The 57,671-nt window shown below is 73.7% G+C and carries 43 protein-coding genes and 1 pseudogene (2 of these 44 running past the window's edge); 34 read left to right on the forward strand and 10 right to left on the reverse strand.

Going from position 1 to position 57,671, the window contains the following annotated elements; translation table 11 throughout:
- Positions 1-1,099, forward strand: the 3' portion of a protein-coding gene (gene groL / locus ACGF12_RS04725; protein ID WP_393025445.1) for a chaperonin GroEL. 533 nt of this gene lie to the left of the window's left edge; 1,099 of the gene's 1,632 nt are visible here — the last part of the coding sequence; the start codon falls outside the window, past its left edge; its stop codon occupies positions 1,097-1,099.
- Between the two features lie 168 nt (positions 1,100-1,267).
- Positions 1,268-2,266: a LysR family transcriptional regulator gene (locus ACGF12_RS04730; RefSeq protein WP_393025448.1), complete on the forward strand. Its 999-nt coding sequence runs from the start codon at positions 1,268-1,270 to the stop codon at positions 2,264-2,266.
- A gap of 141 nt (positions 2,267-2,407) precedes the next feature.
- On the opposite strand, the gene ACGF12_RS04735 is transcribed toward ACGF12_RS04730, so the two are convergent.
- Positions 2,408-2,734, reverse strand: a complete 327-nt coding sequence (locus tag ACGF12_RS04735; RefSeq protein ID WP_189916090.1) for a WhiB family transcriptional regulator — start codon at positions 2,732-2,734, stop codon at positions 2,408-2,410.
- 564 nt (positions 2,735-3,298) lie between these two features.
- On the opposite strand from ACGF12_RS04735, the gene ACGF12_RS04740 reads away from it, so the two are divergent.
- The 4 genes from ACGF12_RS04740 to ACGF12_RS04755 all read left to right on the forward strand — a co-directional run bounded on the left by ACGF12_RS04740 (position 3,299) and on the right by ACGF12_RS04755 (position 8,117).
- On the forward strand, positions 3,299-3,910 hold the full coding sequence (locus tag ACGF12_RS04740) for a response regulator transcription factor (RefSeq protein ID WP_014136228.1): 612 nt from the start codon (positions 3,299-3,301) through the stop codon (positions 3,908-3,910).
- A gap of 335 nt (positions 3,911-4,245) precedes the next feature.
- On the forward strand, positions 4,246-4,968 hold the full coding sequence (gene shbA / locus ACGF12_RS04745; RefSeq protein WP_393025451.1) for an RNA polymerase sigma factor ShbA: 723 nt from the start codon (positions 4,246-4,248) through the stop codon (positions 4,966-4,968).
- Between the two features lie 326 nt (positions 4,969-5,294).
- Positions 5,295-6,797 carry an IMP dehydrogenase gene (gene guaB / locus ACGF12_RS04750; RefSeq protein ID WP_393025454.1) on the forward strand — a complete coding sequence of 501 codons (1,503 nt, stop codon included), beginning with the start codon at positions 5,295-5,297 and terminating at the stop codon, positions 6,795-6,797.
- Positions 6,798-6,989: 192 nt separating this feature from the next.
- Positions 6,990-8,117, forward strand: a complete 1,128-nt coding sequence (locus ACGF12_RS04755; protein ID WP_393025457.1) for a GuaB3 family IMP dehydrogenase-related protein — start codon at positions 6,990-6,992, stop codon at positions 8,115-8,117.
- A 114-nt stretch (positions 8,118-8,231) separates the two neighbouring features.
- On the opposite strand, the gene ACGF12_RS04760 is transcribed toward ACGF12_RS04755, so the two are convergent.
- Entirely contained in the window at positions 8,232-8,801 is a 570-nt protein-coding gene (locus ACGF12_RS04760; protein WP_393025460.1) for a hypothetical protein, read from the reverse strand.
- A 254-nt stretch (positions 8,802-9,055) separates the two neighbouring features.
- Here ACGF12_RS04760 and ACGF12_RS04765 point away from each other — a divergent pair, with 254 nt between their 5' ends.
- The 9 genes and pseudogenes from ACGF12_RS04765 (at position 9,056) to ACGF12_RS04805 (ending at position 23,692) form a co-directional block, all read left to right on the forward strand.
- Positions 9,056-11,047 carry a protein kinase gene (locus ACGF12_RS04765; protein WP_393025463.1) on the forward strand — a complete coding sequence of 664 codons (1,992 nt, stop codon included), beginning with the start codon at positions 9,056-9,058 and terminating at the stop codon, positions 11,045-11,047.
- 76 nt (positions 11,048-11,123) lie between these two features.
- Positions 11,124-12,224, forward strand: coding sequence for a protein kinase (locus tag ACGF12_RS04770; protein ID WP_393025466.1), 1,101 nt, complete (start codon positions 11,124-11,126; stop codon positions 12,222-12,224).
- Positions 12,225-12,388: 164 nt separating this feature from the next.
- Complete coding sequence (locus tag ACGF12_RS04775; protein ID WP_393025470.1) at positions 12,389-14,161, forward strand: protein kinase; 1,773 nt, start codon at positions 12,389-12,391, stop codon at positions 14,159-14,161.
- 103 nt (positions 14,162-14,264) lie between these two features.
- Positions 14,265-15,908, forward strand: a complete 1,644-nt coding sequence (locus ACGF12_RS04780; protein WP_393025473.1) for a succinic semialdehyde dehydrogenase — start codon at positions 14,265-14,267, stop codon at positions 15,906-15,908.
- 137 nt (positions 15,909-16,045) lie between these two features.
- The gene (locus ACGF12_RS04785) at positions 16,046-17,836 is read left to right on the forward strand and encodes a GMC oxidoreductase (protein WP_393025476.1); all 1,791 of its coding nucleotides are present in this window, start codon (positions 16,046-16,048) and stop codon (positions 17,834-17,836) included.
- Positions 17,837-18,084: 248 nt separating this feature from the next.
- Positions 18,085-19,845, forward strand: a complete 1,761-nt coding sequence (locus tag ACGF12_RS04790) for a hypothetical protein (RefSeq protein ID WP_393025479.1) — start codon at positions 18,085-18,087, stop codon at positions 19,843-19,845.
- Between the two features lie 1,002 nt (positions 19,846-20,847).
- Positions 20,848-22,443, forward strand: a complete 1,596-nt coding sequence (gene guaA, locus ACGF12_RS04795; RefSeq protein WP_393025482.1) for a glutamine-hydrolyzing GMP synthase — start codon at positions 20,848-20,850, stop codon at positions 22,441-22,443.
- Positions 22,444-22,642: 199 nt separating this feature from the next.
- Positions 22,643-23,170, forward strand: a pseudogene (locus ACGF12_RS04800) (DoxX family membrane protein); the annotation flags it as partial.
- 237 nt (positions 23,171-23,407) lie between these two features.
- Positions 23,408-23,692, forward strand: a complete 285-nt coding sequence (locus ACGF12_RS04805; RefSeq protein ID WP_387616891.1) for a ubiquinol-cytochrome c reductase iron-sulfur subunit — start codon at positions 23,408-23,410, stop codon at positions 23,690-23,692.
- Between the two features lie 33 nt (positions 23,693-23,725).
- Here ACGF12_RS04805 and ACGF12_RS04810 read toward each other — a convergent pair whose 3' ends face one another.
- Complete coding sequence (locus ACGF12_RS04810) at positions 23,726-23,950, reverse strand: hypothetical protein (protein WP_393025486.1); 225 nt, start codon at positions 23,948-23,950, stop codon at positions 23,726-23,728.
- A complete protein-coding gene (locus ACGF12_RS04815) occupies positions 23,947-25,413 on the reverse strand; it encodes a PspC domain-containing protein (RefSeq protein ID WP_393025489.1) in 1,467 nt (488 codons plus the stop codon). Before ACGF12_RS04815 ends, ACGF12_RS04810 begins: the two co-directional genes overlap by 4 nt.
- A gap of 263 nt (positions 25,414-25,676) precedes the next feature.
- On the opposite strand from ACGF12_RS04815, the gene ACGF12_RS04820 reads away from it, so the two are divergent.
- The 3 genes from ACGF12_RS04820 (at position 25,677) to pcrA (ending at position 30,434) form a co-directional block, all read left to right on the forward strand.
- Positions 25,677-27,041, forward strand: a complete 1,365-nt coding sequence (locus tag ACGF12_RS04820; protein ID WP_393025751.1) for a PspC domain-containing protein — start codon at positions 25,677-25,679, stop codon at positions 27,039-27,041.
- Positions 27,034-27,711, forward strand: coding sequence for a LuxR C-terminal-related transcriptional regulator (locus ACGF12_RS04825; RefSeq protein WP_393025492.1), 678 nt, complete (start codon positions 27,034-27,036; stop codon positions 27,709-27,711). The genes ACGF12_RS04820 and ACGF12_RS04825 overlap by 8 nt, the downstream gene beginning before the upstream one ends.
- 101 nt (positions 27,712-27,812) lie before the next feature.
- Positions 27,813-30,434 carry a DNA helicase PcrA gene (pcrA, locus tag ACGF12_RS04830; RefSeq protein WP_393025494.1) on the forward strand — a complete coding sequence of 874 codons (2,622 nt, stop codon included), beginning with the start codon at positions 27,813-27,815 and terminating at the stop codon, positions 30,432-30,434.
- Positions 30,435-30,458: 24 nt separating this feature from the next.
- Here pcrA and ACGF12_RS04835 read toward each other — a convergent pair whose 3' ends face one another.
- Positions 30,459-31,247, reverse strand: coding sequence for a M23 family metallopeptidase (locus ACGF12_RS04835; protein ID WP_393025497.1), 789 nt, complete (start codon positions 31,245-31,247; stop codon positions 30,459-30,461).
- A gap of 338 nt (positions 31,248-31,585) precedes the next feature.
- Here ACGF12_RS04835 and ACGF12_RS04840 point away from each other — a divergent pair, with 338 nt between their 5' ends.
- On the forward strand, positions 31,586-31,993 hold the full coding sequence (locus ACGF12_RS04840; RefSeq protein WP_355669695.1) for a cobalamin B12-binding domain-containing protein: 408 nt from the start codon (positions 31,586-31,588) through the stop codon (positions 31,991-31,993).
- A gap of 80 nt (positions 31,994-32,073) precedes the next feature.
- On the opposite strand, the gene ACGF12_RS04845 is transcribed toward ACGF12_RS04840, so the two are convergent.
- Both ACGF12_RS04845 and ACGF12_RS04850 read right to left on the reverse strand, forming a co-directional pair.
- Complete coding sequence (locus tag ACGF12_RS04845; RefSeq protein WP_393025501.1) at positions 32,074-33,699, reverse strand: DUF5691 domain-containing protein; 1,626 nt, start codon at positions 33,697-33,699, stop codon at positions 32,074-32,076.
- An 11-nt stretch (positions 33,700-33,710) separates the two neighbouring features.
- Complete coding sequence (locus ACGF12_RS04850) at positions 33,711-35,009, reverse strand: SWIM zinc finger family protein (RefSeq protein ID WP_393025504.1); 1,299 nt, start codon at positions 35,007-35,009, stop codon at positions 33,711-33,713.
- A gap of 178 nt (positions 35,010-35,187) precedes the next feature.
- Between ACGF12_RS04850 and ACGF12_RS04855 the strand changes: the two genes are divergently transcribed.
- From ACGF12_RS04855 to sucD, 5 genes are all read left to right on the forward strand, one after another.
- A complete protein-coding gene (locus ACGF12_RS04855) occupies positions 35,188-36,270 on the forward strand; it encodes an AAA family ATPase (protein WP_387616741.1) in 1,083 nt (360 codons plus the stop codon).
- Positions 36,267-38,642, forward strand: a complete 2,376-nt coding sequence (locus ACGF12_RS04860) for a DUF5682 family protein (RefSeq protein WP_393025508.1) — start codon at positions 36,267-36,269, stop codon at positions 38,640-38,642. The genes ACGF12_RS04855 and ACGF12_RS04860 overlap by 4 nt, the downstream gene beginning before the upstream one ends.
- 34 nt (positions 38,643-38,676) lie before the next feature.
- The gene (locus ACGF12_RS04865) at positions 38,677-39,855 is read left to right on the forward strand and encodes a VWA domain-containing protein (protein WP_393025511.1); all 1,179 of its coding nucleotides are present in this window, start codon (positions 38,677-38,679) and stop codon (positions 39,853-39,855) included.
- Between the two features lie 291 nt (positions 39,856-40,146).
- Positions 40,147-41,319, forward strand: a complete 1,173-nt coding sequence (gene sucC, locus ACGF12_RS04870; protein ID WP_393025514.1) for an ADP-forming succinate--CoA ligase subunit beta — start codon at positions 40,147-40,149, stop codon at positions 41,317-41,319.
- A gap of 18 nt (positions 41,320-41,337) precedes the next feature.
- Positions 41,338-42,222 (forward strand): succinate--CoA ligase subunit alpha, encoded by an 885-nt coding sequence (sucD, locus tag ACGF12_RS04875; protein ID WP_393025517.1) that lies wholly within the window; start codon positions 41,338-41,340, stop codon positions 42,220-42,222.
- Positions 42,223-42,288: 66 nt separating this feature from the next.
- Here the strand turns inward: sucD and ACGF12_RS04880 are convergent, their stop codons facing one another.
- Entirely contained in the window at positions 42,289-44,022 is a 1,734-nt protein-coding gene (locus tag ACGF12_RS04880) for a hypothetical protein (RefSeq protein WP_393025520.1), read from the reverse strand.
- A gap of 132 nt (positions 44,023-44,154) precedes the next feature.
- Between ACGF12_RS04880 and ACGF12_RS04885 the strand changes: the two genes are divergently transcribed.
- The gene (locus ACGF12_RS04885) at positions 44,155-45,564 is read left to right on the forward strand and encodes a DUF6350 family protein (protein ID WP_393025523.1); all 1,410 of its coding nucleotides are present in this window, start codon (positions 44,155-44,157) and stop codon (positions 45,562-45,564) included.
- Positions 45,565-45,573: 9 nt separating this feature from the next.
- Here the strand turns inward: ACGF12_RS04885 and ACGF12_RS04890 are convergent, their stop codons facing one another.
- Positions 45,574-46,212: a hypothetical protein gene (locus tag ACGF12_RS04890; protein WP_393025525.1), complete on the reverse strand. Its 639-nt coding sequence runs from the start codon at positions 46,210-46,212 to the stop codon at positions 45,574-45,576.
- Between the two features lie 381 nt (positions 46,213-46,593).
- Here ACGF12_RS04890 and purN point away from each other — a divergent pair, with 381 nt between their 5' ends.
- Together purN and purH are read left to right on the forward strand one after the other, a co-directional pair.
- A complete protein-coding gene (gene purN, locus ACGF12_RS04895) occupies positions 46,594-47,253 on the forward strand; it encodes a phosphoribosylglycinamide formyltransferase (RefSeq protein WP_393025527.1) in 660 nt (219 codons plus the stop codon).
- Positions 47,250-48,827, forward strand: a complete 1,578-nt coding sequence (purH, locus tag ACGF12_RS04900; RefSeq protein ID WP_393025530.1) for a bifunctional phosphoribosylaminoimidazolecarboxamide formyltransferase/IMP cyclohydrolase — start codon at positions 47,250-47,252, stop codon at positions 48,825-48,827. Before purN ends, purH begins: the two co-directional genes overlap by 4 nt.
- A gap of 95 nt (positions 48,828-48,922) precedes the next feature.
- Here the strand turns inward: purH and ACGF12_RS04905 are convergent, their stop codons facing one another.
- Positions 48,923-49,528 carry a hypothetical protein gene (locus ACGF12_RS04905; protein WP_393025533.1) on the reverse strand — a complete coding sequence of 202 codons (606 nt, stop codon included), beginning with the start codon at positions 49,526-49,528 and terminating at the stop codon, positions 48,923-48,925.
- 479 nt (positions 49,529-50,007) lie between these two features.
- Between ACGF12_RS04905 and ACGF12_RS04910 the strand changes: the two genes are divergently transcribed.
- The 7 genes from ACGF12_RS04910 to ACGF12_RS04940 all read left to right on the forward strand — a co-directional run.
- Positions 50,008-50,862 (forward strand): bifunctional methylenetetrahydrofolate dehydrogenase/methenyltetrahydrofolate cyclohydrolase, encoded by an 855-nt coding sequence (locus ACGF12_RS04910; protein ID WP_393025536.1) that lies wholly within the window; start codon positions 50,008-50,010, stop codon positions 50,860-50,862.
- Positions 50,863-50,881: 19 nt separating this feature from the next.
- Positions 50,882-51,307 carry a DUF3017 domain-containing protein gene (locus ACGF12_RS04915; RefSeq protein ID WP_393025539.1) on the forward strand — a complete coding sequence of 142 codons (426 nt, stop codon included), beginning with the start codon at positions 50,882-50,884 and terminating at the stop codon, positions 51,305-51,307.
- A 221-nt stretch (positions 51,308-51,528) separates the two neighbouring features.
- Positions 51,529-52,521 (forward strand): malate dehydrogenase, encoded by a 993-nt coding sequence (locus ACGF12_RS04920; RefSeq protein WP_393025542.1) that lies wholly within the window; start codon positions 51,529-51,531, stop codon positions 52,519-52,521.
- 175 nt (positions 52,522-52,696) lie between these two features.
- Positions 52,697-54,022, forward strand: coding sequence for a hemolysin family protein (locus ACGF12_RS04925; protein WP_393025545.1), 1,326 nt, complete (start codon positions 52,697-52,699; stop codon positions 54,020-54,022).
- Between the two features lie 30 nt (positions 54,023-54,052).
- Positions 54,053-55,093 (forward strand): tryptophan--tRNA ligase, encoded by a 1,041-nt coding sequence (gene trpS / locus ACGF12_RS04930; protein WP_393025548.1) that lies wholly within the window; start codon positions 54,053-54,055, stop codon positions 55,091-55,093.
- A 185-nt stretch (positions 55,094-55,278) separates the two neighbouring features.
- Positions 55,279-55,767 (forward strand): 2'-5' RNA ligase family protein, encoded by a 489-nt coding sequence (locus ACGF12_RS04935; protein ID WP_387616780.1) that lies wholly within the window; start codon positions 55,279-55,281, stop codon positions 55,765-55,767.
- Between the two features lie 959 nt (positions 55,768-56,726).
- Positions 56,727-57,671, forward strand: the 5' portion of a protein-coding gene (locus tag ACGF12_RS04940; protein ID WP_393025552.1) for a stealth conserved region 3 domain-containing protein. Its footprint extends 774 nt past the window's final position; only the first 945 of its 1,719 coding nucleotides appear in the window; the start codon lies at positions 56,727-56,729; the stop codon falls past the right edge of the window.

The following is a 57,671-nucleotide window of genomic DNA, read 5'->3' on the forward strand; positions in this document are numbered from 1 at the left end:
GAACACCTTCGGCGTGGAGCTGGACTTCACCGAGGGCATGCAGTTCGACAAGGGCTACCTGTCGCCGTACTTCGTCACCGACGCGGAGCGGCAGGAGGCGGTCCTGGAGGACCCGTACATCCTGATCAACCAGGGCAAGATCTCCTCCATCCAGGAGCTGCTGCCGCTGCTGGAGAAGATCCTGCAGGGCGGTGCCTCCAGGCCGCTGCTGATCATCGCCGAGGACGTCGACGGCGAGGCGCTGTCGACCCTGGTCGTGAACAAGATCCGTGGCACCTTCAACGCCGTCGCCGTGAAGGCCCCGGGCTTCGGCGACCGCCGCAAGGCGATCCTCGGCGACCTGGCCGTCCTGACCGGCGGCCAGGTCATCTCCGAGGAGGTCGGCCTCAAGCTCGACCAGGTCGGCCTGGACGTGCTGGGCACCGCCCGTCGCGTGACCATCACCAAGGACGAGACCACGGTCGTCGACGGTGCCGGTGACGCCGAGGCCGTGGCCGGCCGCGTCGCCCAGATCAAGGGCGAGATCGCCGCGACCGACTCCGACTGGGACCGCGAGAAGCTGCAGGAGCGCCTGGCCAAGCTGGCCGGCGGCGTCTGCGTCATCAAGGTCGGCGCCGCCACCGAGGTGGAGCTGAAGGAGCGCAAGCACCGCCTGGAGGACGCCATCTCGGCGACCCGCGCCGCGGTCGAGGAGGGCATCGTCGCCGGTGGTGGCGCCTCCCTGGTTCACGCCGCCAAGGTGCTGAACGACGGCCTGGGCCTGTCGGGCGACGAGGCCACCGGTGTCGCCGTGGTCCGCAAGGCGCTGCACGAGCCGCTGCGCTGGATCGCCCAGAACGCCGGCCTGGAGGGCTACGTCATCACCCACAAGGTCGCCGAGCTGGAGACCGGTCACGGCTACAACGCGGCCACCGGCGAGTACGGCGACCTGCTGAAGGCCGGCGTCATCGACCCGGTCAAGGTCACCCGTTCCGCCCTGGAGAACGCCGCCTCGATCGCCTCCCTGCTCCTCACCACCGAGACCCTCGTGGTGGAGAAGAAGGAGGAGGAGGCCGACAACGGTCACGGCCACTCGCACGGCCACGGCCACTCGCACTGAGGCTCCGACGCCTGACCGGAGGCCCGGTCCGCTCCCTCGGGGAGGCGGGCCGGGCCTCCGGCTGTTACTCGCCCGCTCGGCTGTGAGTCGCTGGCTCGGGATGGGTGCTCCAGGCTTCAACTATCAGTAGAATTTTGCAGAATGCAAAGATTGCCTTATAACTGAGGCATGATCGAGGCCCGCCATCTGCGCGTTCTGCGTGCCGTCGCCCGCACCGGCTCCTTCTCCGCCGCCGCCCGTGAGCTGGGGTGTACGCAGCCTGCCATCAGCCAGCAGATGAAGGCCCTGGAGAAGTCGGTCGACACCCCTCTGGTGGTCCGCTCGGGCCGCGGGATGCAGCTCAGCGAGGCCGGGCGGGTCCTGCTCAAGCATGCCACCGGAATCCTGGCCGGGCTCTCCGCCGCCGAGGAGGAGGTGGCGGCGATCGCCGGGCTGCGGGCCGGGCGGGTGCGGCTGGTCTCCTTCCCGACCGCGAGTTCCACCCTGGTGCCGCCCGCGGTCGCCCGGCTGCGGGACAGCCATCCGGGGGTGCGCGTGTCGCTGGTCGAGGCGGAACCGCCGGAGTCGCTGGCGATGCTGCGCGGCGGCGAGTGCGAGATCGCCTTGGCCTTCCGCTACCCGCAGTCCGACGGCGCCGCCGCACTGCCGTCCGCCGCGCACGGCACCCCGCGCGAGGCGCGGGCCGAGGCCAACCTGGAGGCGCAGCAGCTGTCGGCCGGTACCGACTGGTCCGACCTGGTGGTCACCCCGCTGCTGGACGACCCGCTGGTGGGCCTGCTGCCTGCCGCCCACCCGCTGGCCGGGCGGGGCGGGCCGGTGGGGCTGGCCGAGCTGGCGGGGGAGCAGTGGATCGCCGGCTGCCCGCAGTGTCGGGGGCACCTGGTGGAGCTGTGCACCGGCGCGGGCTTCGAGCCCCGGATCGACTTCGCGACCGACGACTACCCGGCGGTGGTCGGCCTGGTGGCGGCCGGTCTGGGAGTGGCGGTGCTGCCCCGGCTGGCGTTGCAGTCGGTGCGTCCTGACGGCGTGTCGACGGTGCCGGTGCGGACGGCCACCGGGGCGCCGGCGGTGCGCCAGGTGGTGGCGCTGACCCTGCCGGACCTGGCCGAGGTGCCGGCCGTCGCGCTGATGCTGGAGCGGCTGGCGGGTGCGGCCGCCGATCGCTGACGGTCCGATCGCTGACGGTCGGTGACCGGGGTACTGCTGAGCGGGTGCCGACGGCCGGGGTGCCGCTGAGCGGGTACCGACTGTGAGCAGCCCAAGTCGCCGCGAAGAAACGTTTCTTCACGGCGCACCATGGAGGCGGGTCTAGTGCCGCGCGATCGCCGGCGGGGTCAGCGGGACCTCCACCAGGCGGTGCCGCGAGCGGCCCAGCATCTCCTCGCGTTCGTCCTCCGTCATCCCGCCCCAGACGCCGTACGGTTCACGGACCGCCAGGGCGTGCGCGGCGCACTCGGCGATCACCGGACAGCGCATGCAGACCTCCTTGGCGCTGGCCTCGCGCGAACTGCGCGCCGCCCCGCGCTCGCCCTCGGGGTGGAAGAAGAGCGAGCTGTCCACGCCGCGGCAGGCTGCCGAGAGCTGCCAGTCCCAGAGGTCCGCGTTGGGCCCGGGGAGGCGGGAGAAATCTGCCATGGCTCATTCCCTTCGGATGCGATCGGCCGTCGGTCGGGCGTGCTCGGCGGGCTGCGGCCGAGCGGTGCCCGGCGGGGCGACCCGCGTTGGTATGGACACCTGGAAATATGACTTAAGGCAACTCCATGGACAAGTCACCCACACACGGGCACAACAGTCAATGACCATGAGAAAGCTATAAAAGCGGGCAAAGTGGGCAATAGGTTTCGACGGGCGTAGGTGCGGCAATCGGGTGGCCGACGGGCGCATGACACGCCGCACCGGTGTGCGGGTCGTACGCCGACCGCGCGCGAGCTGCGCAAAAGTGCGGCGTGTGCACCGCGATGCGGCTGATCGGTAACGGGTTGGCCACGTACAGTGGTGGAGGTGGCCCGAAGGCCGTAACTCATTCGAGTGACGGTCGTTGGAAGTGCGGAGGCGGTTAGCGGGCGCCGGACGTCGGGAACGATCGCGGGCAAGTCGGGGCGATCAGGACGAAGTCCGTCGCCGATCGGCCGTGTCGGAGAGGTTCGTACCAGCCAGGAGGCTCAACGTGACGCGGATCAGCTGCGGAGGACGACGATCATGACTTCCGTTCTCGTTTGCGACGATTCCCCGCTCGCCCGCGAGGCGCTTCGCCGCGCCGTCGCGACCGTACCCGGCGTGGACCGGGTCACCACCGCGACGAACGGGGAGGAGGTCCTCCGCCGCTGGGTGGCCGACCGCTCCGATCTCGTCCTGATGGACGTCCGGATGCCCGGCCTGGGCGGGGTCGAGACGGTCCGGCGGCTGCTGTCCGCCGACCCGGGCGCCCGGATCATCATGCTCACCGTCGCGGAGGACCTCGACGGTGTCGCCCTCGCGGTGGCCGCGGGTGCCCGCGGGTACCTGCACAAGGACGCTTCTCGCGCCGAACTGCGGGCCACCGTCACCCAGGCCCTCGCCGACCCGACCTGGCGGCTCGCCCCGCGTCGGCTGCGCAGCCCCGACATGGGGGCGGCGCCGACCTTGACGGCGCGTGAGATCCAGGTGCTGGAGGGCATGAGCCACGGCCGCAGCAACGCCGAGATCGGCCGTGAGCTGTTCCTGTCCGAGGACACCGTGAAGACCCACGCCCGACGGCTGTTCAAGAAGCTCGGGGCCTCCGACCGCGCGCACGCGGTGGCGCTGGGTTTCCGCTGGGGCCTGGTCCGCTGACCACCGTCGGCGCCGCCGGCCCAGGCGCGCCGCCGTCGATTCCCGGAGCGGGTGTCGCACGGGCGTGTGACGTTACGGTCCCGAGGTTGCACCATGGAGGAGTGGAGCACCTCGGGGACCAGCGGACAGGCACTGCGGCGAACCACGCAGCCGCAGGACACTCGGCGGACGGCGCGACGGACGGGACCACCCACGGTGGCGGGGCGGGAGGCGGCACGGTGCAGGAGGGGCCGGTGATGCGCGGCACGCCGCGCGGTGCCGCAGCGCATAACGTTCCGGTGCACAACTCCGGACGCGGTGCCGCGTTTTCCCGATCGACCAGGCACCATGGACCGATGCGCGACGACGTCGCCGGTGCGGCCGGCCAGGCGGACCCGGGTGAGGCCCAGCCCTCCGGCCCGGGGCACGATCCGTCGTACGCCGACTCCGGCGGCCCCGGCCCCGGTACCGGGGCCGGACCGGGCCGCCCGCCGGTGCTCGGTACGGGCGGCTCGCCCCTGGTGGGCGAACTGGTCGCGGCAGCCGTCCGCGGCGAGGGCCCGGCCATCGACGCCCTGCTCGCCTACGTCCACCCGCTCGCGCTGCGTTACTGCCGCGCCAAGCTGGTCCGGCTGCCCGGCGGGGCCCGGCACCACGTGGACGACGTGGCCCAGGAGGTCTGCGTCGCGGTGCTGTGCGCGCTGCCCAGGTACAAGGACCAGGGGCGGCCGTTCGAGGCCTTCGTCTACGGGATCGCCGCGCACAAGATCGCCGATCTGCAGCGGGCCGCGATGCGCGGGCCCGGTTCGACGGTCGTGCCGCAGGACGACCTGCCGGAGGTGCCGGACGAGGCGCTCGGCCCGGAGGAGCAGGCGCTGCTCAGCAGCGACGCGGCCTGGGCCAAGGAACTGCTCTCCAACCTGCCGGCCCGTCAGCGCGAGCTGGTGCTGCTGCGGGTGGCCGCCGGGCTGTCGGCGGAGGAGACCGGCGAGGTGCTCGGGATGTCGCCGGGTGCCGTCCGGGTGGCCCAGCACCGGGCGCTCAGCCGGCTGCGGGCGCTCGCCGAGGAATCGTCCTAGGGCGCGTCCGGCGATTCGCGTCGGACACCCGGCGGGAGTCGCCGGGCGCGCCCCAGGTCAGTCGTCGGGCACGCCCCACGTCGACCGGGCGGAATGACTCACGGTGCGGGGTTGTTGTCAAGGGCACACGAGGCACATTCGCGGTGCCAGTACCATGGGGTATCGGCGCCTGGGCAGGTTGCCAAAGTTTCGCGGGTGCGCACGGGGTTCCCTTGGAGGTTCCTCCGAACCCACCCGGCTTTCGGCGGTCTGCGCGAGTGAGCGATGAACGCGCCCCTCCCTCAGGGCGTGAGCGGATAAGGCCGGCCACGGAAGGTACCCCCCAAATGTCTTACAACGCCGCAGGCGTACCCGAGAAGTTCGCCATGCTCGGGCTCACGTTCGATGACGTCCTGCTGCTGCCCGGGGCCTCCGAGGTGCTGCCGAACCAGGTGGACACCTCCTCGCGGGTCTCCCGGAACGTCCGCGTCAACATCCCGCTGCTGTCCGCGGCGATGGACAAGGTCACCGAGTCGCGGATGGCCATCGCGATGGCCCGCCAGGGCGGCGTCGGCGTGCTGCACCGCAACCTGTCGGTCGAGGACCAGGCCAACCAGGTCGACCTGGTGAAGCGCTCCGAGTCCGGCATGGTCACCGACCCGATCACGGTCGGCCCGGACACCACGCTGGCCGAGGCCGACGCGCTGTGCGCCAAGTTCCGCATCTCCGGCGTGCCGATCGCCGACGAGTCCGGCAGGCTGCTGGGCATCGTCACCAACCGTGACATGGCCTTCGAGTCGGACCGCAGCCGCCAGGTCCGCGAGATCATGACCCCGATGCCGCTGATCACCGGCAAGGTCGGCATCTCCGGCGTGGACGCGATGGCGCTGCTGCGCCGCCACAAGATCGAGAAGCTTCCGCTGGTCGACGACGAGGGCCGGATCAAGGGCCTGATCACCGTCAAGGACTTCGTCAAGGCCGAGCAGTACCCGAACGCCGCCAAGGACGCCGAGGGCCGTCTGCTGGTCGGTGCCGCGGTCGGTGCCAGCGCCGAGGCCTTCGACCGGGCCCAGGCCCTGGTCGAGGCGGGCGTGGACTTCCTGGTCGTCGACACCTCGCACGGCCACAGCCACAACGCGCTGGCCTGGATCGCGAAGATCAAGTCGGCCGTCAAGGTCGACGTGGTCGGCGGCAACGTCGCCACCCGGGACGGCGCCCAGGCGCTGATCGACGCCGGCGTGGACGGCGTCAAGGTCGGCGTCGGCCCCGGCTCCATCTGCACCACCCGTGTGGTCGCCGGCATCGGCGTCCCGCAGATCACCGCCATCTACGAGGCCGCCCAGGCCTGCCAGGCGGCCGGCGTGCCGGTCATCGGCGACGGCGGCCTGCAGTACTCCGGCGACATCGGCAAGGCGCTGGCCGCCGGTGCCGACACCGTGATGCTGGGCTCGCTGCTGGCCGGCTGCGAGGAGTCCCCGGGCGAGCTGCTGTTCATCAACGGCAAGCAGTTCAAGTCCTACCGCGGCATGGGCTCGCTGGGCGCCATGCAGTCCCGCGGTCAGGGCCGCTCCTACTCCAAGGACCGCTACTTCCAGGCCGAGGTGGCCTCGGACGACAAGCTCGTCCCCGAGGGCATCGAGGGCCAGGTGCAGTACCGCGGCCCGCTGTCGGCCGTGCTGCACCAGCTGGTCGGCGGCCTGCGCCAGACCATGGGCTACGTCGGTGCCGCCACCATCGCCGAGATGGAGAGCAAGGGCCGCTTCGTCCGGATCACCTCGGCGGGCCTCAAGGAGAGCCACCCGCACGACATCCAGATGACCGTCGAGGCGCCGAACTACTCGTCCCGCTGAACGGCCTGGACGGCCTGAACGGCTGAGGGACCAGGGCCGGACCACCGAGGGGCCCGCCGTCGCACCCGCGACGGCGGGCCCCTCGCCGTGTCCGGCGGCCGGGCCGTCGGGGCGGGACCAGCTCCGGTACGGGATACTGGGGGCGGCCGGGGTGACCCGGCGGGCATGAGCAACAAAGCAGAAGGGCTCGAAGTGACTGAGATCGAGATCGGGCGAGGCAAGCGCGGCCGCCGGGCGTACGCCTTCGACGACATCGCCGTCGTCCCCAGCCGCCGTACGCGTGACCCGAAGGAGGTCTCGATCGCCTGGCAGATCGACGCCTACCGCTTCGAGCTGCCGTTCCTGGCCGCCCCGATGGACAGCGTGGTCTCGCCCGAGCAGGCCATCAAGATCGGCCGCCTGGGCGGTCTGGGCGTGCTGAACCTGGAAGGCCTCTGGACCCGCTACGAGGACCCGCAGCCGCTGCTGGACGAGATCGCCTCGATCACCGACGCGGCCGCCGCGACCCGCCGCATGCAGGAGATCTACGCCGCGCCGATCCGCGCCGAGCTGATCAAGCAGCGGATCCAGGAGGTCCGTGACTCCGGCGTGGTCACCGCCGCCGCGCTCTCGCCGCAGCGCACCGCCGAGTTCTCCAAGGCCGTCGTGGACGCCGGCGTCGACGTCTTCGTCATCCGCGGCACCACCGTCTCGGCCGAGCACGTCTCCAGCGCCGCCGAGCCGCTCAACCTCAAGCAGTTCATCTACGAGCTGGACGTCCCGGTGATCGTCGGCGGCTGCGCCACCTACACCGCCGCGCTGCACCTGATGCGGACCGGCGCGGCCGGCGTGCTGGTCGGCTTCGGCGGCGGCGCCGCCCACACCACCCGCAACGTGCTCGGCATCCAGGTGCCGATGGCCACCGCCGTCGCAGACGTGGCGGCCGCCCGCCGCGACTACATGGACGAGTCCGGCGGCCGCTACGTGCACGTGATCGCGGACGGTGGCGTCGGCTACAGCGGCGACATCCCGAAGGCGGTCGCCTGCGGCGCCGACGCGGTGATGATCGGTGCCGCGCTGGCCCGTGCCACCGACGCCCCGGGCAAGGGCTTCCACTGGGGCATGGAGGCCGTCCACGAGGAGCTGCCGCGCGGCAAGCGGGTGGACCTCGGTACGGTCGGCACCACCGAGGAGATCCTGACCGGTCCTTCGCACACGCCGGACGGGACCATGAACCTGTTCGGTGCGCTGCGGCGGGCGATGGCCACCACGGGGTACACGGAGCTGAAGGAGTTCCAGCGGGTCGAGGTGACGGTCAACCCGGCGCCGGATCACTGCTGAGTGGTGTGCTGACGGAGTGACGGAGGCCCCTGCCCGGGTTGTCGGGTGGGGGTTTCTGTGTTGGTGGGGGGCTGCGCGGGGGTGGGTTGGTGCGGGTGTGGGGGTGGTGGGGGGTCAGGTGCGGTTGGCGGTGCGGCGGGTGAGGAGGAAGCCGCCGATCAGGGCGATCGTGTAGAAGGCGAGGTCGAGGGGGCGCAGGTCGCCGCGCCAGGAGGTGAGGGTGTCGGGGAGGAGGCCGCGGGGGCCGGGGCCGGTGGCGTGGACCAGGCGGAGCTGCTGGGTGAGCTGGCCGAGTAGCAGGGCGGCGGCCGCGAGGAGGGCGCCGAGGGGTGGGAGTAACCGGTTCCGGCCGCCGAGGAGGCCGAGGGGGAGTGCGACCAGGCCGGCCTGGGCGATGGCCAGCCAGCCGAGGCTGTCGGCGGCCCGCAGTGGGGCGCAGCCGTAGGCCAGGCCGCCGAGCAGGGTGGCGAGCAGGGCGAGGGTGAGGGCGAGGGCGGTGCGGCGGCGGCGTGGGGCCCTTCGGTGGGCGGCGGGGGTGAGGGGGGCGTAGCCGGTGACCGGGACGCCGGGCATGCCGGGGGCGACGTACCCGTCGGGGGTGTCGAGGGCAGGTGCGACCGAGTAGTGCTGGGCGGTGTGCGGCCGGGTGGATGGGCCGTCAGCGCCCGGTGCGGGTGCGGTCATGGGCGTCGAGTTCCCCCCGGAAAGACGATGAGCTGCCGAACGGTAGCAGCGCTTCGGACGGATCTTGGCGAGTTTTCGATCACAGATCGGGCACGGAGCGCCGCACCCGTTCCGGTTCGTCCCGGCTTGGGATGGGGGGTGGGTGGTCGTGGCCCCCGGGGACAGGGGATGATGGAGGCTTGGGCGTTCGGGCCTGGGGCCGGGCCGACGCGCCGTCACCACGACCGCCGGCAGCACATGGGGGAACGTTCCGAATGACCCAGGCGCAGGGTTCCACCGGCCGCCTCCTGGCCGGCCGCTACCGGCTGAACGGCGTGCTCGGGCGCGGTGGCATGGGCACCGTCTGGCGCGCCGAGGACGAGATGCTGGGCCGGACCGTCGCGGTCAAGGAACTGCGGATGAACGCCAGCGTCGAGGAGGAGGAGAAGCACCGGCTGATCGTCCGGACGCTGCGCGAGGCGAAGGCGACCGCGCGGATCCGGCACAACTCGGCGGTGACCGTCTTCGACGTGGTCGACGAGGACGACCGGCCGTGGATCGTCATGGAGCTGGTCGAGTCCCGCTCGCTGGCCGACGTGGTCCGGGAGGACGGGCCGCTGTCGCCCGCCCGGGCGGCGGAGATCGCGCTGGACGTGCTGGGCGTGCTGATCGCGGCGCACGCGCTGGGCATCCTGCACCGGGACGTCAAGCCGTCCAACGTGCTGATCGGCGAGGACGGCCGGGTCGTGCTCACCGACTTCGGCATCGCCAGCGTGGAGGGCGACGCCTCGGTCACCTCCACCGGCATGCTGGTCGGCGCGCCCTCGTACATATCCCCGGAGCGGGCGCGCGGGCAGAAGCCCGGGCCGCCGGCCGACCTGTGGTCGCTGGGTGGGACGCTGTACGCGATGGTCGAGGGGCGGCCGCCGTACGACCGGGGTTCGGCGCTGGCCACCCTGACCGCGGTGATGACCGAGGAGCTGGCCCCGCCGGCGAACGCCGGGTCGCTGCTGCCGGTGATCGAGGGACTGCTGGAGAAGGACCCGGCCAAGCGCCTGGACGCCTCGCAGACCCGGTCGATGCTCAAGCGGGTGGTCGCCGAGGCGACCGTGAAGGCCGAGTCGACCACCGAGCACGCGATGCCGGTCGAGAAGCCGGCCGGGAAGGCCGGGAAGCCGGCCGAGGAGCAGGCGGAGAAGCCGGCCGAGAAGCCGGCGGAGGAGCAGGCGGAGAAGTCGGCGGAGAAGCCGGCTGCAGAGCCCGCCTCGAAGCGGACCGTGGGCGGGCTGCTGGGGACGGTCCGGGTGGGCAGCCGGGCCCGGGACGAGGAGCCGTCGGCGGAGCCCGCCGTGAAGGCCGCCGCCGGCGAGCCGGAGCCCGCTCCGGACGGTGAGTCGATCCGGCCGGTGACCAGCGAGTGGACCAGGGGCGCGACCCAGGCGGCCGGGGCGAACCCGCGCACGGGCCGGCGTCGGCTGGCCATCGCGACCGTGGTGGTCGTGCTGCTGCTGATCGCCGGGGTGGTCGCGGTGGTCCAGGCCGTGGGCGGCGGGGACAGCGGTTCGAAGGGTGCGAGCACCCACAGCGCGGGCGCCACCTCGCCGGCGGCGACCTCCGAGGCCGTGCCGAGCCAGGCTCCGGCGGTCCCGTCCGGCGAGCCCGCGCCCGCCGGGACGCCCGCCGAGCCGGCCACCACGGCCGCCTCCTCGGCCGCCGCGCCGCCACCGGCCGCCGGCACTCCGGCTCCGACCCCGGCGGCCACGCCCACCCCGACCCCGACCCCGACGCCGACGCCGACTCCGACCCAGCCCGCGCCGGGCGGGGCGGCGCCGGCCGGGTACCACGAGTACAAGGACCCGAGCGGCTTCTCGGTCTTCCTGCCGGACGGGCTGCAGCCGGCCGGGTCGGACCCCAACCGGCGGATCTTCAAGAACGCGGACGGCAGCCAGCTGCGGATCGAGTGGAGCACCTCGCCGCACGCGAGCGCCGTCGCCGACTGGCAGGACGCCGAGCCCGACCTGCGGGCGCAGGTGACCAACTACCAGCGGCTGAACCTGTCGGCGATCAACTACCGGCAGTGGACCAACGCGGCGGACTGGGAGTGGACCAGCGGCACGCCCAAGACGCACTCGCTCAACCGCGGCTTCGTGACCGGTACTCCGGCCAAGTACGGGTACTCGATCTACTGGATCGTCCCGGACGACAAGTGGGCCGCGCAGGCACCGGTCCGGGACGTGGTGTTCAACAGCTTCCAGCCGGCGCCGTAGGCCCCGTCCTCGGGTGGGTTCAGCCGGGCAGGCGGGAGCCGCTCAGTAGGCTGCTCGGTGAGCGAGAGGAACTGGCATGCGAGGCGGCCCTGGGCAGTTGCTGGCGGGGCGGTACCGGCTGACGGACCGCCCGGAACCGCTGCGCGCCTTCGCGGTGGACGAGGGGACCGGCGAGTCGGTGCTGCTGCGCGCCGTGGAGCTGCCCGCGCTGCTGACCGCCGGTCAGGACCCGGACGAGCCGAACCCCGCGCACGGGGAGCGGCTGGTGCGGCGGGTGGCGGCGGTCGGCTCGGCCGCGCCGTCCTGGCACCCGCGGCTGCTGCGCGGGGTCGGGGCCTTCGTCGAGGGCGAGCTGCTGTGGACGGTGGAGGAGCGGCCGGCCGGGCAGACGCTGGCCGAGCTGCTCGCCGGCGGGCCGGTGTCGCCGTACCGGGCGGCCGAGTTGGCGGCGGACCTGGCCGGCGCGCTGCGGGCGCTGCACGAGGCCGGGCTCGCCCACGGCAATCTGACCGCCGATTCGGTGCTGGTCTGCGAGGACGGTGCGGCGATGCTCGGCGGGCTGCTCTCCGGGACGGCGCAGGAGGCGCTGGCCGAGGACCTCGGCGGGCCGGGGGGCCGCCGTCGTTACGAGGTGCGGGCCACCCTGGTCGGCTCGGTGGCCGAGCGCTGGCCGCTGGACGGCGGTCCGGCGGGCGACTGCTGGGCGCTCGGGGTGCTGATGCAACGGATGCTCACCGGCCGTGCGCCGTACCCGGAGGGCGGTGTGGCGGAGCTGGTGACGGCGGTTCGGGACGGGCGGCGCGAGCCCTCGGTGGTCTGCGGGCCGCTGGCGCCGCTGGCCGAGCGGCTGCTGCAGCCGGATCCGACCCTGCGGCCGACCGCGGAGGCGGCGCGGCAGGAGCTGGCCGCGCTGCTGGTGGGCGCGCCGGAGCCGGCCGACGGGGAGCGGGCGGCGCGGGCGGTGGAGCTGAAGCCGGACGCGCCGCTGGTGCGGCAGCGGCCGCGTCGGCGGGGCGGGGGCGGTCGGCCGGAGGTCGGTACGGAGTTCAACGAGGCGGGTGCGGGCGGCGGTAGAGCCCCCCGGATACCCCCCTCCCTATTGGGGCCGCTGCTGGTCGGGGGCGTGTTCCTGCTGCTGGTGGTGGGAACGGTCGCCGTGGTGCTGTTCGCAGGCTGACGGCCTCGGTGCGCACCGGTTCCCCGGTCCGGTGGGCGGGCGTGATTACCGGGGTGCGCGAGGTGCGCCTAATGTGTGCGTGGGATCAGTTCGAACAGCGGTCCGCACCAGGCGATCCGCCGAGGTGACGGTAGGTGGAAACCCGAGAGGGGGAGCGGTCGCCGATGGGCGTGCAGGACCGGCCGGAGGCGGCTGAGGCGGAGCGGTTGTTGGCCGGGCGGTACGAGCTCGGTGAGCGGCTCGGCCGGGGCGGGATGGGCACGGTCTGGCGGGCCTGGGACCGGATGCTGGACCGCGAGGTCGCGGTCAAGGAGCTGACCGTCAACCACCTCCCCGAGGAGGACCTGCAGATCCTGCACGCGCGGATGAAGCGCGAGGCCAGCGCGGCCGCCCGGATCAAGCACCCCGGTGTGATCACCGTGCACGACGTGCTGGAGCAGGACAGTCGGCCCTGGATCGTGATGGAGCTGGTCGACGGCCGCTCGCTGGCCGACGTGATCAGCCAGGACGGCACCCTCCAGCCGCGCGCCGCCGCCGAGGTCGGCAGCCAGGTGCTGGCCGCGCTGCACCGCGGCCACCAGCTCGGCGTGCTGCACCGGGACGTCAAGCCGGCCAACGTCCTGCTGGAGCGCGGCACCGGGCGGGTGGTGCTGCTGGACTTCGGCATCGCGACCTACGAAGGCTCGACCGAGCTGACCCGGCCGGGTGACCTGGTCGGCTCGCCGGACTACCTGGCGCCCGAGCGTGCCCAGGGCGAGCGGCCCGGTCCGGCCTCCGACCTGTGGGGCCTGGGGGCCACGCTGTACGCGGCGGTCGAGGGGCAGTCGCCGTTCCGCCGGGACTCGCCGATCACCACGCTGGCCGCGGTGGTCGACGAGCCGTTGCCGGAGTCGCGCCGGGCCGGGCCGCTGGGGCCGGTGCTGGCCGCGCTGATGGCCAAGGACCCGGCCGACCGGCCGAGCGCGGACGAGGCGGCCCGGATGCTGGCCGAGGTGCAGGCCGGGCACACCATCGGCCTGAAGTCCGTCGCGTCCGTCCGTACGCCGACCCAGTCGGTGCCGGTGGTGGACCGCAGCGAGGCGCCGGAGGGGACCGCGACGCCGCCGCAGGAGGGCTCGGAGGAGCCCACCGAGCCGCGTCCGGCCGACGCCGGGACGGCCGCCACCTCCGTCGGTTCGTCCGCCGTCCCGGCCGTCGCCGAGGACACCGCCGGGGGCGCGCCCGTCGCGCCGCAGGCGCACACCGCCGTCAGTGCGCCGATCGCGCACACCGTCGCGCCTGCGCGCGGACCGGCCAAGCGCCGCAGCCGACTGAAGCTGGTCGCCATCGCGGTGGCCGTCGGGGTGCTGGCGGCCGGGGCGACCTTCCTCGCCACCCGGCACGTGGTCCGCAGCCCGGCCGGCGACCCCGCCCCGACCGGCCCGGCCGAGACCACCGAGCCGGAGCCGAGCGGCAGCGCCGGCCCCGAGACGTCCGCGCCCAACGGCTACCACTGGGTCGACGATCCGGCCGGCTTCCGTTTCCTGCTGCCGACCGCCAGCCCGACCTGGCAGCGGATCACCGGGACGGACAACACCCAGATCTTCTACAGCCCGGACGGCAAGGTGCACTACCTGCAGTTCGCGGTCACCGTCGGCCAGTCGATCAAGCCGCTGGACCACATGAAGCAGATGGAGGCCAGCGTCTCCAAGGCGCAGAAGGACTACAAGCAGCACCGGATGGCGAGCTCCGCCGTGAACGGCCACGAGGCGGCGGTCTGGGAGTTCAGCTACGCGGCCAAGGAGGGCGGCCGCCGGCGCGCGATCGAGACCGAGTTCATCGACGACGACGGCACCGCCTACGCGATCTACTCGTCCAGTCCGGACAAGGGCAACGACTGGAACGAGACCTTGCAGCGCTTCACCACGGTGCTCAACGCCTTCACCCCCACGCGCTGAGAGGCGGCGCCGACGGGCGGAGCGCCCCGCTTTCGCCCGACTGCGGCAGATTCTTGTTACCCACGGGTACCGAACCGGTCCCCGAAGGCCTAGGCTGCGCCGTATGTCGGACCTCACAGCAGATGCAGCGGCCACCGAACACCCCGGCGCCGGTCCCGCGAGCGGCAACCCGGCAGCTCCCGGGGGTGGCCGGACCGTCGCGGCCGCCGTCCCGCCGTCCCTGGTGGCCCGGCTGGCCGCCGGGGTCACCGCGACCGGTGAGCCCAGTGTGGTGGAGACCGTCGCCCCGCTGACCGGCGAGCGGCTGGCCGGCCTGCCGCGGTCCACCCCGGCCGACGTCGAGGTCGCCTTCCAGCTGGCCCGCCGCGCCCAGTCCGCCTGGGCCGCGCTGCCGGTGCGCCGCCGCGCCGCCGTCCTGCTGCGCTTCCACGACCTGCTGCTCGAGCGGCAGGACGAGGTGCTGGACCTGATCCAGGCCGAGACCGGCAAGGCCCGGCTGCACGCCTTCGAGGAGGTGCTCGCCGTCGCCATGGCCGCCCGGCACTACGGGCGCGGCGCGCAGGGTTACCTCCGGGACCGCCGCCGCGGCGGGGCGCTGCCGGTGCTCACCCACACCGTCGAGGCCCGCCGCCCCAAGGGCGTGGTCGGCCACATCTCGCCGTGGAACTACCCGCTGGAGCTGTGCATCGGCGACCTGCTGCCCGCCTTCGCGGCCGGCAACGCGGTGGTCAACAAGCCCGACACCCAGACCGCGCTGACCGGGCTGTGGGCCCGCGAGCTGCTGATCGAGGCCGGGCTGCCGGCCGACCTGTGGCAGGTGGTGATCGGCGACGGCCCGGTGATCGGGCCTGCCGTGGTGGAGCACGCCGACTACGTCTCCTTCACCGGCTCGACCCGCACCGGCCGCGAGGTCGCCCAGCGCGCCGCCGCCCGGCTGGTCGGCGCCTCGCTCGAACTCGGCGGCAAGAACGCCATGCTGGTGCTCTCCGACGCCGACCTCGACGCGGCCGCCGCGGGCGCCGTCCGGGCCTGCTTCTCCTCGGCCGGGCAGCTGTGCATCTCGATCGAGCGGCTGCTGGTGCACCGCTCGGTGGCCGACGAGTTCCTGGAGCGCTTCGTCGCCCGCACCCGGGCGCTGCGCCTGGGCGGCGGCCTCGCGTACGGCGCCGACATGGGCTCGCTGGTCTCCGTGCGCCAGCTGGACACCACCACCCGGCACGTGGAGGAGGCGGTCAAGGCGGGCGCCACCGTGCTGGCCGGCGGACGGGCCCGGCCGGACCTCGGCCCGTACTTCTACGAGCCGACCGTCCTCGACGGGGTGACCCCGGAGATGTCGGTCTGCGGCGAGGAGACCTTCGGTCCGGTCGTCGCGGTCTACCGCTTCGACACCGAGGAGGAGGCGGTCGCGGCCGCCAACTCCACGCCGTACGGCCTGAACTCCAGCGTCTGGACCAGGGACCTGCGGCGCGGCCGGGCGGTCGCGGCCCGGCTGCGCACCGGGACGGTCAACGTCAACGAGGCGTACGCGGCCGCGTACGGCTCGGTCGCCTCGCCGATGGGCGGGATGGGCGACTCCGGGCTCGGCCGGCGCCACGGCGCCGAGGGCATCCTGCGCTTCACCGAGGCGCAGACCATCGCGACCCAGCGGGTGATGCCGCTGGCGCCCTCCTTCGGCCTGGACGACAAGCAGTTCGCGGCCGTGATGACCGGTGGACTGCGGGTGCTCAAGGCGCTGCGGTTCAAGTGACCCCCGGGCCGGGGGCGGCCGGGCGCACGCGGCTCCCGGACCCAGGTGACTTCGGGGCCCACCTGGCGCCCGGGGCCGAGTGGCGTCCGACCGGCTTTTCCCACAGGTAGGTTCAACCCTCGAAGGAGCAGTGGCAGATGGTGGAGTCCGGCGGTGCGGCGGAGTTCGACTACGACGTGGTCGTGGTCGGTTCCGGCTTCGGCGGTTCGGTCGCGGCGCTGCGGCTGACCGAGAAGGGCTACCGGGTCGCCGTCCTGGAGGCCGGTCGGCGCTTCGAGCGGGACGAACTGCCCCGGAACTCCTGGGACCTGCCGAACTACCTGTGGGCGCCGCAGCTCGGGCTGTACGGCATCCAGCGGATCCATCTGCTGGCCAATGTGCTGATCCTGGCCGGCGCCGGGGTCGGCGGCGGTTCGCTGAACTACGCCAACACCCTGTACGTGCCGCCGAAGGCCTTCTTCGAAGACCGTCAGTGGCGCCACATCACGGACTGGCAGCAGGAGTTGGCGCCGTTCTACGACCAGGCGCAGCGGATGCTCGGGGTCCGGCTGAACCCGACCGTCACCCCCTCGGACGTCCACCTCAAGGCGGCCGCCGAGCGGATGGGCGTCGGCGACACCTTCCACATGGCGCCGGTCGGGGTCTTCTTCGGCGACGGCAAGGACACCGACGGCACCACCAAGGCGGCGCCCGGGGACGAGGTCGCCGACCCGTACTTCGGCGGGGCCGGCCCGGCCCGCAAGGCCTGCGTGGAGTGCGGCGAGTGCATGACCGGCTGCCGGCACGGCGCCAAGAACATGCTCACCGAGAACTACCTGTACCTGGCGGAGCGGGGCGGCGCCGAGATCCTCCCGCTCACCACGGTGGCCCGGATCCGGGAGCACGGCGAAGGCTTCGCCGTGGACGTGCGCCGCACCGACTCCCGCTCCAGGACCGACCGGGTGAAGGCGGGCGCGCGGACCGTCACCGCCGCCCGGGTGGTCGTCGCGGCCGGCACCTACGGCACCCAGTCGCTGCTGCACCGGATGCGCGACGCCGGCCACCTGCCCCGGATCTCCGCCCGGCTCGGCGAGCTGACCCGCACCAACTCCGAGGCGCTGGTGGGCGCGCAGACCACCGACCGGCGCTACGGCCGCAAGGCGGACTTCACCAAGGGCGTCGCGATCACCTCCTCGATCCACCCGGACGCCAACACCCACATCGAGCCGGTCCGCTACGGCAAGGGCTCCAACGCGATGGGCGCGCTGTCCATCGCCCAGGTCAAGGGTGGCGGGAGGGGCCCGCGCTGGCTGCGCTACCTGGGCAACTCGGTGCTCCACCCGGCGACCTTCGCCCGCTCGATGGACCAGCGCGGCTGGTCCGAGAAGACGATCATCGGTCTGGTGATGCAGTCGCTGGACAACTCGATCACCGTCTCGCTCAAGAAGGGCCCGCTCGGCAAGCCCCGGCTCACCTCCAGCCAGGGCCACGGCACCCCCAACCCGACCTGGATCCCGGCCGCGGAGCAGGGCGCCCAGGCGCTGGCCGAGGAGATCAACGGCTTCGCGGGCAGCACCGTCGGCGAGATCTTCGACATCCCGATGACCGCGCACTTCCTCGGCGGCTGCCCGATCGGCGACGCCCCCGAGACCGGCGTAGTCGACCCGTACCACCGGCTGTACGGGCACCCCGGGATCAGCGTGGTGGACGGCGCGGCCGTCTCCGCCAACCTCGGTGTGAACCCCTCGCTCACCATCACCGCCCAGGCCGAGCGCGCCCTGTCGATGTGGCCCAACAAGGGCGAGGAGGACCCGCGCCCGGCCCCGGGCGAGGCCTACCGCCCGGTCGCCGCCGTCGCGCCGGTCCGACCGGCCGTGCCGGAGGGCGCGTTCGGTGCGCTGCGGCTGCCGCTGCTGCCCGTCCCGGAGGTTCCGAAGAAGCGCGACTAGAGCCCGTGGACCGGCCCCGGACCCGCCCGGTCGGGGCCAAACCCACTGGTTTCTTTCGCGGTTGACAGCCGTTCGGATCCGATGGGATAAACGGGCTCCCTGGGGGACCAGGAACTCGTCGAGCGGGGGGAATGCGGTCCATGGCCAACTGCGCATCGTGCGGCGCGACTTCGGTGGAGGGAGCGCCCGCCTGCGGGTCGTGCGGCCGACCGCCGGCACCCCCGCCCCCGACCGTCGCCCCGCCCGCCGTGCCGCCGCCCGCTCCCGGGTACGGGCCGCCGCCGCCCGCCGCGCCGCCCGGCTCCTACCCGCCGCCCGGCCCGGGCGCCGGCCAGGCGTACGTGAAGCAGCCGCCGGTCGGCGGCCCGCCCGGGACGGGCAGTTGGGGCGCCGGCGTTCCGTACGAGAAGCCGCAGCGCCTGCTCACCGGGCTGGACTGGCGCCCCGCCTTCCTGGCGGCCGTCGCCCCGACGCTGGTCCTGCTGCTGGTGGCGCTGGCCGTGGCCATCCCCAGTGACTACACCTACGACGGCTCCTTCCCCGCGCCCGATTTCGGCCACCGCTTCGGCGTGATGCTGTCGATGGCGCTGAACGCGCTCGGCGCGCCGTTCCGGCTCGGCTACCAGAGCCCGCTGTTCCGGGGCAGCGCGGGGCGCATGGACATCACCTTCTGGGTGGTGCCGATGACCGTCACCGTCCTGTGGTGCCTGGCGCTCTGGCTCGGTCTGCGGGCCGGGCTGCGCCGGCGCAAGGCCGACGGCTCCCAGCTGACGAGGGCGCAGGCGGCCGGCGAGGCGCTGCGCACCGCCCTGGTCCTCGGCCTGGCGACCCTGCTGCTCGGGGCGGTCGGGAGCACCACCTGGCAGCCGGACCGCCGTGAACTCGACGCCGACTACTACGGCTCCGGCACCGCCGACCTCGCGAAGGCGAGCTTCACCGCCGACTCCACCTGGCTGTGGGCGGTCGGCTGGGCCGTGGTGCTGGGCGGGCTGCTGACCTTCGCCGTGTACGGCACCGACGCGCTGCGCTGGGCCGCCTGGCGCAGCCGGGCGGTGCGCGGCTGGGCGGTGGCCGCGCTGACCGCGGGCCGGGCGCTGACGCTGACCCTGGGCCTGGCCTCGGTGACGGCCTTCGTGCTGGTCGCGGTCAACAACGACAACGGCTGGCTGACGGCGAGCTCGCTGGCCTTCCTGCCGAACCTCGGCCTGGTGCTGCTGGGCATCGGCTCGGGCGCCACCTTCCGGGCCCACAGCGACCTGGGCGGGGACGTGCCGGACTGGCGCGGGCAGGGCGGCGACGGCGCGGAGTTCTCCTTCTTCGACCTGCACGACCAGACCGCCGACTGGCGCTGGACGGGGCTGCTGGCGCTCGCCGCGGCCGGCTTCCTCGGCTGGACGGCGTACCGGCGGCAGCTGGACGCCGCCGACCGGTTGCGGCTGGCGGCCGTGCACGCCGGGCTGCTCACCCTGCTCTCGGCGGCGTCCGGCGGGCTGATGACCACCTCGATGTCGTACGTGGTGCCGTCGGTCGGGAGCTGGGGCGGGTCCGGCAGCCGAAGCACCTCGCAGGACACCACGGTGGGCCTGGCGTTCCCGAGCGTCCTGGTGGCCAGTGCGGTCTGGGCGGTGGTCGGAGCGCTGGTGGTGCCCGCGGTGCTCTCCGCCCTCGGCAGCCGGGGCCGGGTCGTCCGGTACGCGTCCGGCGCCGCGCCGTACGGTGCGCCGCACGGGTCTTACGGGGCGGTGCCGCCGCAGGTGCCGTACCCGGGCGGTCCGGCGTACGGCGTTGCGCCACAGGGCGTGCTGCCGCAGGCCCCCACACCGTACGGGGCGCCGCCGCCGGACGCCGCACCGCAGGACGCGCCGCCGGAGCCGCCCGGGACCGGGGTGAGCGAGGTGATCGGCTCGCACGAGACGCCGCCGCCCCCCGCCGGCACACCGCTGCCCGGCCACCCGCCGCGGCCGCCCGAGGAGCCGGTGGACCCGAGCGTCTGGCGCGACCACCCCTGACGCGAGACCCCCTGACCGCCTGGCCGCGGCCGGGGAACGGGCAAAGGGCCCCGCGGGGGAACGGGGCCCTTTGTCGTTCAGCACTCGGCGTCAGGGCTGCGCCGGTGCTGGAGGTGACGGCGCCGGGGGAGGAGCGCCGTCGTGTCGGTTGGCTTCGGGTCGCGTCCTCGCGGCTCCGGCGTGGGTGGCCGGCGGAGTGGGTCGCGCACGTCTGTGCGACGGCGGTCGGCGCGCAGGTTTGCGCCGGGCCCCCGCTCACGGAGCGTGAAGTGAAAACCGGTGTCGCCTTCCTGCACGGCGGCGGCGGAGACATCGGTCCGGACCTCCGCGATGAGCCTGCCGGCCGCCGGGAGAACCGTTCACACCGAGCATCGTGCTGGACGGAGGGCTTGCTCTGCAACCGATTCGGCACAGTTCGGCACAGTCCATTTACGGCGGGCACCGCGCCGAATGATCACGGTGAGTAGTGGTCGAAGTGGTTGCGGCGCACGGGGACGCGCGTAGCAGTGCGGGACGGTGAGGGTTGTGCGCCCGGGGCGTGCCCCGGGGTGAACCTTCGGTGCGACGGCCGGTCCCGGGCGTCCCCGGGGCCGGCCGCCCCACCTCTCGGCCCAGTCGCGGCCGGGGTCGCTGTCCCCTGCTGGCCGGCCGCGGCACCCGCGCACGGTCCCACGGAGCCGCGCTCCCCGGCGGGCCGGGGCGGCGGCGCCACGTGCGCCGGTGGACTGGGGTGAAGCTCCACGCGTGGTCCTGCAGCCCGTACGGCGTGCCCCCGGTCGGGGGCGCTGGCGGCGCGTCTGGCGGACGCGGCGTGGCCGTGCGGTTGTCAGAAGCAACGAAGCGCAGGCCCGCCCGGTCACGGTTCTTTGGACGGGCAGACGAGTGAAACCGGACAGCCCGGTAGAATCGGAGTCCAGACACCCCACACCCGTCCGCCGCCGCCGCCCCCGCCGGGGAGGCGGTTCAGCGCGACACCTCGATACCGCTGCCGGAAGGCCGTCTGTGTCCTCTGCAATTCCCGTCCAGTCCGCACCGGACAACGACACCGTCCTGGTGGTCGACTTCGGTGCCCAGTACGCCCAGCTCATCGCCCGTCGGGTGCGTGAGGCGCGGGTCTACAGCGAGATCGTGCCGAGCAGCATGCCGGTCGCCGAGATGCTCGCCAAGAACCCGAAGGCGATCATCCTCTCCGGTGGCCCGTCGTCGGTCTACGAAGAGGGCGCGCCGCAGATCGACCGTGCGATCTTCGAGGCCGGTGTCCCGGTCTTCGGCATGTGCTACGGCTTCCAGCTGATGGCCGTGACCCTCGGCGGCACCGTCGACAACACCGGCTCCCGCGAGTACGGCCGCACCCCGCTGGTGGTCTCCCGCACCGGCTCCACCCTGTTCGAGGGCGTCCCGGCGCAGCACTCGGTGTGGATGTCGCACGGCGACGCCTGCTCCGCCGCCCCGGAGGGCTTCACCGTCACCGCCTCCACCGACGTGGTGCCGGTCGCGGCCTTCGAGAACGACGAGGCCCGCCTGTACGGCGTCCAGTACCACCCCGAGGTGCTGCACTCCGACCACGGTCAGCAGATCCTGGAGCACTTCCTCTACCGCGGCGCCGGCATCGCTCCGACCTGGACCACCGGCAGCGTGGTCGACGAGCAGATCGCCCTGATCCGGGAGCAGGTCGGCAACAAGCGCGCGATCTGCGGCCTGTCCGGCGGGGTGGACTCCGCGGTCGCCGCCGCCCTGGTCAACAAGGCCATCGGCGACCGGCTGACCTGCGTCTACGTCGACCACGGCCTGATGCGCAAGGGCGAGACCGAGCAGGTCGAGAAGGACTTCGTGGCCGCCACCGGCGTCCAGCTGAAGGTCGTCGACGCCTCCGAGCGCTTCCTGAACGCGCTGAAGGGGGTCACCGACCCCGAGGAGAAGCGCAAGATCATCGGCCGCGAGTTCATCCGGGTCTTCGAGCAGGCCCAGGCCGAGATCGTCGCCGAGGCCGGCGCGCACGGCGAGTCGGTCGACTTCCTGGTCCAGGGCACCCTGTACCCGGACGTGGTGGAGTCCGGCGGCGGCACCGGCACCGCCAACATCAAGTCCCACCACAACGTCGGCGGCCTGCCCGAGGACCTGCAGTTCCAGCTGGTCGAGCCGCTGCGCAAGCTGTTCAAGGACGAGGTCCGGATGGTCGGCCAGGAGCTCGGCCTGCCGGAGGAGATCGTCCAGCGCCAGCCGTTCCCGGGCCCGGGCCTGGGCATCCGGATCGTCGGCGAGGTCACCGAGGAGCGGCTGGACCTGCTCCGCGACGCCGACGCGATCGCCCGCGAGGAGCTGACCGCGGCCGGTCTGGACCGCGAGATCTGGCAGTGCCCGGTCGTGCTGCTCGCCGACGTCCGCAGCGTGGGCGTCCAGGGCGACGGCCGCACCTACGGTCACCCGATCGTGCTGCGCCCGGTCTCCTCCGAGGACGCCATGACCGCCGACTGGTCGCGCCTGCCGTACGACGTGCTGGCCCGGATCTCCACCCGGATCACCAACGAGGTCCGCGACGTGAACCGCGTCGTCGTCGACGTCACCAGCAAGCCGCCGGGCACCATCGAGTGGGAGTAGCACTCCCGCGCCGCTGAGCCGGTGCTGAACGGCCGCGCCGTCGTTCCCGTATGGGGGAGCGGCGGCGCGGCCGTTCGCTCCCCCGGGTGGGACCTCTTGCTCTGCCCGGGCGGGACGTCCCACCGAAAGCGTGCAGGAGCGGGCAGAATGCGGACCGGACCTGTCAGGGAGTGGCAGGCCGCGAAGGAAGGTGTGAGGGATGTCGGAGGCCAGTGACTCCGTGGCGGTCGACGGGGACGCGACCGGCCAGGCCGACCGGGCGGCCCAGCTGCGGGCGTTCGCATCCACGTACGCGCTGCTGCCCTTGCGGCTGTTCCTCGGCGTCACCTTCGTCTACGCCGCCCTGGACAAGCTCTCCGACTCCCACTTCCTGGCCGGCGCGGGCGATCCGGCCTCCTTCGTCTCGCAGACCCAGGCGGCCAGGACCGTCGGCAGCCCGATCTCCTTCCTGCTCGGCCCGGCCCTCGACACGCCCACCCTGTTCGCCCTCGCGGTCGCCTTCGGCGAGCTGGCCGTCGGCCTCGGCACCCTGCTCGGCCTCTGGGGCCGGGTCGCGGCGCTCGGCGGCGCGCTGATCAACCTGAGCCTCTGGCTCACCGTCAGCTGGAGCGTCTCGCCCTACTACCTCGGCAACGACCTCGGCTACCTGATGGCCTGGACCCCGCTGCTGCTGGCCGGCACGCCGTACCTGTCGGTGGACGGCTACCTGGCCCGCCGGGCCGGGCGGGACCGGGAGCGCGGGCTGGCCGAGGGCCACGTCAAGCGCCGGGCGCTGGTGGACGGCGGGATCGCGGCGGTCGCGATCGGTGGCGCCGGGCTGCTGACCGGCTCGCTGACCCGGACCCTCGGCCGGAGGAAGCAGGCCGCCCCCAAGCAGTCCGCGGCCCCCGCCTCCGCCGTGACGGCGCCCGCCCCCTCGGCCCCCGCCCCCTCGGCGCACGGCCCCTCGGTGTCCGCGGCGAACGTGCCGGTCGGCGGCTCGGCGCAGGTCAAGGACCCGGCCACCGGGGACGCCGTCTACATCGTGCAGCCCAAGGCGGGCCAGTACTGCGCCCTCTCCTCGGTGTGCACCCACTCCGGCTGCGCGGTGGACGCGCCGAAGAACGGCCAGCTGTACTGCCCGTGCCACGGTTCCCGGTTCGACGCCGCGACCGGCGCGGTGGTCAACGGGCCGGCGGTCAAGCCGCTGCCCAGGTACACCGTCAGCAAGGACGGGGACAAGCTGACCCTGGGTCCGCTGCAGAGCTGAGGGCCGGGCCCGGAGCCGGGCGTCGGACAGGCCTCAGTCCTGCGGGCCTCGGTCCTCGCGGTCGGGCCGGCTGCGCCGGGCCACCGCCACCACCGCGCCGGCCAGGCCGCCCACGCCCAGCACGATGAAGGTGACCGGGACGACGATCCGTCCGTTCACCGACCGGTCGTTGAGCGCCGCCACCAGGTAGAGCACGGCGATCGCCGTGAACAGTCCGCCCGCGATCAGCGAGAACAGGTCGAGCCGGTGCTTCCTCACTGCTGGACCACCTTGATGTCGCCGATGCCGATGCCGAGTTCGAGGTCGAGCGTGCCCTTGGACCGATGACCGGCCGGCGGGTCGAGCACGTAGGTGTGCCGCCCGGTGCTGTCGTTGCGGTCGCCGGGGACGTTGATGCTGCCGAGGCCGACCCGGGCCACCAGGTTCACCGTGACGTCCGGCGGCAGGGTGACGGTCAGCTGACCGGCGCCGAGGTCGACCTTGGTGGTGAGGGTGCTCCCGGCGGGGTCGATCCCGGCCAGGTCCAGCCGGATGTCGCCGGCGCCGAGGTTGTAGCGGTCCTTCAGGTCGGCGGCCGAGGCGACCGTCCACGAGCGGTCGCCGATGGCGTCCTGCACGGTGTGCGGCGCGTGGCCGACGAAGGCCAGCGCCAGGGTGGCCAGCAGGCCCAGCACCGCGAGCCTGCGGGCCTTGCCGAACTTCGCGGCCAGCAGCAGGGTCAGGCCGATCACCAGCAGACCGGTGGCCAGCACGACCGTGCTCAGCCTGGTGACGTCGGTGCGGCCGACCGAGGCGGACCAGACCGCGGTGGCCGCGCCGATCGCCAGCAGGAAGCCGAAGAAGCCGAGCGCCGAGCGCTCCCTGGGGTGCCGGACCACGGCCGGATCGCGGCGGCGCTCCGGGCGCTCCTTGCGCAGCGGGTCGCCTTCCGGCAGGTCGGCGCGCTGCCACCAGGGCTGGGCCGGGCCGCCGGGCGGCGGCACCTTCGCGCCTCCCCCGGCCTCCGGCCGGGGGGACCCCCATGGGGGAGTCGTGTCCGAGGAGGTGGGGGCGGCCTCGCCGTACGGGTTGCGCTCGGGGTGGCGCGGGTCCCACAGGTAACCGCTCGGGCCGGGGGCGGGGGAGTCGGCGGGGACCCTCCCGGCGGCCTGGCCGGCGGCGTGCTGGGCGCGGGCCGCCTCGTCCTGCGGCGGGCGCGGCCAGCCGTGGCCCTCGCCCTCGGGGAAGTGGCGGTCGTACGGGCCGCCGCGGCGGCGGCCGCGGATCCGGCCGCGGCGGCGTTCCGGGTCGTAGCGCACCGCCAGGAAGACCAGGCCGCCGAGCAGCAGCAGCGGGAACAGCTGGTCGCCGTCGCCCATCGAGGAGAAGAACACCCCGGTGCCGATCACGGTCAGCAGCACCGCGCCGACCGACTGGCCGTCGACCCGGCCGGTGAGCACCCGCTGGAGTTCGGTGCGCGCGCCCCGGCCCGTGCCGTCGGCGGCGCCCTCGGTCGGGACGATCAGCCAGGCCAGGCCGTACAGGAACAGTCCGAGGCCGCCGGAGAGGCAGAGCACCACGGTGACCACCCGGAAGACCACCGGGTCGATGTCCAGATGCCGCCCGAGACCGCCGCAGACGCCGGCCACCACGCGGTGGTGCTCGGCCCGGGTCAGCGGCGGGCGGTCCGGTTCCGGCGGGGCGGCGGGCCCGGCCTCCTGGATGCGGTGGTCCTCGGTCATGGGCACCATCCTTCCCGCAGGCGGTGGTCCGGCCCAACCGGGTCCGGCCCTGCCCGTACCCTGACTTGTCCCTGATAAGCGTGGGGGACACACCCTGATGCGCCCGCGGGCCCCCGCGTGGAACCATCGGTGCCGTGGCAGCACCCGGTACCGATCCCCGACCCCTCGCCCCCGACGCCTCGTCGTCGGCCGGCGGTGACCCGAACGTGCCCGACGGCGGGCGGCCGCCGTACCGCCGGCTCTACCGCAGCCCGCAGGGGCGGATGCTGGGCGGCGTGGCGCACGGTCTGGCGGTGCACCTCGGGCTGCCGGTCCGCTGGGTGCGGCTCGCCTTCGTCCTGCTGTTCTTCGCGCAGGGGATCGGCGCGCTGCTGTACGCCGCGTTCTGGTTCGTGGTGCCGATCGGCATCGGCGAGCCCTCGCAGCGCGGCGGCACGTACTGGGTGAACGTCAACGGCGTCTACATCCCGACCTCGCCCTGGTTGCGGCCGGGCACCCCGCTGACCAAGTCCGGCGGCGGCTGGGTCGGCCGGCTGCGCGAACTGCTCCAGCACGCCCTCCAGGGCGAGCCGGTCACCCCGCCCGCCGTCCAGGGCGAGGCCGCGGGGGCCGCGGGCGCCGCCGAGACCGCCGCCTGGCCCGCCGGCAAGAACGGGCAGGGCGGCATCGGCCAGCTCGCCGCCCTGGTCATGCTCGTGATCGGCCTGATCGCCCTGCTGAACGTGCTCGGCTGGCAGACCGCCAAGCCGTACACCTGGCCGCTGCTGGCGATCGGCGTCGGCGTCGCACTGGTGTGGCGGCAGGCCGACGACTCGCGCTGGCAGCGCTGGTTCGGCATCGAGGAGGGCGAGAAGCGGCGCGGCGCCTACACCCGGGTCGGCGCCGGCGTGCTGCTCGCGGTGGCCGGCACCATCGCGCTGCTCGCCATGCAGGGCAGCGGCTCCCCGCTCGGCTCGGTGATCGAGGCCTCGCTCGCGGTGCTGGCCGGGGTGCTGGTGCTGCTCGGCCCGTACGGCCTGCGGATGTGGCAGGACCTCGGCGCCGAGCGCACCGCCCGCATCCGCGCCCAGGAGCGCGCCGAGATCGCCGCCCACATCCACGACTCGGTGCTGCACACCCTGACCCTGATCCAGCGTCGGGCCGAGGACCCCAAGGAGGTGCTCCGGCTGGCCCGCTCCCAGGAGCGCGAACTGCGGCTGTGGCTGTACCGCCCGGAGGCCGCCGCCGAGGCCGCGCCGGACACCATGGCGGAGACCCTGCGCGCCGCCGTCGCCGAGGTCGAGGACCGGCACGGCGTCCCGGTCGAGCTGGTGATCGTCGGCGACTGCCCGATGGACGAGAAGATCTCGGCACAGATGCAGGCCGCGAGGGAGGCGACCGTCAACGCGGCCAAGTACGGTGGCGGGGGACCGGTCCAGGTCTACGCCGAGGTGGAGGGGAGGACGGTGTCGGTGTTCATCCGCGACCACGGCCCCGGCTTCGACCCCGACACGGTGCCCGAGGACCGGATGGGCGTACGGGAGTCGATCATCGGCCGGATGAAGCGCCACGGCGGCACCGCTCGGGTGCGGCCGGCGGCGGGCGGCGGCACCGAGGTCGAGCTGGAGATGGAGAGAACGAATGACTGAGGCAGCGCCGGAGCGCACGGCCAGGGTCGTCCTGGTGGACGACCACCGGATGTTCCGGACGGGGGTCAGGGCCGAGATCGGCCGTACCGAGGTGACCGGCATCGACGTGGTCGGCGAGGCCGACGACGTGGACTCGGCGGTCCGCGTGGTCGCCGAGACCAGGCCGGACGTGGTGCTGCTGGACGTCCACCTGCCCGGCGGCGGCGGCGTCGAGGTGCTGCGCCGCTCGGTCGGCGTGATGGGCGAGCAGGGCGGGGTGAAGTTCCTGGCGCTGTCCGTCTCGGACGCCGCCGAGGACGTCATCGGCGTCATCCGCGGCGGCGCGCGCGGCTACGTCACCAAGACCATCACCGGCACCGACCTGGTCGACGCGATCTTCCGGATCGGCGACGGCGACGCGGTCTTCTCGCCCCGGCTGGCCGGCTTCGTCCTGGACGCCTTCGCCGCCACCGACACCCCGCCGGTGGACGAGGACCTCGACCGCCTCACCCAGCGCGAGCGCGAGGTGCTGCGGCTGATCGCCCGCGGCTACGCCTACAAGGAGATCGCCAAGCAGCTCTTCATCTCGGTGAAGACCGTCGAGAGCCACGTCTCCGCCGTCCTGCGCAAGCTCCAGCTCAGCAACCGCCACGAGCTCACCCGCTGGGCCACCGCCCGCCGTCTGGTCTGAGCCGCGGCGCCGGTCGCCTTCGAATCCCCGAGCGAGCCCGTCCGGTCCGATTCCTCGGACCGGACGGGCTTGTCGGTGGGTGGCCATAGACTCGATGTGCCATGAGTAGCCTCTTTGACGACCTCCCGCTCCCCGGTTTCGAGGCACCCGCCGCCGGGTCGAAGCAGCCCGCAGCACCCATCGACGCCGTCGACGAGGAGCCCCCGCCGTACGAGGACGACGTCCCGTACGACGCCTACGAGGAGGCCATCCCGGAGGGGCTGTTCCAGACCGACCACGCTGCCCAGGCCGAGCGGGACGCCTGGTACCGCAACGGCGCCGCCCGGACGGTGGTGGACCCGGCGCAGCTGCTGGAGGGGATGAACGACCCCCAGCGCGAGGCGGTGCTGCACGCGGACTCGCCGCTGCTGATCGTGGCCGGCGCCGGCTCCGGCAAGACCCGGGTGCTGACCCACCGGATCGCGTACCTGCTGGGCGCCCGCGGGGTGCAGCCGGGCGAGATCCTGGCGATCACCTTCACCAACAAGGCCGCCGGCGAGATGCGCGAGCGCGTCGAGGCGCTGGTCGGCCCGCGCGCCCGGGCGATGTGGGTGTCCACCTTCCACAGCGCCTGCGTGCGGATCCTGCGCCGCGAGTCCAAGGTGCTGGGCTTCACCTCCAGCTTCTCGATCTACGACTCGGCCGACTCGCAGCGGCTGATGTCGCTGGTCTGCCGCGACCTCGACCTGGACCCGAAGCAGTTCCCGCCGAAGTCCTTCACCGCGAAGATCAGCAACCTCAAGAACGAGCTGATCGACGAGGAGACCTTCGCCGACCAGGCCGCCAACCCGATGGAGAAGAAGCTCGCCGAGGCGTACGCGCTGTACCAGCGGCGGCTGCGCGAGGCCAACGCGCTGGACTTCGACGACATCATCATGACGACGGTGAACCTGCTGCAGGCCTTCCCCGACGTCGCCGAGCACTACCGCCGCCGGTTCCGGCACATCCTGGTCGACGAGTACCAGGACACCAACCACGCCCAGTACATGCTGGTGCGCGAGCTGAGCGGCGGGTCCGTCGCGGCCGCGCCGAAGCGCACCGCGGACGGCGACTTCGTCAACCCGGCCGCCGCCCACCTCGCCGAGGTGCCGCCGGCCGAGCTGTGCGTGGTCGGTGACGCGGACCAGTCGATCTACGCCTTCCGCGGCGCGACCATCCGCAACATCCTCCAGTTCGAGGAGGACTACCCGAACGCGACCACGATCCTGCTGGAGCAGAACTACCGCTCCACCCAGACCATCCTGAGCGCCGCCAACGCCGTCATCGAGCGCAACGCCAACCGCCGCGAGAAGAAGCTCTGGACGGCCGGCGACCACGGCGAGAAGGTGGTCGGCTACGTCGCGGACGACGAGCACGGCGAGGCCCAGTTCATCGCCGACGAGATCGACCGGCTCACCGACAAGGGCGAGGCCAAGCCCGGCGACGTCGCGATCTTCTACCGCACCAACGCCCAGTCCCGCGTGTTCGAGGAGGTGTTCATCCGGGTCGGCCTGCCGTACAAGGTGGTCGGCGGGGTGCGCTTCTACGAGCGCAAGGAGGTCCGGGACGTCCTGGCGTACCTGCGGGTGCTCTCCAACCCGGAGGACACCGTGCCGCTGCGCCGGATCCTCAACGTGCCCAAGCGCGGCATCGGCGAGCGGGCCGAGGCGATGGTCGACGCGCTGGCCGCGCGGGAGCGGATCTCCTTCGCCCAGGCGCTGCTGCGGGTGGACGAGGCGTACGGGATGGCCGCGCGCTCGGCCAACGCGGTCAAGAAGTTCAACACCCTGATGGCCGGGCTGCGCCAGGTCGTCGAGTCGGGCGCGGGCCCGGCGGCGGTGCTGGAGGCCGTTCTGGAGGAGACCGGCTACCTGGCCGAGCTCCAGGCCTCCACCGACCCGCAGGACGAGACCCGGGTGGAGAACCTCCAGGAGCTCGCCTCCGTCGCCCTGGAGTACGAGCAGGACCCGGGCGAGCGGCCGGACGCCGGGGAGGAGGGCGCGCCGCCGGTCGGCTCGCTGCCCGACTTCCTGGAGCGGGTCGCGCTGGTCGCCGACTCGGACCAGATCCCGGACGAGGACGAGGAGGGGCAGGGCGTCATCACGATGATGACCCTGCACACCGCCAAGGGCCTGGAGTTCCCGGTGGTCTTCCTGACCGGCATGGAGGACGGGATCTTCCCGCACATGCGGGCGCTCAACCAGGTCAAGGAGCTGGAGGAGGAGCGCCGGCTCGCGTACGTGGGGCTCACCCGCGCCCGGGAGCGGCTCTACCTGACCCGCTCGGTGCTGCGCAGCGCGTGGGGGCAGCCGGCCTACAACCCGGCCTCGCGGTTCCTGGAGGAGATCCCGGAGACGCTGGTCGAGTGGAAGCGGACGGGGGCGGCGCAGGCGCCGGTCCAGCGCGGCTTCTCCTCGGGCTCGTCCTGGGGCAAGTCCTCGTCCGGGGGCGGGAGTTCGCGCTCCTCGTCGGCGGCCGCCCCGCCCAAGGCGGGCTGGGGCCAGTCGGCGCGGCGCGCCGGAAGGGTGGTGGAGCGCGAGGCCGTCTCGCTCGCGGTCGGCGACCGGGTCACCCACGACACCTTCGGACTGGGCACCGTGGTGGGCGTCACCGGCGTCGGCGACCGGGCGCAGGCCACGGTCGACTTCGGCACCGAGGGGCGCAAGCAGCTGCTGCTGCGCTACGCGCCCGTCGAGAAGCTCTGAACCGCGTGGCGAAGGTCTGAACCGCTAGCGCGGATCGAGCCCGTTCGAGAGGAACCAGGGCAGCGGGTCGACCGGCCCGCTGCCCTGCGGCCGGATCTCGAAGTGCAGGTGCGGCCCGGTGCTGTTGCCGCTGCTGCCGACGAAGGCGATCACGTCGCCCTGCTTCACCGGGCCCTTGCGCACCTTGTAGGCGCGCAGGTGGCAGAACCAGGCCTCGGTGCCGTCGGGCATCTTCAGGATCGACATGTAGCCGTAGAACGGGTTCCACTGCGTCCGGATCGTGCCGTCGGTGACGGCGTAGACCTCGGAGCCGCCGTCCACCGGGAAGTCGATGCCGGTGTGCCGCTTGGCCCAGTGGGTGCCGGCCGCGCCGAACAGCTCGCCGAGGCCGTGCTGGGCGACCGGCATGACCACCTTGGGCTTGGCCGGATCGGCGGTGGGCTGGGCCGTCGGGGTGTCGGTGGGCCGGGCGTCGCCGGGCTGGGCGCCGGCCAGCGGCTGACGGGCGTCGCCGCGCGAGGCCTGGGTCTGGTCGCCGGCGGCGACCGCCTGTTGCGCGCTCTGCCGGGCGGCGGTGTTGTCCGGGGCGTCGGCGGCGGCCGCCTGGGGTGGCACCCGGTCGGGCTGCTCCTGGATCACCGTGACGGCCGCGGCCCCGGCGACCCCGAGCGCGGCGACCGAGGGGACCGCGACCCGGAACAGTGCGGCCCGGGTGGCCGCCTTGGCGGCGCCGCGGCGCTGGGCGCGGGACTGCTCGCGGGCGGCGAGGCGCAGCTCCGCACGGGTCGGGCGGGCGGCTGCTTCGGGAGCCATCGGGGGCTGCCTCCTCGGTGGGCCTCGGGCGCGTCGTCGAGCGAGAGGGAAAACAGCCGTGACTGTAGCCGCAAGGCCGACGCCCCGGAAAAACCCCCGGTTGTCAAGAGGTCGGCCGGGGGTCCGCGCCGTGTCTGTACGGAGGGTCCGAGGACGGGTATACCCACTGGTAGCAAGGTCTGGGGCTGTGACTTTGCCCTCCTCTTGGGAGGCGGCGCGGCCAACCGGTCCGGGTGGCGCTAATCTCCCCTCAGGTTGGTTGGTTATCGAGCGTTAACCGCACCCGTGGGCCCACAAGGTCCGGTCGGATAGTGGACGACGAGGTCCAGGAGGCAGTGATGAGTGTGTCGGGGCCGATCCGTGTGGTGGTCGCCAAGCCTGGGCTCGACGGTCACGACCGTGGCGCCAAGGTCATTGCGCGCGCCCTGCGCGACGCCGGTATGGAGGTCATCTACACCGGGCTGCACCAGACGCCCGAGCAGGTGGTCGACACCGCGATCCAGGAGGACGCGGACGGCATCGGGCTGTCGATCCTCTCCGGCGCCCACATGACGCTGTGCGCGCGGGTGCTGGAGCTGTTGAAGGAGCGCGACGCGGAGGACATCAAGGTCTTCTGCGGCGGGATCATCCCGGACGAGGACATCGCCGAGCTCAAGGCGATGGGCGTCGCGGACATCTTCACCCCGGGCACGCCCACCCGGGACGTGGTGGCCTGGGTCGAGGCCAACCTGCGCACCGCCAGCTGAACTTCGGCACGACGAGCGGGCCGGTCCCGGTGCGGACCGGCCCGCTCCGCCGTGCTCAGGGCGCGAGTCGGTCGCGCGGCTCAGGGCGCCGGTTCGGCCGGCCTCAGCTCGTTCAGCATCGCCGCCCGGAAGCGCAGCGTCCCGGCCAGCCGGGCGAAGGTCTCCGACCAGGCGGAGTCCGGGGCGGCCCCCACGGCCAGCTCCTCCACCGCGGCGGCCGTCTCCGGGGCGAGCGCGCGCTCCGTCATCCCGAGCACCCCGCTGTGGCTCCACGGGTACGCGCCGGAGGCGGCGGCCCGGGCCAGTGCCGTCACCACGGCGGTGGACAGCGGCGGTGTCCACGGGGTGGCGCAGGCGCTGAGCAGCTGGAAGGCCTCGCCCAGGCCGTGCACCTCGATGAAGGCGGCCGTCCAGGCGGCCCGTTCCTCGGGCGGGAGGACGGCCAGCAGCTTGGCCGGGGCCCCGGTGGCCCGCGCGGCGCGGGACCGTCCGGCGCCGCGGGCGGGCGGTACGGGGGCCGGGCCGAGCAGCGCCCGGGCCCATGCGGCGTCGTGCTGGCGGACGGCGGCGCGGGCCCAGGCCTCTCGCAGGTCGTCGGCCCAGCTGCTGCTGGTCGCGTCCACGCTGTCGCCGACCCGCAGTGCGAGCAGCTGCTCGGGCGTCAGGCCGGTGCTGCGCGGCCAGGTCGCGAGCGGTGCGGCGGCCACCACCTCGCCGAACCACCAGGCCCGTTCGCCGCGCCCGGTGGGGGACTTGGGCGCGATCCCGTCGCGCTGCATCCGCTCGTCGCACTCGGCGGGCGGGGTGACCAGCAGGTGGGTGCCGCTCTCGGCGAGGCGGACGGCGGCCTGTGCCCGCTCGGCCATCCGCAGCGCGAGGGCGGAGCCGGGCAGCATGGAGAGCAGCTCGGCGGCGGTGGCGCGGACGTTCTTGCTGCGGTCGCCGAGGGCGGCCTCCAGGAACGGTTCGTCGGCGGGGGAGAGGCCGTCCTGCAAGGCGTCCAGGAAGAGCAGCCGGTCCTCGGCGCGTTCGGTGGACCAGGTGCTGCGCAGCAGCTCCAGCCCGGCGGCCGGGTCGCTGCGGCGCAGCAGGGTGAGATGGGTGACCCGCTCGGCGAACAGGCCCTCGTGCCAGAGCCGGTGGTCGGCCGGGTCGTCCGGCTGCCGGTCCGGCTCGGGGGCGGCGGTGCGCAGCACGAACCGCCAGTCCGGGTTGTGCGAGGCCAGCCAGCGGCCCAGCGGACCGGCCAATGCGACGGCGTCGCCGCGCAGTTCGCTGCGTGCGCGGGCGGCGTCGAGCAGCCCGGGTATCAGCGCGGCGGGCGGGCGCAGGCCCTCCAACCGGGCGCTGGTGAGCCACTGCGGCAGCAGCTCGGCCAGGTTGGCCAGGGTGCCGCCGCCGTTGCCGCCGTTGCCGCCGGTACGCCCGGCGAGCAGGACGGCCAGCCGGCGGGCGGCGGACTCGGGCATCTCCGGGCGGAGGTCCTCGGGCGCGGGCGGCCCGGGCGGCCCGGCGGCCGGTACGGGCAGGGCGCCGGCCCGGCGGCGGACGGTGGCCAGCGCGGCCAGCTCCAGCAGGGCGGTGGCCGGGTCGGACCGGTCCACGGTGTCGGCGAGCGGCAGGGCGGTGGCCGGGAGCGGGCGCCGGTCGGTGCCGAGCAGGGCGCTGGTCCGCAGCGGCTCCCACGGGTCCTGGGTGATCGTCATCGTCGGTTCTCCTATGCGGAAGTGAGGCCGACCGGGCGGTGCTCGGCGGTCCAGGCCGTGACCGGGGCGAAGCCCTGGTGGCCGTACTCGCCGAAGACGGTCAGCGGGCGGCCGGTGGAGACCGCGGCCAGCCGCCACAGCGCCGCCTCCGGGACGGCCGAGGCGCGGACGGGCACGGTGTGGTGGCCGTCCGTCAGGTGCCAGCCGTCCGGGGTGCGGACCGGGACGACCCCGGCGAGCACGGTCGGCCAGCTGTCCAGCCACGGGTCGTCGGCCACCGCGGTGCCGTACCCGGCCACCGCCTCGGCGACGGTGAGCCCGGCGGGCGCTTCGGCCGGGCCGGGTTCGGGGGCGCCGTAGCGGGTGCCGAGCGCGGCGCGCAGCGGGCGGGCACCGGGGTGGTAGCCGAGTTCGGCCTCCAGCAGGTGGCCGGTGGGCAGGGCGAGTTCGGGCGCCTGGCCGGGGCGGCCGAAGGCGAGCAGCAGGGCGGGGCGGCCGGTCTTGGCGCCGCGCAGCCAGACCCGGCGGGTGGTGAGCCGCTCGTCGGAAGTGTCGCGGCTGCCGAGCACCAGCCAGCGGTCCCGGACGGTCGGCCCGGCGAGCACCTCGGCGGCGTCCAGGGTGTAGCCGACCCGGGCGCGGACGGTGGCGGCCAGCTCGGGCGGCAGCTCGTCGACCCGGGTGGCGGCGGTGGCCAGCAGGTGGAGCATCGCGTACTCCTCCAGCAGCCGCTCCTCCGACAGGGTGTCCAACTCCCTTACTCGGGTGGCCAGTCCGGAGGCCTGGGCGTCGACCATCCGGGCCGCGACCTCCTCCCAGGGCCCGGCCGTGGACTGGTCGGCCAGGCCGTGCCGGATCCGGTCGGCCAGCCGTAGCCGCAGCTCGGCCGCGCCGGCCGCGACCCGCGCGCCGCGCCGTTCGGCCCGGCGGCGGGCGGCCTCCGGGTCGGCCGGGGGCGCCGCGCGCTTCTCGGCGCGCTCCCGGCGGGCCTCGAGCCAGTCGGCCGCCCAGTCTGCGGGCTCGCCGGTCGGCACGGCCTCGGGGGCGCCGCTCCACAGCAGGAGGAGCCCGAGCGCGTGCTTGCACGGGAACTTCCGGCTGGGGCAGCTGCACTGGTAGGCGGGCGTGGCGAGTTCGATCACGGTGCGGTACGGCGTGCGGCCGCTGCCCCGGCACTCGCCCCAGAGTGCGGCGCCGTCGGTGCCCGTCCCGGACCAGGGCGCGGGCGAGGACAGCTTGCCCGCGGCCTTCTGCGACGCGGCGTCAGGCGCCAGGGACAGGACGTGTTCGGTGCTCCAGCGTTCCTCCATGCGACCGACGGTAGGCGGGGGCACTGACAGCGGCTGACTGCCCGTCCGGACCGGTCCGGCCGTTGTCAGTGGCACGTTGCAAGGTGGTTCCCACAGGCCGGGACGCCGACCTGGCTCCCCCAGATCACCCTGCCGCCCGGGCATCCGTGCGCCCGGCGGCCGACCCGAAGGAGCCCCCATGACCGACGTTCTGCGGCAGCACGCCGAGGACGCCTTCGCCGGCGAACTGGCCGCGTTGGCCGCGCAGGACGACCGTCCGCGCCCCGAGCGCTGGAAGCTCTCGCCGTGGGCCGTGGCGACGTACCTGCTCGGCGGCGAGCTGCCCGACGGCACCCGGATCACCCCCAAGTACATCGGCCCGCGCCGCGTCGTCGAGGTCGCCGTCACCACCCTGGCGACGGACCGGGCGCTGCTGCTGCTCGGCGTGCCCGGCACCGCGAAGACCTGGGTGTCCGAGCACCTGGCGGCCGCGATCAGCGGCGACTCCACCCTGCTGGTGCAGGGCACCGCCGGTACCCCCGAGGAGGCCGTCCGGTACGGCTGGAACTACGCCCAGCTGCTCACCCACGGCCCCAGCCGGGACGCCCTGGTGCCCTCGCCGCTGATGCGGGCGATGGCGGACGGCAAGCTGGCCCGGATCGAGGAGCTCACCCGCATCCCGGCCGACGTGCAGGACAGCCTGATCACCATCCTGTCCGAGAAGACGCTGCCGGTACCGGAGTTGGGCAGCGAGACCCAGGCCGTGCGCGGCTTCAACGTGATCGCCACCGCCAACGACCGCGACCGGGGCGTCAACGAGCTGTCCAGCGCGCTGCGCCGCCGCTTCAACACCGTGGTGCTGCCGCTGCCGGGCTCGCTGGACGAGGAGGTCGACATCGTCACCCGCCGGGTCAACCAGCTCGGCCGCTCCCTCGACCTGCCCGAACTGCCCGGCGGCGCCGAGGAGATCAGGCGCGTGGTGACGGTCTTCCGCGAGCTGCGCGCAGGCCTGACGGTGGACGGCCGGACGAAGGTCAAGACCCCGAGCGGCACCCTCTCCACCGCCGAGGCGATCTCGGTGGTGACCAATGGCCTGGCCCTGGCCACCCACTTCGGCGACGGCGTGCTGCGCGCCGGGGACGTGACGGCCGGCATCCTCGGCGCGGTCGTCCGCGACCCGGTGGCGGACCAGGCGGTCTGGCACGAGTACGTCGAAGGGGTGGTGCGCGAGCGCGACGGCTGGAAGGACTTCTACCGCGCCGCCCGCGAGGTGGCCGTATGAAGGACACCGAGGTCGCCCTGCTGGGCATCCGGCACCACGGGCCCGGCTCGGCCCGGGCGGTGGCCGCCGCGCTGGCGCAGTGGCAGCCGGACGCGGTGCTGATCGAGGGCCCGGCGGAGGCCGACGCCGTCGTCCACCTCGCCGCCGAGAAGGACCTGGTACCGCCGGTCGCCCTGCTCGCCCACGCGGTGGACGACCCGGCGAAGGCAGCGTTCTGGCCGTACGCCGAGTTCTCCCCGGAGTGGGTGGCGATCCGCCACGCCGTGGACCACGACCTGCCGGTCCGCTTCATCGACCTGCCCGCCGGGTACGGCTTCGCACCCGCCGAGGCCGCCGACGGGGGCCGCCCCGAGGAGGACCGCCCCGACGAGGACCGCCCCGACGAGGACCGCCCCGACGGGGACCGCCCCGACGAGCTGCACGCCGACCCGCTGGCGCTGCTCGCCGAGGTCGCCGGTCACGACGACCCGGAGCGCTGGTGGGAGGACGTGGTCGAGCACCGCGCCCCCGGCGCGGACGCGCTGGTGCCCTTCGCCGCCGTCGCCGAGGCGATGGCCGCGCTGCGCGCCGAGGGCCTCGGCGAGTCCCGCCGGGACCAACTGCGCGAGGCGTACATGCGCCAGCAGATCCGCGCCGCCCGCCGCGCCGGACACCGCCGGATCGCCGTGGTCTGCGGGGCCTTCCACGTCCCCGCGCTGGCGACGATGCCCACCGTCGCCCACGACCGGGCACTGCTCGCCGAACTGCCGAAGAAGGTGAAGGCGGACATCACCTGGATCCCGTGGACGCACCGCCGGCTCTCCCAGGCCACCGGCTACGGCGCGGGCATCCAGTCGCCCGGCTGGTACCACCACCTGTTCACCACCGAGGGCGACCCGGTCCCGCGCTGGCTCACCCGGGCCGCCGAGCTGCTGCGCGCCGCGGACCACCCGGTCTCCTCCGCCCACGTCATCGAGGCGGTCCGGCTCGCCGAGACCCTCGCGGTGCTGCGCGGCCGCCCGCTCGCCGGGCTGACCGAGACCCTGGACGCCGTCCGCGCGGTGCTCTGCGAGGGCTCGGACGTCGCCCTGGAACTCGTCCGGGACCGCCTGGTGGTCGGCGACGAGCTCGGCGAAGTCCCGGAGGCCGCACCGGCGGTGCCGCTGCAGCGCGACCTCGCCCGGCTGCAGCGCTCGCTGCGGCTCAAGCCCGGAGCCGCGGCGCGGGACCTCGACCTCGACCTGCGCAAGGACACCGACGCGGCCCGCTCCCGGCTGCTCCACCGGCTGCGGCTGCTGGGCGTCGAGTGGGGCGTGCCGGCCCGCTCCTCGGTCCACTCCACCGGGACCTTCCGGGAGAGCTGGCGGCTGTGCTGGCAGCCCGAGTTCGCGGTCCGGATCGCCGAGGCCGCCCAGTGGGGCACCACGGTCGAGGAGGCCGCCGTCAACAAGGCGGTCGGTACCGCCCGGGCCGCCGTCGAACTCGCCGAGCTGACCGGCCTGGTGGAGACCTGCCTGCTGGCCGGGCTGTCCGGCGCGCTGCCCGCCGTGATGCGGGTGCTCGCCGACTGCGCGGCCCTGGACACCGACGTCGCGCACCTGGCGGGCGCGCTGCCCGCGCTGGTCCGCGCGCTGCGCTACGGCGACGTGCGCGGCACCGACCACGGCGCGCTGGCCGGGGCCGCCGCGGGCCTGGCCGAGCGGGTCTGCGTCGGACTGCCGCCCGCCTGCGTCGGGTTGGACGCCGAGAGCGCGGCGGCGATGCGCGCCCGGATCGACGAGGTGCACGGCGCGATCGCCCTGCTCGACCCGGATGCCTCCGGACAAGCCGCCCCGGGAGCCTCCCCGGACACCGACGGCCTGGCCGAGCGCTGGGCCGCCGCCCTGCGGTCGCTGGCCCGCCGCGAGCCCGCCGGCGGACCGGCCACCGGCGCCCCCGGCCTGCTGCGCGGCCGCGCCGTCCGGCTGCTGCTGGACGACGGCCGGCTGGACTCCGAGGAGGCCGGCCGACGGCTGCGGCTGGTGCTGTCCGTCGCCAGCGCCCCGGCGGACGCGGCCGGCTGGGTCGAGGGCTTCCTCACCGGCGGCGGCGCCCTGCTGCTGCACGACCCCCGGCTGCTCGCCCTGCTGGACGAGTGGCTGAACGGCGTCAGTGCCGAGGTCTTCACCGACGTCCTGCCGCTGCTGCGCCGCACCTTCGCCGGGTTGGAGGCGGGCGTGCGCACCACCATCGGCGGCCGGGTCGCAGCCGGGCCGCTCGGCGTGGCCCCGCCGGCACCCGAGACGGCCGGCGACCTCGACCGGGACCGCGCCGACGCCGCCGTTCCGGTGCTGGCCCTGCTGCTCGGCGTCCGCCCGAAGATCCCGCGGCAGGCCACCGGCCGCAACACCTGACCGCCGCAACACCCGACCGAAGGAGGAGGACCCGATGGCGACCACGACCGACGAACGGCTGCGCCGCTGGCGCCTGGTGCTCGGCGGCGAGGCCGACGGCACCGGCTGCACCCTGCGCGGCCGCGACGCCGCGATGGACGGCGCCCTGGCCGCGCTCTACCGGGGCGGCCCCGACGAGGCCGGCCGGTCCCCGCGCGGCGGGCGCCGCAGCGCCGGGCTCGGCGGCTCGGCCCCGCAGGTGGCCCGCTGGCTCGGCGGCATCCGAGAGTACTTCCCGTCCACTGTCGTCCAGCTGATGCAGCAGGACGCGATCACCCGACTCGGCCTGGACCGGCTGCTGCTGGAGCCGGAGATGCTGGAGGCCGTCGAACCGGACGTGCACCTGGTCGGCACCCTGCTGTCGCTCAAGCACGCGCTGCCCGAGACCACCCGGGAGAGCGCCAGGGCCGTGGTCGGCAAGGTGGTCGCCGACCTGGAGCGCAGGCTCGCCGACCGGACCAGGGCCACCGTGGGCGGCGCCCTCGATCGCAGCGCCCGGGTGAACCGGCCGCGCCACCGGGACATCGACTGGGACCGGACGATCCGGGCCAACCTGAAGAACTACCTGCCCGAGCACGGCACCGTCGTGCCCGAGCGGCTGGTCGGCTACGCCCGGGCCCAGCGCGCGGTGAAGAAGGACGTCATCCTCTGCATCGACCAGTCCGGCTCGATGGCGCCCTCGGTCGTCCACTCGGCGGTCTTCGGCGCGGTGCTCGCCTCGATGCGCACCCTGGACACCCGACTGGTCGTCTTCGACACCTCGGTGGTCGACCTCACCGAGCAGCTCACCGACCCGGTGGACGTGCTGTTCGCCACCCAGCTCGGCGGCGGCACCGACATCAACCGCGCGCTCGCCTACTGCCAGTCGAAGATCACCCGGCCGTCCGAGACCGTCGTGGTGCTGATCAGCGACCTGTACGAGGGCGGCATCCGGGACGGCATGCTGCGGCGGGTCGCCGCGATGAAGGCGGCCGGCGTCCAGTTCATCGCCTTGCTCGCGCTCTCCGACGAAGGTGCGCCGGCCTACGACCACGCCCACGCCGCCGCGCTGGCCGCGCTCGGCGCCCCGGCCTTCGCCTGTACCCCGGACGCCTTCCCCGAGATCATGGCGGCGGCGATCGAGAAGCGTCCGATCCCGCGGCACCTGATGAAGGGGGCGGACCAGGGGGTGTGACCGCCTCACCCGGGTGGGTGAACCCCGCCCGATCGGTGGACCGGGCGTCCCGGCTGATCTGTGACGGTTCTCACCCGGGCCGGACAGGCCCCGGGCGGAACACGCCCGTCCCACGGGGATAACCTGCCAGACGGACGTGACGCGCGTGTTGATTGACGTGTGCGCCCGTGGCTGTGTGGGCCGCAAGGCCGTACCTCTGCGTACCCGCACCGCCCCGACGACCCGCAGCGAAGATCCTGCCGTGGCACGCTCGTAGAGACACAATCCGCGACCACGAACAAGGACAAACACGTGGACCTGTTCGAGTACCAGGCGAGGGACCTCTTCGCCAAGCACGGCGTGCCCGTGCTTGACGGCGATGTCATCGAGACCGCCGCAGACGCTGCCGCCATCGCGGAGCGCTTCGGCGGCCGCGCCGTCGTCAAGGCTCAGGTGAAGGTGGGCGGCCGCGGCAAGGCCGGTGGCGTCAAGCTCGCCGCCGACCCGGCCGACGCCGTCGCCAAGGCCGAGGCGATCCTCGGTATGGACATCAAGGGCCACACCGTGCACAAGGTGATGCTGGCCCAGACCGCGGACATCAAGGACGAGTACTACGTCTCGTTCCTGCTGGACCGCACCAACCGCACCTTCCTGGCCATGGCCAGCGTCGAGGGCGGCGTGGAGATCGAGGTCGTCGCCGAGGAGAACCCCGACGCGCTCGCCAAGATCCCGGTCGACGCCAACGAGGGCTGCACCCCGGAGAAGGCCGCCGAGATCGTCGCCGCGGCGAAGTTCCCGGCCGAGGTCGCCGACCAGGTCGCCGACGTCCTGCAGAAGCTGTGGAAGGTCTTCATCGCCGAGGACGCCCTCCTCGTCGAGGTCAACCCGCTGATCAAGTCCGGCGACGGCAAGATCATCGCGCTCGACGGCAAGGTCTCCCTGGACGAGAACGCCGAGTTCCGTCAGCCGGAGCACGAGGCGCTCGAGGACAAGGCCGCGGCCAACCCGCTCGAGGCGGCCGCCAAGGCCAAGGGCCTGAACTACGTCAAGCTCGACGGCCAGGTCGGCATCATCGGCAACGGCGCGGGCCTCGTCATGAGCACCCTCGACGTGGTCGCCTACGCCGGTGAGAAGCACGGCGGCGTCAAGCCCGCCAACTTCCTCGACATCGGTGGCGGCGCGTCCGCCGAGGTCATGGCGAACGGCCTGGAGATCATCCTGGGCGACCCCGACGTCAAGTCGGTCTTCGTCAACGTCTTCGGCGGCATCACCGCCTGTGACGCGGTCGCCAACGGCATCGTGCAGGCCCTGGAGCTCCTCGCGAGCAAGGGCGAGAACGTCACCAAGCCGCTGGTCGTCCGCCTGGACGGCAACAACGCGGAGCTGGGTCGCAAGATCCTCGACGACGCCAACCACCCGCTGGTCCAGCGCGTGGACACCATGGACGGCGCCGCTGACCGCGCCGCCGAGCTGGCCAACAAGTAAGGAAGGGGACTTAACACCATGGCTATCTTCCTTACCAAGGACAGCAAGGTCATCGTCCAGGGCATGACCGGCTCCGAGGGCATGAAGCACACCCGCCGCATGCTCGCCTCCGGCACCCAGATCGTCGGCGGTGTCAACCCGCGCAAGGCCGGGACCACGGTCGACGTCGACGGCACCGAGGTGCCCGTCTTCGGCTCCGTCGCCGAGGCGATGGAGAAGACCGGCGCCGACGTCTCCGTCCTCTTCGTGCCGCCGGCCTTCACCAAGGCCGCCGTCATCGAGGCCATCGACGCCGAGATCCCGCTGGCCGTCGTCATCACCGAGGGCGTCCCGGTGCACGACACCGCCGCCTTCTGGGCGTACGCCGGTTCGAAGGGCAACAAGACCCGGATCATCGGCCCGAACTGCCCCGGCCTGATCAGCCCCGGACAGTCGAACGCCGGCATCATCCCGGCCGACATCACCACCTCCGGCAAGATCGGTCTGGTCTCGAAGTCGGGCACCCTGACCTACCAGCTCATGTACGAGCTGCGCGACATCGGCTTCTCCTCGGCCGTGGGCATCGGCGGTGACCCGGTCATCGGCACCACCCACATCGACGCCCTCAAGGCGTTCCAGGAGGACCCGGAGACCGAGATCATCGTCATGATCGGTGAGATCGGTGGCGACGCCGAGGAGCGTGCCGCGGCCTACATCGCCGAGCACGTCACCAAGCCGGTCGTCGGCTACGTCGCGGGCTTCACCGCCCCCGAGGGCAAGACCATGGGCCACGCCGGCGCCATCGTCTCGGGCTCCTCGGGCACCGCCCAGGCGAAGAAGGAGGCCCTCGAGGCCGCCGGTGTCAAGGTCGGCAAGACGCCGTCCGAGACCGCCCGCCTGGCCCGCGAGATCATCGCCGGCTGACGTCGGTCCCTTGCGCGGTGAGCGCCCCCGTCCTTCCCGGGCGGGGGCGCTCGCCGTTTCGGCGCCTCAGCGCTTCGGGCCCGTCGTGCAGGGCAGCGGGGACCACAGCGGGCACACCGCCGGACCCTGCCGCGGGGGCGGCGCCTGGTCCTCCGCCGAGGCAGGCAGCTCCCAGCCCGCCACCGCCCGAGGCTGCGGATCCACCACCACCGCCGCCAGGCCCGGTGCCGGGCTGCACCACAGACTGGCGATGCCGTTCGGCGCCCCGTCCGGCAGCAGCGGCACACCCGGCGGCGCCACGTTCGCGCCCGGGGCCGGCACGCACAGTGTGAGGGCCGGCGGGTCGTACGACTCGAACAGCGCCGCCGGGCGCAGCCCCGCCAGGGTCGCCAGCGTCGCCCCGCCCACCGCCAGGGTCAGCAGCGCCGCCGCGCCCGTCCGGCTCGCCGTCCACACCCGGTGCCGGGCCCGCAGCAGCGGCACCGGCGAGCGGTGCGGCTCCGGGCACCCCCGCACCGCCGCCCGGTGCAGCAGTCCGCTCAGCCCGTCCGCGAACCCCGGCGCCGCCGGATCCGGCCCCACCAGTTCGGGCACCCACTGCGCCAGCGCCGCCCGCGCGGCCCATACCCGCCCCTCGGCCGCCGTCCGGGTCGACTCCACCTCCACCGCGATCGCCGCCGCCGGCAGCCCCAGCCCGTCGTGCAGCACCAGCGCCCGCCGCTGCGGCCGCGACAGCCGCCGCAGGGCCTTCAGCAGCGCCCTGTCCCGATCGGTCAGCCGGTCCTGGTCCGGCAGCACCGCCTGCGCCTCGTCCGCCGGCCGCACCCCGATCCGCCGATGCGGCAGCGTCCACGCGTGCGCCCGCCGCAGCTCGCCCCAGTGCCACGGCGACAACGCCAGCTCGCCCGCCCGCACCCGCACCCAGGCCTCCGGATCCCCCGACCCGACCACCTCGGCCCACCCCTGCCGCGCCTCCCCGAACGCCCGCCGCACACAGTGCACCGCCCGGTGCCGGCACGCGGTCAGCAGGAACACCTGCTGCACCAGCCGGGTGTGCGCCTCCTCGTAGAGATCGTCGAAGCCCGCCACGGGTTCGTCCGAGGGGTCCCGCCGGCTCCCGGCTTCGATGAGGGCCATGTCGATGCGCTCCCTGCGGCCGGCGGGCGAGGGGGCCTCCTGCCGCGGGACGGACTGCCGCTCCGCGCTCGCGCTCCGGCCGGTGGCCGCGCCGCCGCGCTTGCGGGCATCGGCGGGCGCGGTGGGTGGGTGCTGCCGCGGGGGCGGAGCGCCGGCCCCGGTCCGGCCGGGGGGCGCGGTGTCGCGTTGCCGGAGGGGCGCGGGGTCACCCGGCTCCGTCGGCCCGACCGGGGTCGCCGCGCGGGGGACCCCGCGGTCCTCCGGCCCGCGCTCGGTGCCGACGGCGGGGGAGCGGTGCTGCTGGTCGCGCCGGTCGGGTTCGCCGGATGCCGGGTTCCGCGTCGCGGTCGGGGTGGTCGTCATGCCGCCGTGTTCTCCCGAGGCTGTGGGGGCCGCTCGCGTGCTGGTGTGCGGGGCCGGGGGACGCCGGCCCGGGTGGACGGGGGGTGCGCTTCTGATGAGGGCGATGGCGGCGGCTTCGGTGGGGCAGCCGAGTTTCCGCAGTGCGCCGTGGAGGAGGTCGCGCGCGACGGTGGGGGTGACCCCGAGGGCGGCGGCGGTGTGCTGGAGGTCGTGCCCGGCGGCGAGGTGGGCGAGGACCTGGGACTCACCGGGTGTCAGCTTCCGCGGCGGGTCGGTGGCGTGGGTGGATGGCGTGGTCATCAGACGCTCCGGGCCGGGGCGCCGACGGCTTGGGGGCAGGGTCTGAAAAGGCGCATAAGCCAATAATCTGGGACACGGCGGCGGTTTGCCGCTTCACGGAGCATGGCGAGTCGCCTTGGCAGCATGAGGCCCATGACACAGCTGATGGGACGTCCGATCCTGGAATCGCCTGGCGAATTGGGCGGACGCCCCGTGCTGGCCGACCTGTTGGCGGGGGTGCGGACCGCGTTGGTCGGCCTGGCGGTGGTCACGGTACCGGTGCTCGGCCTCTGGGTCGCGACACCGTACGCCGACTCGGGCGCGGCGCGCGCCACCCGGTTGGCGGGTGCACTCTGGCTGCTGGGGCACGGCGCACCGGTGCTGCGCGGGGACGAGGGCGCCCCACTGACCGTCACCCCGCTGCTGCTCGGCGCCCTGGCGGTGGTGCGGCTGTACCGGGCGGGGGCCGGGGTGGCGGCCCGGCGCGGACTGCGCTCGCAGTGGGGCGGCCCGTTCGCGCTCTGGACGGGTTACTGCGCGGTGGCGGTCGCGGTGGCGCTGCACTGCGCGGGTGCCGGGCTGTTCCGCAGCCGGGTGCTGCCGGACCTCCTGGTGGTCGGCCTGCTCGCCGGGCTGGCGACCGTCGCGGGCGTCCGTTCGGCGCGGCCCCTGCCCACCACGGCGCACCCGCTGCTCGACCGGCTGCCCCCGGGCTGTCGGCCGACCGGCGGCGCGGCCGCGGTGCGGCGGGCGGCCGGCGCGGCCGGGGCGGGGCTGGTCGCGGCGGGCGGGGTGCTGGTGGCGGTGGCCGCGGTGCTGGACGCGGTGACCGGCGGCGGCCGCGGGGCGGCGCTGCTCAGGGGCGGGCCCGCCGCCCTGCTCGGGCTGCTGCTGCTCGCGACGGTGCTGCTGCCGAACGCGGTGCTGTGGGGTGCGGCGTACGCGCTGGGCCCGGGCTTCGAGGTCGGTACCGGGACGCTGGTGTCGCCGGGCGGTACGGAGCTCGGCCCGGTGCCGGAGTTCCCGCTGTTCGCCCTGTTGCCCCAGGAGGGCCCGGGCGGCTGGCGGCTGGCGGCGTTGGCGCTGCCGCTGTTGGCGGGGCTGGTGCCGGCGGTCCTGCTGGGCCGTGCGGCGGCAGGCCGGCCGGGTCCGCGCGAGGACGGCCGCCCCTGGCCGGCGGCCGCGACGGTGACGGCGGCGCTGGCGGCCGCGCTGCTGCTCGGTGCCGGGGCGGCGGCGCTGGGCTGGCTGTCGGGCGGGGCGCTGGCGGGGGAGCGGATGGCCTGGTTGGGGCCGCGGCCGTGGTGGACGGGCCTGGCGGCGGCGGGCTGGCTGGCGCTGGTCGCCGTCCCGGGTGCCCTGTTGGTCCGGCACCGCGCGCTCAGCCCGTCGGCCGGCCGGTCCGCCTTGGCCGGCCGGTCCTCCTCGGCCGGCCGGGCCCCGGCGGCCGCCCCGGGCGCGTACGCCGGGCTCGCGGTGCACGCGCACCGGAGCACACTGCGGCTGCGCGCCCGCACGTACGCCCTCGTGCGGCGGCTGTCCGGCCGGGGCCCCGTCGATTGAACCCGGTGGCTACTCCGCGTTCCCGGTGAAGTCCACGTACCACTGCGGGGCGTACCGGTCGCAGTTCTCGGCGCCGACGTTGGTCAGCGAGTCCCGGACGCAGGTCGCGTAGTCCTGGTAGTAGACCCCGAGTCCGACCATCAGGCCGACCATCGCGACGGTCATCGCGCCGGTCAGGATCCCGGCCAGCGCGGCCGGGGTGAGCGGGTTCGGCGCCGGGACGCCGGGAACGGCGCCGGCCGGGGCCGTTCCCGGCGTCCCGGCCGCCGGCTGCTTGGCCCGCAGCGCGCTGACGCCCCAGTAGATCCCGAGCAGCCCGACCAGCAGCGCGATCCAGTGGAACTCGGCGAACAGGCAGACCAGCGCGAACGGCCCCGCCAGTGCGGCGTTGCGGGCCCGGCGGTGGGCCGGGTTGGCGGGGTCGAGCCGGGGCGGCTGCGGGACGGGCGGGCGCTGGCCGGGGCGGCCGTCGCCGCCGCCCTGGCCCCACGGCGGCGGGAGCTGCGGGCGGTCGCCGCCGCCCTGGCCGCCGTTGCCTTCCGGGCCCTGAGTGGGCCAGGGGCCGCGCGGCTGCCACGGCTGGTCCGGGGCGTCCGCCGGCGGCGGCGCGAAGGGGTTGTGCTCGCCGTTGTCGTCGCCGCTGCTCATCGGTTCAGCCATTCCTTCTCGGTCGGGGGCCGTGCGGAGGGTCGCGCGTCGGAGCGCTCTCCCGCGCCCCCAATGATCCCGCAACCGTTCGAGGGGCCCGGCCGGGGGCCCGTGCCCCCGGCCGGGGCGGGGTGCGTAACTCCGGTGCGCGGGGCCCGAGGAGATCCCCGTCTCAACTACGCGCGTAGCGCCGCGGGGAGGGTGCGGAGGCCGTCCGACCAGCCGTTATCGTGGTGACGGTCAGCAGCTCACATTGGTTCCCGGGGCCCGCGTCGCGGCGGGTTCTCCTGGTGTTCCCCTTCGCTCGACCTGCCGTTCGTAGTGGCCCCACCGCCGGTGGACGTACCAGCGGACGGCGCCCGACCTACGGAGAATCGCGCAGTGGCCGCCGCCCCCGCCCAGCTCTTCCCGCCCCGTACGCCCGGACCGGCCCGCCTGGTGGTGCTGGTCTCCGGCTCCGGCACCAATCTGCAGGCGCTGATCGACGCCGTCGCCGACCCGGCCTACGGCGCCGAGATCATCGCGGTGGGCGCGGACCGGGACGGGATCGCCGGACTGGAGCGCGCCGAGAAGGCGGGCCTGCCGACCTTCGTCCACCGGGTGAAGGACTTCCCGGACCGCGCCGACTGGGACCGCGCGCTGACCGCCTCCGTCGCCGCCCACCAGCCGGACCTGGTGGTCACGGCCGGCTTCATGAAGATCCTCGGCCCCGAGTTCATGGCGGCCTTCGGCGGGCGGATCGTCAACACCCACCCCGCACTGCTGCCCTCCTTCCCCGGCGCCCATGGCGTCACCGACGCGCTCGCGTACGGGGTGAAGGTCACCGGCTGCACCGTCCACCTGGTCGACGCCGGGGTGGACACCGGGCCGATCATCGCGCAGGGCGTCGTCGAGGTCGTCGACGCCGACCACGCCGATGGCGGCGACGCGCTGCACGAGCGCATCAAGACTGTCGAGCGCAAGCTGCTCGTCGACGTCGTGGGCCGGCTGGCCCGCGAAGGTCACCGCATCGAGGACCGAAAGGTATGGATTCCGGCATGAGTGCCAGCTCCACCACGCCCCCCGTTTCGGAGAACATCCGTCCGATCCGTCGCGCGCTGATCAGCGTGTACGACAAGACCGGTCTGGAGGAGCTGGCCCAGGGCCTGCACGCCGCCGGGGTCGCCATCGTCTCCACCGGCTCCACCGCCGGCCGGATCGCCGCCGCCGGTGTCCCGGTGACCGAGGTCTCCGAGCTGACCGGCTTCCCGGAGTGCCTGGACGGGCGCGTGAAGACGCTGCACCCCCGCGTGCACGCCGGCGTGCTCGCCGACCTGCGCCTGGAGTCGCACCGCGCGCAGCTGGCCGAACTCGGCGTCGAGCCCTTCGACCTGGTCGTGGTGAACCTCTACCCGTTCAAGGCCACCGTCGCCTCCGGCGCCACCCCCGACGAGTGCGTGGAGCAGATCGACATCGGCGGCCCGAGCATGGTGCGCGCCGCCGCCAAGAACCACCCCTCGGTGGCCGTCGTGGTCGACCCGGCCCGCTACGGCGACGTGCTGACGGCCGTCCGGGAGGGCGGCTTCGACCTGGCCACCCGCAAGCGCCTGGCCGGTGCCGCGTTCGCCCACACCGCCGCCTACGACGTGGCTGTGGCCTCCTGGTTCGAGGCCGGCTACGCCCCGAGCGACGAGCGGTTCCCCGAGTTCCTGGGCGGCACCTGGGAGCGGCAGAACGTGCTGCGCTACGGCGAGAACCCGCACCAGGGCGCCGCGCTGTACAGCGACGGCACCGGCGGCCTGGCCGGCGCGCAGCAGCTGCACGGCAAGGAGATGTCGTACAACAACTACGTCGACACCGACGCCGCCCGCCGCGCCGCGTACGACCACGCCGAGCCGGCCGTCGCGATCATCAAGCACGCCAACCCGTGCGGCATCGCGACCGGCGCCGACGTCGTCGAGGCGCACCGCAAGGCGCACGAGTGCGACCCGGTCTCCGCGTACGGCGGCGTGATCGCGGTCAACCGCCCGGTCACCGTCGAGCTGGCCGAGCAGATCGCCCCGATCTTCACCGAGGTCGTCGTGGCCCCCGGCTACGAGGACGGCGCCGTCGAGGTGCTGGCCCGCAAGAAGAACCTGCGGGTGCTGCTCGCCCCCGAGGCGCCGGCCAACCGCCAGGAGGTCCGCCCGATCTCCGGCGGCGTGCTGCTCCAGGACGCCGACCGGGTCCAGGCCGAGGGCGACGACCCGGCGAACTGGACGCTGGCCACCGGCGAGGCGCTCTCCGCGGCCGAGCTGGCCGAGCTGGCCTTCGCCTGGCGCGCCTGCCGGGCCGTCAAGTCCAACGCGATCCTGCTGGCCAAGGACGGCGCCTCGGTCGGCGTCGGCATGGGCCAGGTCAACCGGGTCGACTCCTGCAAGCTCGCGGTCGAGCGGGCCGGCGAGCGGGCCAAGGGCTCGTACGCGGCCTCGGACGCCTTCTTCCCGTTCCCGGACGGCCCGGAGATCCTGATCGCCGCCGGCGTCAGGGCGATCGTCCAGCCGGGCGGTTCGATCCGCGACGAGCAGGTCATCGAGGCGGCCGAGAAGGCGGGCGTGACGATGTACTTCACCGGCGCGCGCCACTTCTTCCACTGAGCCGTCGGCCGGTAGGACGAGAGCGGTAGCACGAAGCGGCCCGGCTTCCCCCGAGGAGGGAGCCGGGCCGCTTCGCCGTGTTCCGTGCCGTTCGGTCAGTACCGCGGCCGGTTGAACCAGTTGACGCCTTCGCGGACGCACATGGCGGTGATCCAGATCACGCAGATCGCGATCCAGATCAGCCCCATGATGATGTTCACCGTGATCTTGGTGTTGATCCCGCCGATCAGGTCGAGCAGGCCGAACAGCGAGGCGATCGAGCCGTAGACGATGGTGGTGATCCGGACGCCGTTGCCACCCTTGCCGAACTTCGCGCCCAGCGTGATGGACAGCGTGGCGGCCAGCGCCCACACGACGCCGATGACCAGCAGGATGCCGGCCGCGGCGTGGCCGATCGAGCTGATCCAGTCGTCGCTGCTCGTCGTGGTCTTGTTGACGGCGTCGTTGGCGACCGCGGCCGCGATCAGGCAGAACCCCGCGAGGATCACCTGCACACCGCCGATGATGAACAGCAGCACCCGGGCGGTCATCACCAGGCCCGGCATGGACTGCGGCACGGGCGGCGCGAAGCCGTAGCCCGGCGCGGCCATCGGGGCCTGCTGCGGGTAGCCGTAACCCGGCGCGGCCTGCTGCGGGTAGCCGTAGCCCGGTGCGGCCGGCGGCTGGCCGTACGGGTTGTTCGGGTCGGGCGGGTAACTCATGGATGCCTCCGGGCAGTTACGGGACGCGGGGACGGGACGGCGGAGGACCCGGTTGCGGTCGGCGAGTCGGGTCGACGACGGAACGGGACGGTATCGGCGCGCAGTGACAGCCCGGCGGCGGTGACGGGCACGGCCGGCTCAGCAGCGTGACGAGGAACGGGCGAGCACGGGCCTGGACGGGCGCGGCGCGGTGAGGACGGTGCCGCGGCGGTCGGGCCGCTCGGTCTGCTGTGGTCGGATCACTGGCTCTTTCCCCCGGGTACGCCCCCGCCACGGGATCCGTCGACCCGTCACCGGGCCGCGTCGCGGCAGGGGATGCCCGCATATCGTCATCCGGACGGCAGTACCGTGTCCAGCCGGTTCCGGGTGCCGGGCCAAGACTGTGGCGCAACCGCAATACGGGGCGGACCTTCCGTGCCCGTCCGGTCGCGGGAACGGCCCGGGTACGGAGGCCGGTCGCGATCCGGGAGAATGGGGTCATGACTGCCCAGATTCTCGATGGCAAGGCCACCGCGTCCGCGATCAAGTCCGAACTCGCCGCCCGCGTGGCGGCCCTCAAGGCGAAGGGCGTCATGCCCGGCCTCGGCACCGTCCTGGTCGGCGACGACCCGGGCAGCCGCTGGTACGTCAACGGGAAGCACAAGGACTGCGCCGAGGTCGGCATCGCCTCGATCCAGCGCGAGCTGCCCGCCACCGCCACCCAGGAGGACGTCGAGAACGTCGTCCGCGAGCTCAACGCCGACCCGGCCTGCACCGGCTACATCGTCCAGCTGCCGCTGCCCAAGGGCCTGGACCAGAACCCGGTCCTGGAGCTGATGGACCCGGACAAGGACGCCGACGGCCTGCACCCGACCTCGCTGGGCCGCCTCGCCCTGGGCATCGACGGCCCGCTGCCGTGCACCCCGCTGGGCATCGTCGAGCTGCTGCGCCGCCACGACGTCGAGATCAACGGCGCCGAGGTGGTCGTGGTCGGCCGCGGCATCACCGTCGGCCGCTCGATCGGCCTGCTGCTGACCCGCCGCAGCGAGAACGCCACCGTGACCCTGTGCCACACCGGCACCCGCGACCTCGGCGCGCACCTGCGCAAGGCCGACATCATCGTGGCCGCCGCGGGCGTGCCGCACCTGGTCAAGCCGGAGGACGTCAAGCCGGGCGCGGCGGTGCTGGACGTGGGCGTCAGCCGCAGCGAGGGCAAGATCGTCGGCGACGTGCACCCGGGCGTGGCCGAGGTGGCAGGCTGGATCTCCCCGAACCCCGGCGGCGTGGGCCCGATGACCCGCGCGATGCTGCTCAACAACATCGTCGAGGCGGCCGAGCGCCGCGTCGGCGTCTGACCCCCGAGGGACGACGAGCATGACTGAACCGCGACCGGCGCGGTCCCGGCGCAGGCCGGTCAAGACCACCGGAACCATGCCGCCCGAGGGCGCCGCCCCGGCCCTCGGACGCGACCACGCCCTGCCGGTGCGGCAGTGGCCGATAACGCTGGTCCTGTCGGTGGTCGGCGCCGGCCTCGCGGTCACCTGGTTCGCCGACTTCAAGGAGGGCTTCAAGTACGGGCTGCTCATCCTCGGCGCCGGGGTGCTGCTCGGCGCGGTGCTGCGGCTGGTGCTGCCCGAGGTCGGGATGCTGGCGGTGCGCAGCCGCTTCACCGACGTGATCGTGCTGACCTTCCTGGGCGCCTCGATCGTGCTGCTGACCCTGGTGGCGCAGCCGAACCCGTGGCTGGAGTTCCCGCTGCTCGACAACATCGGCCAGCTGATCGGCCGACCCAAGCACTGAGCCGCCTTCGCACCGTGGCCCCGTCCGGGACTCCCGGGCGGGGCCACGGTGCGTCCGTGCCGGATCAGCGGTGTCCGTTGTGACGCAACAGCCACGCCTGCACACGCGGCGTACGCTTCCCTTTGCGATAACCTGACGCCGGTCTCTCGATGTCGAGAGATCATCCTGGCTCCAGTGCCGGTGTGCCTGGGGCACCTGGCGATCTGCTGGAGAAGGTAGAAATGACCCGCACCCCCGTCAACGTCACCATCACCGGAGCGGCCGGCCAGATCGGCTACGCGCTGCTCTTCCGCATCGCCTCGGGCCACCTGCTCGGCGCCGACGTGCCGGTGAACCTGCGCCTCCTGGAGATCCCGCAGGGCCTCAAGGCCGCCGAGGGCACCGCCATGGAGCTCGTCGACTGTGCCTTCCCGCTGCTGCGCGACATCACCATCACCGACAACCCGAACGAGGCCTTCGACGGCGCCAACGTCGCGCTGCTGGTCGGCGCCCGTCCGCGCACCGCCGGCATGGAGCGCGGCGACCTGCTGCAGGCCAACGGCGGCATCTTCGGCCCGCAGGGCAAGGCCATCAACGACCACGCCGCGGACGACATCAAGGTCCTGGTCGTCGGCAACCCGGCCAACACCAACGCCCTGATCGCCCAGCGCAACGCCCCGGACGTTCCGGCCGAGCGGTTCACCGCCATGACCCGCCTGGACCACAACCGCGCGGTCGGCCAGCTGTCCGCCAAGACCGGCGCCCTGGTCTCCGACATCAAGCGCGTCACCATCTGGGGCAACCACTCCGCGACCCAGTACCCGGACATCTTCCAGGCCGAGGTCGCCGGCAAGCCGGCCTTCGAGGCCATCGGCAGCGACCAGGCCTGGCTGGAGAACGACTTCATCCCGACCGTCGCCAAGCGCGGCGCCGCCATCATCGACGCCCGCGGCGCCTCCTCGGCCGCCTCGGCCGCCAACGCCGCCATCGACCACGTGTACACCTGGGTCAACGGCACCGCCGAGGGCGACTGGACCTCCATGGGTGTCGTCTCCGACGGCTCCTACGGCGTCCCGGCCGGTCTGATCTCCTCCTTCCCGGTCACCACCAAGGACGGCAAGTTCGAGATCGTCCAGGGCCTGGAGATCTCCGACTTCTCCCGCACCCGCATCGACGCCTCGGTCAACGAGCTGACCGAGGAGCGCGACGCGGTCCAGGAGCTGGGCCTCATCTGAGCCCCGCCCGTACGGCCTGTTCCGGCGGCCCGCCCGCTTCCGAGACCGGGAGGCGGCGGGCCGCCGACGTGTCCGGGCCGGGGGCCCGCCGCCAAACTCCCGCCCGCCCTCCGGGCCGACGACGCGAGTTCGGCGGCGGGCCCCAGTACGCACCGGCCACCTACACTGGCCCGCTGTGAACGAAACCTTCGGGGACGCCGCGCTCGTCCTCGTCTTCATCCTGTTGGGCGGGCTGTTCAACGTCGCCGAGATCTCGCTGATCTCGCTGCGCGAGGGCCAGATCCGGACGCTGGCGGCGCACGGCACCCGGCGCTCGGCCCGGGCCGCGCACCTGGCCGCCGACCCCAACCGCTTCCTGGCCGCCGTCCAGGTCGGCGTGACCTGCATGGGCTTCCTGTCCGCAGCCTTCGGCGCGGACACCCTGGCCGGCAAGGTCGCCCCGCTGTTCGTCCGGGCGGGCCTGTCCGAGGGGATGTCCGACGCGGTCGCCCTGGTCGGCCTCACCCTGGTGATCAGCTACGTGTCGCTGGTGCTCGGTGAGCTCACCCCCAAGCGGATCGGCCTGCAGCGCGCCGAGTCCATCGCGGTGGTCGCCGCCCCCGTGGTGGACGTGATGTCGGTGGCGCTGCGCCCGGTGATCTGGCTGCTCGGCCACTCCACCAACCTGATGGTCCGGCTGCTCGGCGGCGACCCGACGGCCGGGCGCGGCTCGATGAGCTCCGAGGAGCTGCGCGGCCTGGTCGCCGCCAACACCGAACTGGGCAGCGACGAAAGGGCGTTGATCGCGGACGTGTTCGCCGCCGGGGAGCGCCAGCTGCGCGAGGTGATGGTCCCGCGCACCGAGGTGACCTTCCTGGACGCCGAGCGCCCGCTGACCGCCGTACGGCACCAGGCCGACACCTCGCCGCACTCGCGCTACCCGGTGGTCGAGGGCAGCGCCGACGCCGTGGTCGGCTTCGTCCACGTCCGCGACCTGTACGGCGCCCGCGGCGAGCAGGCCGTCAAGGTCCGCGACCTGGCCCGTCCGGTCAAGCTGCTGCCCGGCACCAAGCGGGTGCTGGAGGCGATGGGCGAGATGCGCCGGGAGGGCCACCACCTGGCCATCGTGGTGGACGAGTACGGCGGCACCGCCGGGATCGTCACCCTGGAGGACCTGGTCGAGGAGGTGATCGGCGAGATCCGGGACGAGTACGACCGGCCGGAGACCGCCACCACCCGCCGGCTGGCCGGCGGCGGCATGGAGCTGGACGGCCTGCTCAACCTCGGCGACTTCGCGGAGGAGACCGGCGTCACCCTGCCCGAGGGCCCGTACGAGACGGTGGCCGGCTGCCTGGTCGCCTCGCTCGGCCGGCTGCCCAGGGAGGGCGACCAGGCCCGCGTCCCGCTCGACGGCGGGGGAACGGCGCTGCTGACGGTGGCCAAGGTGGAGGGCCGGCGGATCGCCCGGGTGAGGGTGAGTGCCGTCACACCGGTCGAACCGCCGGGGGCGGAGGTTTCCTGAGCGACCGGTGGAACTGGAACAATGGCCCGCATGGTCAACGCAGCGGTCACTGGTCCGGTCAAGGACCGTCCCCGGGTGCTCTCCGGCATCCAGCCCACCTCCGGCTCGTTCCACCTCGGCAACTACCTCGGCGCGGTGCGCCAGTGGGTCGACCTGCAGAAGGACAACGACGCCTTCTACATGGTCGTCGACCTGCACGCGATCACCGTCCCGCAGGACCCGGTGACCCTGCGCCAGAACACCCGGATCTCCGCCGCCCAGCTGTTCGGCGCCGGCCTGGACCCGGAGCACTGCACCCTGTTCGTCCAGTCGCACGTGCCCGAGCACGCGCAGCTCGCCTGGGTGATGAACTGCCTCACCGGCTTCGGCGAGGCCTCCCGGATGACCCAGTTCAAGGACAAGTCCTCCCGGTACGGCGCCGAGAGCACCACCGTCGGCCTGTTCACCTACCCGATCCTGCAGATCGCGGACATCCTGCTCTACCAGGCGGACGCCGTCCCGGTCGGCGAGGACCAGCGCCAGCACGTGGAGATCACCCGCGACATCGCGGAGCGCTTCAACTCGCGCTACTCCCCGACCTTCACGATCCCGAAGCCGTACATCCTCAAGGAGACGGCGAAGATCCAGGACCTGCAGGACCCGGCCGTCAAGATGAGCAAGTCGGCCTCCTCGCCCAAGGGCCTGGTCAGCCTGCTGGACGACGCCAAGGCCAGCGCCAAGAAGTTCAAGAGCGCCGTGACCGACACCGGCACCGTGGTCTCCTACGACGAGGAGGGCAAGCCGGGCGTCTCCAACCTGCTGCGGATCCACTCCGCGCTCAGCGGCCAGCCGGTCGAGCAGCTGGTCGCGCACTTCGAGGGCAAGATGTACGGCGCCCTGAAGACCGAGCTGGCCGAGCTGTTCACCGAGTGGGTGACCCCCTTCCAGGAGCGCACCAGGACCTTCCTGGACGACCCGGCCGAGCTGGACCGGGTGCTGGCGATCGGCGCCGAGAAGGCCCGCGCGGTGGCCTCCGAGACGCTGGCGACGGTGTACGACCGGATCGGCTTCCTCTCGGCCGCCAAGCGGTGACTCCCCTAACCCGTCTGCCCGGTGGTGGCGACAGTGATTCGCCCTTCGCCTCCGAGCGCTCGAACCCGGTGCCGACGTTCGTCGCTCCGGCGCTCCCTCCTTCGTCGGTCGCTGGTCGCTCCTCGCTTTCGGCACCGGCGCGCTCTTCGGCTCAGGGCGGGGAGGTCGTCACCATCGGCGTGTCCGTGAGCGTCCCGGACCCGTACGGGACGCGGATCCAGGACGCCCGGGCCGGGCACGGCGACCCGCAGGCCCGCTCGATACCGACGCACGTCACCCTGCTGCCGCCGACCGAGGTGCCGGCCGGGGCGCTGCCGAAGATCGAGGAGCACCTCGCCGCGGTGGCGGCCGCGCACCGGCCGTTCCGGATGCTGCTGCGCGGCGGCGGCACCTTCCGCCCGGTCTCCCCGGTGGTCTTCGTCCGGGTCGAGGAGGGCGCGCAGGAGTGCCGGCTGCTGGAGGCGGACGTCCGCTCCGGCCCGCTGGCCCGCGAGTTGGCCTTCCCGTACCACCCGCACGTGACGGTCGCGCACGGACTGCCGGACGACGTGCTGGACCAGGCGTACGAGCAGGCGCGCGGCTTCCGGGCGTCCTTCACGGTTCCGGGCTTCTCGCTCTCCCGCTTCGACGCGGACGAGGTCTGGCGGCCCTGGCGGAGCTACTCCTTCTCCTGAGCCGGCCTTCCTCCGAACCGGCTTCCGTCCACCGACGCGTCCGAGGCCCCGTGCCCGTGGAGCCGCGTACCGTCCTGTCGGCGTCCCGTGTACGGGGGACAGGGCGGCGGATCGTCCGTGGGCCGTGTCACCCGGGCCGGAGCGCCCTCGCCCGCTGGATCCTCGATGACCAGCGCCGAGAGTCCCAAGACGGGACGCTCGCACGTTTCTTCGCCCGCCGTCCGACCATTCCGGTGACTCTTCGTCATCTTGGCTGCCGGGTGAACGGCCGCCTCTACCGCTCCGAGGTGGAGCCGAGTGCCCCGTCGGGATGAGTTGCGTCCGCCACCCGCACCGGTGCGGGGATGTGATGCCGCCCGGGCGAGTGCCGCTTCTGTCGAGGGCTCTGTTCGCCGTACTGGTTGATCGCTCCGCCGGAGGCGTCAGGTCACATCAAGGTAATCATCAAGCCATTGCCGAACAATGCTCTGCAAGTGGCCCAAACTGGGCGTGAATGTCTGATGTTCGTAGTTCAGCAAACCATCAGCACACTGCCAGCGAACCGGGAGGTTTAGCGGGTTTTCCTTTGGCGGATCAAATCGGGAACTCGGCTGTTTCTGTTCCGACTCCGAACGTATGTCCGATCGTTATATTCGAGTTCGATGTAAGGATCAATTCACCACATATGATCTGCCGATGACATGCGGGAATCCGGGCTCGCCCCGCTCACGCGCCGCGTACCCTGGAGGGAAGCCTCGACAAAGCTGAATGAAGTGCTGCGCTCTCCGAGCGCGCCCGGCTGTGCATGTCAAGCGACCAGGGTCCCCGGCGCCTAAACCCTCTCTCGCCCATTTCAGCGCCGCATCCCTCAGTAACAGCCCCTCCTGGAGCGATATTTCGTGTCCGTTGGCCGATCCCCCCTCTCTGCTGCCGTCCGCCTTTCGGCCGATTGGGCGCGGCGCCGCTGGTTGTCCGGCGGTGTGCGGCCCGAATTCGAGCCGCAGGAGCCGGACCACCCTGCGCAGCAGCGCGAGGTATCGGCACTGGAGCGGCTGGAGCGGGCGCGGTATGCGCGCGAGGAGGAACTGCTCGCCTCACTTCCCGGTATCGCCCGGTTTCGGGGCCACATCGCCGAGTCGCGTCGACACTTGCTGCCCGGTGCCCGTCGGGACGGCAATCTGGCTGAGGTGGCTGACGCGTTGGCAGCGGGCGGCATCGCGCACGGCATCGTCCCCGACCGGCACCCGCGACACCGGCTGGCGATCGCCCCGGGCGACCGGGCGGCGGTGCTGAAGGCCCTCGCCACTGCCTTCGCCGGGCATGCGGTCTACACCGACCTGCTGGAGCACGGCCGTACTCTCGGTACCGTGTTGGCCGAACAGTTGCCCGCCGCCGTCGACGAACTGGAGACTTTCCCGGCCTCGGAGGGGAACGGCCCCGGCCGGGAGGCGGCCGGAGACGGCGAGCCGACCGTGCCGGCGGACCGGGTGAAGGGCATACGGATCTATCGGCCGGCCGTGATCGACACCGTGCTGTACGGACCCGAGGTCGGCTGCGACGTCGAGTTCTGGGACTCCGCCGCACCCTCGGAGGGCGCGATCGCCTCGATCGACGAGACACCGTTCGGCTGGTGGGTGCCCTCACTGGAGGCCACCGCGACCACGACTGTCGCCGGCCGCACCTACCCGCTGCTGGACGTCTTCGCCACCGCCCTGCCCGACCAGGTCCGCTTCCCGATCGACGCCGTGATCACCTGGGTCGACGACGGCGACCCCGCCTGGCAGGAACGCCGGGCCGCCGCTCGCGCCCGGCTGGACGGCCCGGCCGCGCCGATCGCGCCGGAGGACGGCGTCGCCGCCAGCGGCATCGCGGGCGACGCCGACCAGCGCTTCCGCAACCGTGACGAGCTGCGGTACTGCCTGCGC

This window comes from Kitasatospora sp. NPDC048296 (genome assembly GCF_043201815.1).
In the GTDB taxonomy this organism is placed as follows: Bacteria; Actinomycetota; Actinomycetes; order Streptomycetales; family Streptomycetaceae; genus Kitasatospora.

What these genes read in the sequence shown, in the direction of transcription:
- ACGF12_RS04730 (WP_393025448.1), top strand. Translation starts at nt 1,268, where the DNA reads ATGATCGAGGCCCGCCATCTGCGCGTTCTGCGTGCCGTCGCCCGCACC.
- ACGF12_RS04735 (WP_189916090.1), bottom strand. Translation starts at nt 2,734, where the DNA reads ATGGCAGATTTCTCCCGCCTCCCCGGGCCCAACGCGGACCTCTGGGAC.
- ACGF12_RS04740 (WP_014136228.1), top strand. Translation starts at nt 3,299, where the DNA reads ATGACTTCCGTTCTCGTTTGCGACGATTCCCCGCTCGCCCGCGAGGCG.
- shbA (WP_393025451.1), top strand. Translation starts at nt 4,246, where the DNA reads ATGCGCGACGACGTCGCCGGTGCGGCCGGCCAGGCGGACCCGGGTGAG.
- guaB (WP_393025454.1), top strand. Translation starts at nt 5,295, where the DNA reads ATGTCTTACAACGCCGCAGGCGTACCCGAGAAGTTCGCCATGCTCGGG.
- ACGF12_RS04760 (WP_393025460.1), bottom strand. Translation starts at nt 8,801, where the DNA reads ATGACCGCACCCGCACCGGGCGCTGACGGCCCATCCACCCGGCCGCAC.
- ACGF12_RS04765 (WP_393025463.1), top strand. Translation starts at nt 9,056, where the DNA reads ATGACCCAGGCGCAGGGTTCCACCGGCCGCCTCCTGGCCGGCCGCTAC.
- ACGF12_RS04770 (WP_393025466.1), top strand. Translation starts at nt 11,124, where the DNA reads ATGCGAGGCGGCCCTGGGCAGTTGCTGGCGGGGCGGTACCGGCTGACG.
- ACGF12_RS04775 (WP_393025470.1), top strand. Translation starts at nt 12,389, where the DNA reads ATGGGCGTGCAGGACCGGCCGGAGGCGGCTGAGGCGGAGCGGTTGTTG.
- ACGF12_RS04780 (WP_393025473.1), top strand. Translation starts at nt 14,265, where the DNA reads ATGTCGGACCTCACAGCAGATGCAGCGGCCACCGAACACCCCGGCGCC.
- ACGF12_RS04785 (WP_393025476.1), top strand. Translation starts at nt 16,046, where the DNA reads ATGGTGGAGTCCGGCGGTGCGGCGGAGTTCGACTACGACGTGGTCGTG.
- ACGF12_RS04815 (WP_393025489.1), bottom strand. Translation starts at nt 25,413, where the DNA reads ATGACCGAGGACCACCGCATCCAGGAGGCCGGGCCCGCCGCCCCGCCG.
- ACGF12_RS04820 (WP_393025751.1), top strand. Translation starts at nt 25,677, where the DNA reads ATGCTGGGCGGCGTGGCGCACGGTCTGGCGGTGCACCTCGGGCTGCCG.
- ACGF12_RS04825 (WP_393025492.1), top strand. Translation starts at nt 27,034, where the DNA reads ATGACTGAGGCAGCGCCGGAGCGCACGGCCAGGGTCGTCCTGGTGGAC.
- pcrA (WP_393025494.1), top strand. Translation starts at nt 27,813, where the DNA reads ATGAGTAGCCTCTTTGACGACCTCCCGCTCCCCGGTTTCGAGGCACCC.
- ACGF12_RS04835 (WP_393025497.1), bottom strand. Translation starts at nt 31,247, where the DNA reads ATGGCTCCCGAAGCAGCCGCCCGCCCGACCCGTGCGGAGCTGCGCCTC.
- ACGF12_RS04840 (WP_355669695.1), top strand. Translation starts at nt 31,586, where the DNA reads ATGAGTGTGTCGGGGCCGATCCGTGTGGTGGTCGCCAAGCCTGGGCTC.
- ACGF12_RS04845 (WP_393025501.1), bottom strand. Translation starts at nt 33,699, where the DNA reads ATGACGATCACCCAGGACCCGTGGGAGCCGCTGCGGACCAGCGCCCTG.
- ACGF12_RS04850 (WP_393025504.1), bottom strand. Translation starts at nt 35,009, where the DNA reads ATGGAGGAACGCTGGAGCACCGAACACGTCCTGTCCCTGGCGCCTGAC.
- ACGF12_RS04855 (WP_387616741.1), top strand. Translation starts at nt 35,188, where the DNA reads ATGACCGACGTTCTGCGGCAGCACGCCGAGGACGCCTTCGCCGGCGAA.
- ACGF12_RS04860 (WP_393025508.1), top strand. Translation starts at nt 36,267, where the DNA reads ATGAAGGACACCGAGGTCGCCCTGCTGGGCATCCGGCACCACGGGCCC.
- ACGF12_RS04865 (WP_393025511.1), top strand. Translation starts at nt 38,677, where the DNA reads ATGGCGACCACGACCGACGAACGGCTGCGCCGCTGGCGCCTGGTGCTC.
- sucD (WP_393025517.1), top strand. Translation starts at nt 41,338, where the DNA reads ATGGCTATCTTCCTTACCAAGGACAGCAAGGTCATCGTCCAGGGCATG.
- ACGF12_RS04880 (WP_393025520.1), bottom strand. Translation starts at nt 44,022, where the DNA reads ATGACCACGCCATCCACCCACGCCACCGACCCGCCGCGGAAGCTGACA.
- ACGF12_RS04885 (WP_393025523.1), top strand. Translation starts at nt 44,155, where the DNA reads ATGACACAGCTGATGGGACGTCCGATCCTGGAATCGCCTGGCGAATTG.
- ACGF12_RS04890 (WP_393025525.1), bottom strand. Translation starts at nt 46,212, where the DNA reads ATGAGCAGCGGCGACGACAACGGCGAGCACAACCCCTTCGCGCCGCCG.
- purH (WP_393025530.1), top strand. Translation starts at nt 47,250, where the DNA reads ATGAGTGCCAGCTCCACCACGCCCCCCGTTTCGGAGAACATCCGTCCG.
- ACGF12_RS04905 (WP_393025533.1), bottom strand. Translation starts at nt 49,528, where the DNA reads ATGAGTTACCCGCCCGACCCGAACAACCCGTACGGCCAGCCGCCGGCC.
- ACGF12_RS04910 (WP_393025536.1), top strand. Translation starts at nt 50,008, where the DNA reads ATGACTGCCCAGATTCTCGATGGCAAGGCCACCGCGTCCGCGATCAAG.
- ACGF12_RS04915 (WP_393025539.1), top strand. Translation starts at nt 50,882, where the DNA reads ATGACTGAACCGCGACCGGCGCGGTCCCGGCGCAGGCCGGTCAAGACC.
- ACGF12_RS04920 (WP_393025542.1), top strand. Translation starts at nt 51,529, where the DNA reads ATGACCCGCACCCCCGTCAACGTCACCATCACCGGAGCGGCCGGCCAG.
- trpS (WP_393025548.1), top strand. Translation starts at nt 54,053, where the DNA reads ATGGTCAACGCAGCGGTCACTGGTCCGGTCAAGGACCGTCCCCGGGTG.